The 57,671-nt window shown below is 41.4% G+C and carries 50 protein-coding genes and 1 riboswitch (2 of these 51 cut by a window edge); of the genes, 28 read left to right on the top strand and 22 right to left on the bottom strand.

What is annotated here, in order from left to right:
• From VRK28_RS15515 to VRK28_RS15500, 4 genes are all read right to left on the bottom strand, one after another.
• Positions 1–761: the 5' portion of a hypothetical protein gene (locus VRK28_RS15515; RefSeq protein WP_332394118.1), read on the bottom strand. 127 nt of this gene lie to the left of the window's left edge; 761 of the gene's 888 nt are visible here — the first part of the coding sequence; the start codon lies at positions 759–761; the stop codon falls past the left edge of the window.
• A gap of 352 nt (positions 762–1,113) precedes the next feature.
• A complete protein-coding gene (gene acnA, locus VRK28_RS15510) occupies positions 1,114–3,864 on the bottom strand; it encodes an aconitate hydratase AcnA (RefSeq protein ID WP_269408540.1) in 2,751 nt (916 codons plus the stop codon).
• A 220-nt stretch (positions 3,865–4,084) separates the two neighbouring features.
• Positions 4,085–4,504 carry a hypothetical protein gene (locus tag VRK28_RS15505; RefSeq protein ID WP_269408541.1) on the bottom strand — a complete coding sequence of 140 codons (420 nt, stop codon included), beginning with the start codon at positions 4,502–4,504 and terminating at the stop codon, positions 4,085–4,087.
• 70 nt (positions 4,505–4,574) lie between these two features.
• Complete coding sequence (locus VRK28_RS15500) at positions 4,575–4,949, bottom strand: RNA-binding S4 domain-containing protein (protein WP_054563502.1); 375 nt, start codon at positions 4,947–4,949, stop codon at positions 4,575–4,577.
• Positions 4,950–5,184: 235 nt separating this feature from the next.
• Here VRK28_RS15500 and VRK28_RS15495 point away from each other — a divergent pair, with 235 nt between their 5' ends.
• Together VRK28_RS15495 and VRK28_RS15490 are read left to right on the top strand one after the other, a co-directional pair.
• Positions 5,185–5,472, top strand: coding sequence for a hypothetical protein (locus VRK28_RS15495; protein WP_269408542.1), 288 nt, complete (start codon positions 5,185–5,187; stop codon positions 5,470–5,472).
• Between the two features lie 57 nt (positions 5,473–5,529).
• Positions 5,530–6,192, top strand: coding sequence for a hypothetical protein (locus tag VRK28_RS15490; protein ID WP_269408543.1), 663 nt, complete (start codon positions 5,530–5,532; stop codon positions 6,190–6,192).
• On the opposite strand, the gene VRK28_RS15485 is transcribed toward VRK28_RS15490, so the two are convergent.
• The 5 genes from VRK28_RS15485 to glnA form a co-directional block, all read right to left on the bottom strand.
• Positions 6,189–6,647 (bottom strand): Crp/Fnr family transcriptional regulator, encoded by a 459-nt coding sequence (locus VRK28_RS15485; protein WP_252950664.1) that lies wholly within the window; start codon positions 6,645–6,647, stop codon positions 6,189–6,191. The two genes, VRK28_RS15490 and VRK28_RS15485, sit on opposite strands and share 4 nt — an antisense overlap.
• A 25-nt stretch (positions 6,648–6,672) precedes the next feature.
• Positions 6,673–8,058: a nitrogen regulation protein NR(I) gene (gene ntrC, locus VRK28_RS15480; protein WP_055198930.1), complete on the bottom strand. Its 1,386-nt coding sequence runs from the start codon at positions 8,056–8,058 to the stop codon at positions 6,673–6,675.
• 18 nt (positions 8,059–8,076) lie between these two features.
• Positions 8,077–9,147, bottom strand: a complete 1,071-nt coding sequence (gene glnL / locus VRK28_RS15475) for a nitrogen regulation protein NR(II) (protein WP_332394117.1) — start codon at positions 9,145–9,147, stop codon at positions 8,077–8,079.
• An 80-nt stretch (positions 9,148–9,227) separates the two neighbouring features.
• Positions 9,228–9,749: a DUF4124 domain-containing protein gene (locus VRK28_RS15470; protein ID WP_248530289.1), complete on the bottom strand. Its 522-nt coding sequence runs from the start codon at positions 9,747–9,749 to the stop codon at positions 9,228–9,230.
• A gap of 133 nt (positions 9,750–9,882) precedes the next feature.
• Positions 9,883–11,289, bottom strand: coding sequence for a glutamate--ammonia ligase (gene glnA, locus VRK28_RS15465; protein ID WP_062566669.1), 1,407 nt, complete (start codon positions 11,287–11,289; stop codon positions 9,883–9,885).
• 508 nt (positions 11,290–11,797) lie between these two features.
• Here glnA and typA point away from each other — a divergent pair.
• Both typA and VRK28_RS15455 read left to right on the top strand, forming a co-directional pair.
• Positions 11,798–13,621, top strand: a complete 1,824-nt coding sequence (gene typA, locus VRK28_RS15460; protein WP_269408544.1) for a translational GTPase TypA — start codon at positions 11,798–11,800, stop codon at positions 13,619–13,621.
• A gap of 387 nt (positions 13,622–14,008) precedes the next feature.
• Positions 14,009–14,434, top strand: a complete 426-nt coding sequence (locus VRK28_RS15455; protein WP_058583995.1) for a BLUF domain-containing protein — start codon at positions 14,009–14,011, stop codon at positions 14,432–14,434.
• A 15-nt stretch (positions 14,435–14,449) separates the two neighbouring features.
• On the opposite strand, the gene VRK28_RS15450 is transcribed toward VRK28_RS15455, so the two are convergent.
• Positions 14,450–15,541: an MBL fold metallo-hydrolase gene (locus VRK28_RS15450; protein WP_332394116.1), complete on the bottom strand. Its 1,092-nt coding sequence runs from the start codon at positions 15,539–15,541 to the stop codon at positions 14,450–14,452.
• A 133-nt stretch (positions 15,542–15,674) separates the two neighbouring features.
• The gene (locus tag VRK28_RS15445; protein WP_054563456.1) at positions 15,675–16,331 is read right to left on the bottom strand and encodes a DUF2959 domain-containing protein; all 657 of its coding nucleotides are present in this window, start codon (positions 16,329–16,331) and stop codon (positions 15,675–15,677) included.
• Between the two features lie 86 nt (positions 16,332–16,417).
• On the opposite strand from VRK28_RS15445, the gene VRK28_RS15440 reads away from it, so the two are divergent.
• From VRK28_RS15440 to dtd, 3 genes are read left to right on the top strand one after another with little or no spacing between them, the layout of a single operon-like run.
• Positions 16,418–17,290 (top strand): virulence factor BrkB family protein, encoded by an 873-nt coding sequence (locus VRK28_RS15440; RefSeq protein ID WP_054563457.1) that lies wholly within the window; start codon positions 16,418–16,420, stop codon positions 17,288–17,290.
• Between the two features lie 25 nt (positions 17,291–17,315).
• Entirely contained in the window at positions 17,316–18,269 is a 954-nt protein-coding gene (locus VRK28_RS15435) for an alpha/beta fold hydrolase (protein WP_332394115.1), read from the top strand.
• On the top strand, positions 18,257–18,694 hold the full coding sequence (gene dtd, locus VRK28_RS15430) for a D-aminoacyl-tRNA deacylase (protein ID WP_130167197.1): 438 nt from the start codon (positions 18,257–18,259) through the stop codon (positions 18,692–18,694). Before VRK28_RS15435 ends, dtd begins: the two co-directional genes overlap by 13 nt.
• Before the next feature lie 169 nt (positions 18,695–18,863).
• Here dtd and VRK28_RS15425 read toward each other — a convergent pair whose 3' ends face one another.
• A complete protein-coding gene (locus VRK28_RS15425; RefSeq protein ID WP_054563460.1) occupies positions 18,864–19,553 on the bottom strand; it encodes a spermidine synthase in 690 nt (229 codons plus the stop codon).
• Between the two features lie 228 nt (positions 19,554–19,781).
• Here VRK28_RS15425 and VRK28_RS15420 point away from each other — a divergent pair, with 228 nt between their 5' ends.
• Positions 19,782–20,675 carry a bifunctional GNAT family N-acetyltransferase/hotdog fold thioesterase gene (locus VRK28_RS15420; RefSeq protein WP_054563461.1) on the top strand — a complete coding sequence of 298 codons (894 nt, stop codon included), beginning with the start codon at positions 19,782–19,784 and terminating at the stop codon, positions 20,673–20,675.
• Positions 20,676–20,717: 42 nt separating this feature from the next.
• Here VRK28_RS15420 and VRK28_RS15415 read toward each other — a convergent pair whose 3' ends face one another.
• From VRK28_RS15415 to dapA, 5 genes are all read right to left on the bottom strand, one after another.
• Positions 20,718–21,755, bottom strand: coding sequence for a phospholipase A (locus VRK28_RS15415; protein WP_054563462.1), 1,038 nt, complete (start codon positions 21,753–21,755; stop codon positions 20,718–20,720).
• Positions 21,756–21,941: 186 nt separating this feature from the next.
• On the bottom strand, positions 21,942–23,060 hold the full coding sequence (locus VRK28_RS15410) for a succinylglutamate desuccinylase/aspartoacylase family protein (RefSeq protein WP_130167198.1): 1,119 nt from the start codon (positions 23,058–23,060) through the stop codon (positions 21,942–21,944).
• 5 nt (positions 23,061–23,065) lie between these two features.
• The gene (locus VRK28_RS15405) at positions 23,066–24,271 is read right to left on the bottom strand and encodes a PLP-dependent decarboxylase (RefSeq protein ID WP_130167199.1); all 1,206 of its coding nucleotides are present in this window, start codon (positions 24,269–24,271) and stop codon (positions 23,066–23,068) included.
• A complete protein-coding gene (locus VRK28_RS15400) occupies positions 24,271–25,011 on the bottom strand; it encodes a 2,3,4,5-tetrahydropyridine-2,6-dicarboxylate N-succinyltransferase (RefSeq protein ID WP_054552405.1) in 741 nt (246 codons plus the stop codon). The genes VRK28_RS15405 and VRK28_RS15400 overlap by 1 nt, the downstream gene beginning before the upstream one ends.
• Positions 25,012–25,025: 14 nt before the next feature.
• A complete protein-coding gene (gene dapA, locus VRK28_RS15395) occupies positions 25,026–25,910 on the bottom strand; it encodes a 4-hydroxy-tetrahydrodipicolinate synthase (RefSeq protein WP_332394114.1) in 885 nt (294 codons plus the stop codon).
• Between the two features lie 137 nt (positions 25,911–26,047).
• Positions 26,048–26,244, bottom strand: a riboswitch (Lysine riboswitch).
• 183 nt (positions 26,245–26,427) lie between these two features.
• Here dapA and VRK28_RS15390 point away from each other — a divergent pair.
• From VRK28_RS15390 to VRK28_RS15350, 9 genes are all read left to right on the top strand, one after another.
• The gene (locus VRK28_RS15390) at positions 26,428–27,123 is read left to right on the top strand and encodes a DNA-3-methyladenine glycosylase I (protein ID WP_054563466.1); all 696 of its coding nucleotides are present in this window, start codon (positions 26,428–26,430) and stop codon (positions 27,121–27,123) included.
• A gap of 8 nt (positions 27,124–27,131) precedes the next feature.
• Positions 27,132–28,544: a protein adenylyltransferase SelO gene (locus VRK28_RS15385; RefSeq protein ID WP_269408550.1), complete on the top strand. Its 1,413-nt coding sequence runs from the start codon at positions 27,132–27,134 to the stop codon at positions 28,542–28,544.
• Between the two features lie 466 nt (positions 28,545–29,010).
• A complete protein-coding gene (locus VRK28_RS15380) occupies positions 29,011–30,081 on the top strand; it encodes an OmpA family protein (protein ID WP_054563468.1) in 1,071 nt (356 codons plus the stop codon).
• 295 nt (positions 30,082–30,376) lie between these two features.
• Positions 30,377–32,974 (top strand): bifunctional aconitate hydratase 2/2-methylisocitrate dehydratase, encoded by a 2,598-nt coding sequence (gene acnB / locus VRK28_RS15375; protein ID WP_062566654.1) that lies wholly within the window; start codon positions 30,377–30,379, stop codon positions 32,972–32,974.
• Between the two features lie 212 nt (positions 32,975–33,186).
• Positions 33,187–34,128: an autotransporter outer membrane beta-barrel domain-containing protein gene (locus tag VRK28_RS15370; RefSeq protein ID WP_130167202.1), complete on the top strand. Its 942-nt coding sequence runs from the start codon at positions 33,187–33,189 to the stop codon at positions 34,126–34,128.
• Entirely contained in the window at positions 34,128–35,132 is a 1,005-nt protein-coding gene (locus VRK28_RS15365; RefSeq protein ID WP_063529148.1) for a hypothetical protein, read from the top strand. The genes VRK28_RS15370 and VRK28_RS15365 overlap by 1 nt, the downstream gene beginning before the upstream one ends.
• A gap of 106 nt (positions 35,133–35,238) precedes the next feature.
• Complete coding sequence (locus tag VRK28_RS15360) at positions 35,239–39,243, top strand: PKD domain-containing protein (RefSeq protein ID WP_332394113.1); 4,005 nt, start codon at positions 35,239–35,241, stop codon at positions 39,241–39,243.
• Between the two features lie 199 nt (positions 39,244–39,442).
• Positions 39,443–40,075 (top strand): 2OG-Fe dioxygenase family protein, encoded by a 633-nt coding sequence (locus tag VRK28_RS15355; protein WP_054552412.1) that lies wholly within the window; start codon positions 39,443–39,445, stop codon positions 40,073–40,075.
• Between the two features lie 9 nt (positions 40,076–40,084).
• Positions 40,085–41,323, top strand: coding sequence for a cysteine desulfurase-like protein (locus VRK28_RS15350; RefSeq protein ID WP_332394112.1), 1,239 nt, complete (start codon positions 40,085–40,087; stop codon positions 41,321–41,323).
• A gap of 72 nt (positions 41,324–41,395) precedes the next feature.
• Here the strand turns inward: VRK28_RS15350 and VRK28_RS15345 are convergent, their stop codons facing one another.
• Positions 41,396–42,100, bottom strand: coding sequence for a 2OG-Fe(II) oxygenase (locus VRK28_RS15345; protein ID WP_054563475.1), 705 nt, complete (start codon positions 42,098–42,100; stop codon positions 41,396–41,398).
• 36 nt (positions 42,101–42,136) lie between these two features.
• Here VRK28_RS15345 and VRK28_RS15340 point away from each other — a divergent pair, with 36 nt between their 5' ends.
• The 10 genes from VRK28_RS15340 to VRK28_RS15295 all read left to right on the top strand — a co-directional run bounded on the left by VRK28_RS15340 (position 42,137) and on the right by VRK28_RS15295 (position 52,118).
• Positions 42,137–42,532: an acyl-CoA thioesterase gene (locus VRK28_RS15340; protein ID WP_332394111.1), complete on the top strand. Its 396-nt coding sequence runs from the start codon at positions 42,137–42,139 to the stop codon at positions 42,530–42,532.
• A gap of 85 nt (positions 42,533–42,617) precedes the next feature.
• Positions 42,618–43,196: an anthranilate synthase component II gene (locus VRK28_RS15335; RefSeq protein ID WP_135923252.1), complete on the top strand. Its 579-nt coding sequence runs from the start codon at positions 42,618–42,620 to the stop codon at positions 43,194–43,196.
• A gap of 48 nt (positions 43,197–43,244) precedes the next feature.
• Entirely contained in the window at positions 43,245–44,405 is a 1,161-nt protein-coding gene (locus VRK28_RS15330) for an HDOD domain-containing protein (protein ID WP_058584015.1), read from the top strand.
• Positions 44,406–44,774: 369 nt separating this feature from the next.
• On the top strand, positions 44,775–45,980 hold the full coding sequence (locus tag VRK28_RS15325; RefSeq protein WP_058583979.1) for an aspartate aminotransferase family protein: 1,206 nt from the start codon (positions 44,775–44,777) through the stop codon (positions 45,978–45,980).
• A gap of 80 nt (positions 45,981–46,060) precedes the next feature.
• Positions 46,061–47,077 carry an arginine N-succinyltransferase gene (gene astA, locus VRK28_RS15320; RefSeq protein WP_055198948.1) on the top strand — a complete coding sequence of 339 codons (1,017 nt, stop codon included), beginning with the start codon at positions 46,061–46,063 and terminating at the stop codon, positions 47,075–47,077.
• Positions 47,078–47,095: 18 nt separating this feature from the next.
• The gene (gene astD / locus VRK28_RS15315) at positions 47,096–48,565 is read left to right on the top strand and encodes a succinylglutamate-semialdehyde dehydrogenase (RefSeq protein WP_062566651.1); all 1,470 of its coding nucleotides are present in this window, start codon (positions 47,096–47,098) and stop codon (positions 48,563–48,565) included.
• 128 nt (positions 48,566–48,693) lie between these two features.
• Positions 48,694–49,041, top strand: coding sequence for a DUF3802 family protein (locus tag VRK28_RS15310; protein WP_054563480.1), 348 nt, complete (start codon positions 48,694–48,696; stop codon positions 49,039–49,041).
• A gap of 145 nt (positions 49,042–49,186) precedes the next feature.
• Positions 49,187–49,600, top strand: coding sequence for an OsmC family protein (locus VRK28_RS15305; RefSeq protein WP_055020887.1), 414 nt, complete (start codon positions 49,187–49,189; stop codon positions 49,598–49,600).
• An 88-nt stretch (positions 49,601–49,688) separates the two neighbouring features.
• On the top strand, positions 49,689–50,501 hold the full coding sequence (gene speD, locus VRK28_RS15300) for an adenosylmethionine decarboxylase (protein WP_054552422.1): 813 nt from the start codon (positions 49,689–49,691) through the stop codon (positions 50,499–50,501).
• 117 nt (positions 50,502–50,618) lie between these two features.
• Positions 50,619–52,118, top strand: coding sequence for an NAD(P)H-hydrate dehydratase (locus tag VRK28_RS15295; RefSeq protein WP_332394110.1), 1,500 nt, complete (start codon positions 50,619–50,621; stop codon positions 52,116–52,118).
• A gap of 25 nt (positions 52,119–52,143) precedes the next feature.
• Here the strand turns inward: VRK28_RS15295 and VRK28_RS15290 are convergent, their stop codons facing one another.
• A complete protein-coding gene (locus VRK28_RS15290) occupies positions 52,144–52,593 on the bottom strand; it encodes a response regulator (RefSeq protein ID WP_130167205.1) in 450 nt (149 codons plus the stop codon).
• A 200-nt stretch (positions 52,594–52,793) separates the two neighbouring features.
• On the opposite strand from VRK28_RS15290, the gene VRK28_RS15285 reads away from it, so the two are divergent.
• Positions 52,794–53,522 carry an XRE family transcriptional regulator gene (locus VRK28_RS15285; RefSeq protein ID WP_165385106.1) on the top strand — a complete coding sequence of 243 codons (729 nt, stop codon included), beginning with the start codon at positions 52,794–52,796 and terminating at the stop codon, positions 53,520–53,522.
• Positions 53,523–53,531: 9 nt separating this feature from the next.
• On the opposite strand, the gene VRK28_RS15280 is transcribed toward VRK28_RS15285, so the two are convergent.
• The 3 genes from VRK28_RS15280 to groL form a co-directional block, all read right to left on the bottom strand.
• Complete coding sequence (locus VRK28_RS15280; protein ID WP_130167207.1) at positions 53,532–55,874, bottom strand: ATP-binding protein; 2,343 nt, start codon at positions 55,872–55,874, stop codon at positions 53,532–53,534.
• Entirely contained in the window at positions 55,871–56,503 is a 633-nt protein-coding gene (locus VRK28_RS15275) for a biliverdin-producing heme oxygenase (protein ID WP_248529526.1), read from the bottom strand. Before VRK28_RS15275 ends, VRK28_RS15280 begins: the two co-directional genes overlap by 4 nt.
• 226 nt (positions 56,504–56,729) lie before the next feature.
• Positions 56,730–57,671, bottom strand: the 3' portion of a protein-coding gene (groL, locus tag VRK28_RS15270) for a chaperonin GroEL (protein WP_062566647.1). Its footprint extends 705 nt past the window's final position; only the last 942 of its 1,647 coding nucleotides appear in the window; the start codon falls outside the window, past its right edge; its stop codon occupies positions 56,730–56,732.

Genomic DNA, 57,671 nt, shown 5'->3' with positions numbered 1-57,671 from the left:
AGCCCTTTGATTTGTCTTACATCTATATCACCAGAGCCATCTTCGATAGTAAGCGCACCAGCCAATGTTTTAATGCTGATACTACCTGATTCATCAATAATACGTGCAGGGCCTTGGCTGTTTTCGATGCGGATATCACCAGAGTCATCTTCAATATCAATACGCCCTTGGCCTTGGTCTATCATAATTGAGCCAGAATCGTCTTCAATGCTGATATTGCCGCTGACATTGCTAATGCGAATATCCCCCGAGTCATCATCAATATTAATAGTGCGACCACTTTCGATCACAATTGATCCTGAGTCATCATCAATGCTGATATCGTTTTGCATTGCACGTATCACGATATCACCTGAGTCATCATCAATATCTAGTTTGAGGTTGCTAGGCACAGAGACAATTAAATCAATACGAGGTGATGAACCACTGTAAAACGATAAGCTACCATTATTGAGCTTGCTGATAAGCTCAGCCGTGTCGCCGTGCTTTTCGAGGGTTAGCGTATAAGTCTCATCGCCTTTAGCCGCATAGATATTAGCATTCACTGTGATAGCCGTGGCGTTATTGTCGCCTTTGATGATCAGTGAACCTGCTTCGGCATCGATTTTTAGCTCGTTTAAATTGACAGCCGACACGCTTAAGTCTTGTTGTTTTTGTTCTGCGATTTGACCCGGAGAGACATGAATAACACAGCCCGTTAATAATAAACTTGATGAAATGGCCGTTGCGCAAATTGCGCGTTTGAATGATGCAATAGTCATAAGGATTCCAAAATTATTGTGATTTTTATCTGGTTAGCATTAGCAAACTATGGTCCAATTTTAACATGCTGATTTTTATGTTCTTTTCATTTTTTGTAAATAAGTGTGTTGCTCTAAACTGTAATTTATACCAATTCGCTTAATTAAGTGGTCTATTTTGAGGCAATAAAACCTCGTTGATAACAAGGCAAAAATTTCGTTATTTAGTTTGTTCTAAATCAGAAATTTTTAACGCAGGTAGCGACAGGTTTAATCCCTCAAAATGATTAAGTATTATTGCGGATTGGTATTACTGGTGTTTTAAACAAAAAAAGGGGCTGAAAATTCAGCCCCTTAGTTAACTTAAAAGCAATTACTGCTCAGCCAGCATATTACGCAATACATACTGTAAAATACCGCCATGTTTGTAGTAATCCCACTCTTTAGGGGTATCTATACGCACATCAACACTAAAGCTAATTTGTTTGCCTTCACTGCTAGTGGCAATCACACTGACTTCATTGGTTTTGTCGTATAAGCCTTCAAAGTCGAATGACTCTTGGCCGGTTAGACCCAGTGACTCATAGCTTTCACCTTCTTTAAATTGTAGGGGTAAAACACCCATACCAATCAGGTTTGAACGGTGAATACGCTCATAGCTTTGTGCAATAACGGCTTTAACACCAAGTAAAAGTGAACCTTTAGCAGCCCAGTCGCGTGATGAGCCTGTGCCATATTCGGCGCCCGCTAAAATAATCAGAGGCGTGCCATCTTGCTGGTATTGCATCGCTGCATCATAAATACTGGCGAGCTCATCGCTTGGTTGCATGCGGGTCACACCACCTTCGGTCCCCGGTGCTAATAGATTACGTAAACGCACATTCGCAAAGGTACCGCGCATCATTACTTCGTGGTTACCACGACGCGAACCATACGAGTTAAATTGTGCTTTTTGCACGCCGTGATCTTGCAAGTAAAGACCTGCTGGGGCATCCGCTTTAATCGCACCTGCTGGCGAGATGTGGTCAGTGGTAACTGAGTCACCTAATTTTGCTAAACAGCGCGCACCACTAATGCTCGGAATACCAGGAGGCTCAATCTCCATACCATCAAAGAATGGCGCTTTTTTGATGTAGGTTGACGCATCATCCCAATCATAAAGTTTGCCATCAGGAATTTGAATTTTCTGCCAACGATCATCACCTTGATACACATTGCCATAACTTGATGCGAACATTTCTTTGGTTACAGTTTCGCGGACGAGCTCGTTTACTTCACTAACACTTGGCCAGATATTTTTTAGATAAATGTCATTACCATTAGGGTCTTGCGCAAGCGGCTCATTGTAAACGTCGATATCTGTACGACCCGCAATTGCGTATGCAACCACAAGGGGTGGTGACGCTAAGAAGTTCATTTTCACATCTTGGTGAATACGCCCTTCAAAGTTACGGTTACCCGATAAAATAGAGCTTACAACCAGTTTATGCTTTTGAATTGCATCGGTGATTTCATCAGCTAGTGGGCCTGAGTTACCGATACAGGTTGTACAACCATAACCGACAAGGTTAAAGCCTAAGGCATCTAAGTCATCCATTAAGTCGGCTTTTTTCAAGTAATCAGTCACCACTTGTGAGCCTGGAGCAAGTGAGGTTTTAACCCATGGCTTAACCTTTAATCCTAATTGTTTGGCTTTTTTAGCCACTAGGCCAGCAGCTAAAATAACACTTGGGTTTGACGTGTTTGTACAACTTGTAATTGCAGCAATGACACAAGCGCCATCATTAAGCTCAAACTCTTCGCCTTTAAAGTTAACCTTAGCTGCGCCCATAAACTGTGCTTCGTTTACTGGCTCATCAGGGTTGGTGGTTGGGCCTTCATCTTCAATGCGCGCCTCTTGAACATCGCTTTTATCGCGATGTTGCATACGTTCTTCTTGAAAGCCTTTTAAGTGCTCACCAATAATGCTACCTGCTTTATCAAGGGCAATTCTATCTTGCGGGCGCTTAGGTCCAGCAAGGCTTGGCACAACATCATCAAGTGATAACTCTAGTGTGTCGGTATAATGAGCTTCATCGCCAGGGTTACGCCATAAACCTTGGTGCTTAGCATAGTCCTCGATGAGTTTAAGTTGTTTGTCATCGCGGTTAGTTAAACGTAGGTAATTAATGGTTTCATCATCAATTGGGAAAATACCGCAGGTTGCACCATACTCAGGCGCCATGTTTGCAATAGTTGCACGGTCTGCAAGCGGTAAATCAGCAAGACCATCACCATAAAACTCAACAAATTTACCCACTACGCCATGGTTACGCAGCATTTCTGTCACGGTTAGTACAAGGTCGGTTGCAGTTGTGCCTTCTGGCAGGCGACCATTGAGCTTAAAGCCAACGACCTGTGGAATAAGTAAGCTGATTGGTTGACCAAGCATTGCGGCTTCGGCTTCAATACCACCCACACCCCAGCCTAATACCCCAAGACCATTGATCATGGTGGTGTGCGAATCGGTTCCGACTAGGGTATCTGGGTAGGCGAGTGATTTACCATTTTTACTATCGTTAAATACCACACGGGCTAAATATTCTAAATTAACTTGGTGTACGATGCCGGTTGCTGGTGGCACGACTTTCAAGTTATCGAAGGCAGTTTGCCCCCAGCGTAAAAATTCGTAACGCTCTTTGTTACGCTCATATTCAAGTTTCGCATTTAAGTCGAATGAGCCATCTTCACCGTAGCCGTCAACTTGCACTGAGTGGTCAATAACAAGCTCAGCAGGTGACAGCGGATTAATTTTTGCAGGGTCGCCGCCAAGTTTTTCCATGGCATCACGCATCGCGGCTAAATCGACAATGGCGGGTACGCCGGTAAAATCTTGCATTACAACGCGAGCAGGCGTAAACGCTACTTCTGCTGATGGTTTCGCTTGAGGGTCCCAGTTTAGTAAAGCATCGATATCTTGCTTTTTAATATTAACGCCATCTTCATTGCGTAACAGGTTTTCAAGTAAGATTTTTAGAGAGAATGGCAGACGTTTTGCCTTGTCGCCTAAACCTTGTAAAGAGTGAATATGATATTGCTCACCATTAATCGTAAGCTGTTTTTGGGTATCAAAACTGTTATTCATTATTTGCCCCTGTGGTTTGAGCAAGCAATTTGGCTTGCTTTGTTGTTTCCTTTTCGAAATAGACACAGTGTTATTGCAAACTTAATACCAGCTGAGAAAGTCATCTAGCTGATGAAAAAATATGCTATCTAATATAGTTGCTGCTGATGTGATTTATTTCAAGGGAAGGAGGCAGATAAAAAGGGTAGTCACTTTAAACTACCCTCAGAAATAAGTGTTTTTAGTTAAGCCAGTTTTGTTGTTTACCTTTATGACTAATAAGCAGTAATAGTAAACCAATAATGATCACACACAATGGCATTGCTAATGCGCTAGTACCAAACATAGCAAGGCTATCTATCACCACAAAATTATAATATTGCTGGACTAATACGGCGATAAACGAGATTAAAAATAACTCGCGCGCAAGGGCTTTTTTTGCCAGTAATAAGATGCTCGCGAAGCTTGCTGCAAACACGGCTATCGCAAAGGCAGCCGTTGACCAGAGCGGTATGTCGCGGTATGCGGCTTGTTGTGCTTCGGGGAGTTGGTTAATCATTTCGGGTGTGATTAACAGTTGCATGACAAACGCAATGACACCTAAAAGATTCCATACAAGGGCTGCCCAAGCAAGTGGCTTGAGCCAAGCTGGAGGGTTCATAAATCACCTTTTATTGTTGTTATAATCGCATTCAATTAAAGGTGATTTATGCTAACTAAGCAAGCTCTAGTTAACCAAACGAGATAGGGCGGCGACCGGTTTTTTCGTCTACTTTTGGCTTTTTAGTACGTTTACGCTTTGATTTTTTTGGCGCTTCTTCAGCGCTTTGTGGTTGTGCTTTTTGTACAGGTTCCGGTGGGCGAGGATTTGGTGTTGCATCTTCGCTTAGTGTCAGTTGGAACAACTCACCATCGAATGCCAATACGTCACCACTGTATAATTTTTTCCGTTTTATTGTACAAATTTCATAGTTAACCCCAACATAACCTTCACCAATTAAGGCTTTTGCTTGGCCGCCTGTTTCGACTAGGTCGAGCACTTTTAGCAAGTTACATAACTCTATTGGCTCTTCTTCTAGTTCAATTTCGATGAAATCTTCGTTCATGTTGGTCTCTCTTAATTCAATCGCAGCTATTATAAAGCCTAGCACTCAATTGAACCAAGATTAAATTTTTAAGCTCTTCAAGCGGTTAAAATTTGCAGCAATAAATAATCTGATATTTTTATAAACAGTAAAAAAACTGCAGTATTTACTGGGTACACTGCGCGCGTTTGGAATTGGTGTACAAATTGCTAAATGCATGTCCGTTTCATTTTTTATTCGTTCAGGAGAAGTTGTAATGGGCGTAAGATCAGCGCTAAGAAAAGAGTTAATGGGTTTGCAAGATTCGTCATTGCTTGCTGCAGATGATGTGCGAGCTTTGTTAACGCAAACAATTAAGTCTCAGCCTGAAAAATCAGAACAAGGTTTTGCGTTAATTTCGCGCTTTAATGATAACCATAGCCAGTTAAGTTCAGGTGAAACAAATAAAGAAAAACTGCTTAAGCATCAAACTCACCGTTTATTTAAAGATATTCTATATACCCGTCAAAGTGTTAATAGTTGGCTAAAAAAACATCTTAATTAATTGATTTATTGTTTTTCTCACTTTAGACTACATTTGTAATCCAAAGTGAGAAAGAACATGAAAAGGATAATTTCAGCAGCCATATTTTTAATTTTGGCAGGTTGTCAGCAAGCTACAGTCTACGTATACACAGAAAACCTTGAACAGTCGCAGTTGCAATCATTAGAGCAAGCATTAGATAAACAAAGCTTACCCTATGAATATACCCAGCTTCCTGTGCCAAGAGAGTTTACTGATGCAACCTTAATGCTATCGAGCGATAAAATTCTCACTCATGAAGCCGAGCAACTAGCTGAAATTATGCAGGGACTGGGTTATCAAGCTGAAATTAAGTACACCACAGATGCCAATCACTTTTACAATCATGGCAATATTGGCTTTTACTTAAGAGCTAAAAATATCACCACCAGTTTTACTATGCCGGCTCGTGTACTCACCACTGGATGCGTTGAAGACAAGTATAATGATCTTGCAGTTACATTTAATGATAAGCAGGCGCACTTTACCCTTACAAGTGGTAGAAAAGTCTCCCTAGATTGGGATTATTTATATGGCTACCTAGTCATTTATTATAAAAATTATTCGCAAACATACAGTCATTTAACGCCAGAAGTGAGCACTCCTTTTGGTATGAAACCATCAGATACTTACCGTTACACGGCACGTGTTAATAGCCCAAGTTGGTTAAATTGCTCATTACAAATTGTGTATATGGACTAGCTTCGCGACTCAAGGTAATTACTAAGCTTAGTAATACGCTCACTCATGCCTTCGATGATGCGATCTTTAATTTTCTCGCGGATCACATTGGGTAAGCGGGTAAGTGCTTCAGGGGTGATAGCTAACAAAATGGTATCAACTTTTGCGCGTGCACTGGTACTGTGCTCGCGGCTATTGATAAAAGCACCTTCACCGATAAATTCGCCGGGCTCAATGGTACCAAGTTCGAGTAAATGACTTTGTTTGAATACCATCAGTGAGCCGCTTAGCACGATATAAAGCCGTTTATCAGTATCGTATTGTTTGAAAACAGCGCGGCCTTGTTTGACCAAATATAAATGACTGAATGACTCTAATAACACTTGTCGTTCACTGAGAGTAAACTCTCTAAAGAACGACAATCTGTTAATAATTTCCATTTGTTTAATTAGTGGAATGTGCTCGATTAACTTCATTGACTCACATAGGTATAGCGCGAAATTAGCTAATATTGCGCTCTTTTAGCTTGCGGGTCAATGTATTGCGGCCCCAACCAATCTTCACTGCGGCTTCTTGCTTGTGGCCAGCACAATTGGCAAGGGCGGTTTTAATCAAACGAGTTTCGAGTTGTGCTTGAATGGCAGGCCAAATATTTTCTTTGCCTTGTTTAAGTTCAAGGTTAAGCCATTGTTGAAATGCATCCAGCCAATCACCTTCTTGCTCAGTCGGTGTAACAGCAACAATCTCTGGTGGTAAATCTTGCTCGCTGATTAGCTCACCCGGTGCCATAACCGTTAACCAGCGGCAGGTGTTCTCTAATTGGCGCACGTTACCTGGCCAATTGAATAAGCGCAGTTGCTCAGTAGCTTTAGGGCTTAAAATTTTGCTTTCAACCTGCAGCTCTTTGGCGCTTTTATGTAAAAAGTGTTGTGCTAGTCGTTCAATATCTTCAGTACGCTCACGTAGCGCGGGTAAGCGTAAACGCACCACGTTTAAGCGATGGAATAAGTCGTCACGAAACTTACCTTGTTTTACCAAGTCTTCGAGGTTTTGGTGCGTTGCAGCGATAATACGTACATCAACTTTAATACTTTGATGGCCACCAACACGGTAAAACTCACCATCGGCTAACACGCGTAATAAACGCGTTTGTACATCGAGCGGCATATCACCTATTTCATCTAAAAATAAAGTGCCGCCATTCGCTTGTTCAAAACGGCCTTTACGAATACTGTCGGCTCCAGTGAACGCGCCTTTTTCGTGACCGAATAACTCTGACTCGACCAATTCTTTTGGAATGGCAGCCATATTCAAAGCTATAAATTGGTTTTCTTTACGAGGGCTGTGGTTATGCAGGGCACTTGCAACTAGCTCTTTACCTGTCCCTGACTCACCATTAATCAGCACGCTCATACTTGATGCTGATAATTTACCAATTGCCCTAAACACCTCTTGCATAGCAGGCGCTTCGCCTATGATATGCGCATTGGTTTGTGGTGCTTGCTTACGTTTAGTTTTTTTCGTTGAATTAGCACGGCATGCGCTTTCAACCAGCGCGACAGCTTCATCTAAATCGAACGGTTTAGCGAGATACTCAAATGCCCCTTTTTGGAAGGCATTCACCGCCGAGTCTAAGTCTGAGTGAGCGGTCATGATGATCACTGGCAGGCCAGGGTTTTGCTCAGCAATAGTCTCAAGTAACGCCATGCCGTCCATACCCGGCATTCGTACATCAGATACTAATACCGTTGGCTGGCTAAACTTTAATGCATTAAGCACATCTTGTGCGTTCGCATAGCTTTCAGTTTCAAATCCTGCACGTGCCAACGCTTTCTCTAGTACAAAGCGAATTGAGGCATCATCATCAACTAACCAGACTGTTTTCATGACTACTCCAAAAAACCATTAATCCGTAAAAGGCAAATAGATATTAAATTCTGTATGGCCTGGCCAACTGTCACAATCAATGTGGCCGTCATGTTGGTCAACCAAGGTTTGCGCTATCGATAAACCAAGCCCTGATCCATTTTCTTTGTTGGTGATCATTGGGTAGAACAAGGTTTCACGTAAGCTCTTGTCTATACCTGGGCCGTTATCCGAAATTTGGATCAGCAAGGTTTTTTTCGGCGCCTTACCTGGGCGCCTGTGTTGATGATTGATACGGGTTTTTATTCTTATCTCGCCACCATCAACCAGTGCCTGTTGTGCATTACGAATAATGTTCAGTACCACTTGTTGAATTTTACTTTGGTCAATGTACACACTCGGTATACTTGGATCATAGTCTTTCACTAAAGTGATATTGGCATTGTTATCTAACATGCTCAGTTTAATCACTGACTCTAACGCTTGGTGAATGTTGCCATAGGATTTATGTGGCAATTGATTCGGACCAAGTAAGCGGTCTACAAGCTCGCGTAAACGGTCTGCTTGTTCAATGATTAATTCGGCACATTGATCACGTTCTTGCTGATCAACCTCATACTGCAATAATTGCGCCGCTCCGCGAATTCCACCTAAAGGATTTTTAATTTCGTGTGCTAAACCACGAATTAGGTTACGTGCTGCTTGATATTGATGCATTTGATTCGAAGCTTGATCGTGGCGAATTTCATCATCCATTTGGCGGCATTCAAACAAAATATAATTTTCATCATGGCTGCTTATTCGGCGCGTGCTAATGGTCAGTTTGGCATGGCGTGAATCGACGAAAACCACGTCAGCTCTATGCTGGTGGCAATCAACACCATCGAACAACGAATACTGAGCAATGCGTTTTAAGTCTATCGAGTGGTAATTGAATAGGTTATCGAACGGTTGGTTGATAATGCGCTTGGGCCCTAAACCTAAAAGCTCACTGGCGCTATCGTTTGCATAAACCAGTTTAATATCTCGGTCGAGTAAAATGACAGCAGTACTTAAATTTTTCCAAATACTGTCGAGCAGTTCAGAGTTAAAATGTGTTTCACTGAGCATGGTTGCACCATTTTAGTGCGTTTCAATTTAGTGCAGCTTAGCATACTCTTTTTACTTTGCGAGAAGTCATGTCAAAAACCTTAGTTTCCGCCATAAATTGAGGTTCTGTGCATGAAAAAGGTGCTGACTGGGCTAACCGAAACGAGTTTATTATTAGCATCATAAAGTTTAGCTTGTAATGTGTGTTCTCCACGCTCGACCTCTCTTAGTGCAAAGGTCGTGCTATTACTTGGTGCACCATGAGGATTGCCATCAAATAAAAGTTGTACTTTAAATCCGTTTTCAAAGCGTGGGCTAATTCGAGCAGTGACATACACTGAACCGGTATTTTCTCGCACGGTCGCTTCATTAGCAGGAGAAGCAATACTGACTTTAAATTTGACAGGTGTCGCACTTGGTGCGCTATCAAGTATGCTGGTGTCGGTAGCTGGCATGGTCAGGTTTTGGGTATTCATCTTTACTTCGGTAGCGCCAGGGCGCGGTGTATCAGAAAATACTAAAACGCCGTTTTTATCTTTCCAAGAATACACTTTCTGCGCTGCGCTATAGCCAAAAAAGCTTATAAAAATCAGCGATAGTACCAATAAAGTTGTGCTTTTCACCCTGCAACCCTGCATTTTTTAATCTAAATAAAACTGTAGAGTAGAACCCGCTCAATTACCATTAAAAAAGCCCGCAGAGCGGGCTTGAGAACACACATTTATTATCTTTCAGATAATTCTGGTACAGCGTGTGTTACACGCTGTAGTACATTTCGAACTCAACTGGGTGAGTTGTCATGTTAAGTTTTTCAACTTCTTGACCTTTAAGCGCGATGTATGCATCGATTAGGTCATCAGTGAACACACCACCTTGCGTTAAGAACTCACGGTCAGCGTCTAATGATGCTAGTGCTTCAGATAAAGAAGATGCAACTTGTGGGATCTCAGCTGCTTCTTCAGCAGGTAGATCGTATAAGTCTTTGTCCATTGCATCGCCAGGGTGGATCTTGTTTTTGATACCGTCTAGGCCAGCCATAAGCATTGCAGAGAATGCTAAGTATGGGTTAGCTGTTGGATCAGGGAAACGTACTTCGATACGACGTGCTTTTGCAGAAGGCACCACTGGGATACGGATTGAAGCAGAACGGTTACGTGCAGAGTATGCAAGCATTACTGGTGCCTCGAAACCTGGTACTAGACGCTTGTATGAGTTAGTTGACGCGTTAGCGAATGCGTTGATTGCTTTAGCGTGCTTGATGATACCACCGATGTAGTAAAGTGCTTCTTCAGATAGACCTGCATATTTGTCACCAGCGAAGATGTTTACGCCATCTTTACCTAGAGATTGGTGACAGTGCATACCAGAACCGTTATCACCTACGATAGGCTTAGGCATGAATGTCGCTGTTTTTCCGTAAAGGTGAGCCATGTTATGGATAACATATTTCATCTCTTGGATTTCGTCAGCTTTTAATACCATTGTATTGAAGCGAGTTGCGATCTCATTTTGACCTGCAGTTGCTACTTCGTGGTGGTGAGCTTCTACTACTTGACCTAGTTCTTCAAGAACTAAACAAGTCGCTGAACGCCAGTCATGTGATGAATCAACAGGTGAACACGGGAAGTAACCGCCTTTAACACCTGGACGGTGACCCATGTTGCCACCTTCGTAATCTTTATCTGAGTTCCAAGCAGCTTCTACAGAATCGATTTTGTACATAGAACCAGACATGTCTGATTTGTATTTAACGTCATCAAAAAGGAAGAACTCTGGCTCTGGACCGAATAATACAGTGTCAGCAATACCAGTAGAGCGCATGTACTCTTCAGCGCGTTTTGCAACAGAACGTGGATCACGCTCATAACCTTGAAGTGTTGAAGGCTCAACTACGTCACAACGTACGATTAGTGTAGCTTCTTCAGAAAATGGGTCCATTTTCGCAGACTCAGGAACAGGCATAAGTACCATGTCTGATTCGTTGATACCTTTCCAGCCAGCAATTGAAGAACCGTCAAACATTTTGCCGTCTTCGAAGAAATCTTCATCAATTTGATGATGAGGAATAGAAACATGCTGTTCTTTACCTTTGGTATCAGTAAAGCGTAAATCAATGAACTTAACGTCATTTTCTTTGATAAAATCTAAAACCGATTGTGACATGTGTCCTCCAATTGTTGGGTTTTATTTTTTGCTGCATTATTGCTTTTCGCTTATATAAGCTGGTTTCGTGCCATTTTTTTAACACCTTGTTTAGACTTACAAAAAACAAACAAGGCTTTGTTTTGTTAACTTCTATTGCACTAAGTTGGTGCGTAAAAAGATCATTCTGGTGCGTAAAAAGTGCGACCTTGTTTTGCACAATTATTGAGCGTGCCAATTTTTCTGTTATGAACACGATTTAGTGCCAAAATATGGTTCAAAAACGAAAATTTCGCCAGTTTTGAGCTAAGATTCACTTTAATTTTCATAAATTTGTCATTTATAAAACAGATACTTATAAAAAGCCTGAAGAAAGTTTATAAATTTATATTGGATAAACTTTCATCCATGCCATTATTAAGGGATAATATGCGCCCTTTTAAATCCTATGCTGGGACATCTGGTGAAAACGCAGGTGAGTGCGTAGATCTTGCAGGATCAATGAGATTCAATTTCTCTGAGAAAAAATATGAGCATCGAAAAGTTAAGAAATATAGCGATTATCGCCCACGTTGACCACGGTAAAACAACTTTGGTTGATAAACTGCTTGAGCAATCAGGCACATTAGAAACGCGCGGCGGTAACGAAGAGCGCGTAATGGACTCAAACGACATTGAGAAAGAGCGTGGTATTACCATTTTAGCTAAGAACACAGCTATCTCTTGGAACGACTACCATATCAATATCGTAGACACCCCAGGACACGCCGACTTCGGTGGTGAAGTAGAACGCGTACTTTCGATGGCTGACTCAGTATTACTACTTGTTGATGCTCAAGAAGGTCCAATGCCGCAAACGCGTTTCGTAACGCAAAAAGCATTCGCACAAGGTTTAACGCCGATTGTTGTAATCAACAAAATCGACAAGCCTGGTGCACGTCCTGACTGGGTTATGGACCAAGTTTTCGATTTATTCGATAACCTAGGTGCAACTGACGAACAGTTAGACTTTAAAGTAATCTATGCATCAGCTATCAACGGCTGGGCAACAATGGATTTAGACGAGCCATCAGATAACATGGAACCAATGTTCCAGATGATCGTTGACGAAGTATCTCCACCGGATGCAGATCCTGAAGGTGCTTTCCAAATGCAAATTTCTCAGCTTGACTACAACTCATACATCGGTGTTATCGGTGTAGGTCGTATCAAGCGTGGTACTGTTCGTCCTAACCAACAGGTTACTGTTGTAAGCGCAGACGGTACTAAGCGTAACGGTAAAGTTGGCCAAGTAATGAGCTACTTAGGTCTTGAGCGTCATGAAGCAGAATCTGCAGGCGCAGGTGACATCATTGCAATCACAGGTCTTGGTGAGTTGAAAATCTCAGACACTATCTGTGATGTAAATACCGTTGAAGCATTACCACCGCTAAGCGTTGATGAGCCTACAGTAACAATGACGTTCTCTGTAAACACATCACCATTTGCTGGTAAAGAAGGTAAATTCGTAACTTCACGTAACATCCTTGAGCGTTTACAAGCTGAGCTTGTTCACAACGTTGCATTACGTGTTGAAGAAACTGACAACCCAGATAGCTTCCGTGTTTCTGGTCGTGGTGAGTTACACTTAGGTATCTTAATCGAGAACATGCGTCGTGAAGGTTACGAGCTTGCTGTATCTCGTCCACAAGTAATCCTTCGTGAAGTTGATGGTCAAAAAGAAGAGCCATACGAAACACTTACAATCGACTGTCAAGAAGAGCACCAAGGTTCTATCATGGAACAAATTGGTCTTCGTAAGGGTGAACTAACAGACATGTCTCCAGATGGTAAAGGCCGTGTACGTATGGACTTTATGATCCCAAGCCGTGGCTTAATTGGTTTCCAAACTGAATTCATGACATTAACGTCTGGATCTGGTCTTCTTTACCACACATTCGATCACTACGGTCCACATAAAGGCGGTACTATCGGTGCTCGTAAGAATGGTGTAATGATTGCTAACGCAACAGGTAAAGCACTTACTAACGCATTATTCAACTTACAAGACCGTGGTAAGTTATTCATCGGTCACGGTGTTGAAGTTTACGAAGGTATGGTTATCGGTATCCACAGCCGTGACAATGACCTAACAGTAAACGCGCTTAAAGGTAAGCAACTTACAAACGTTCGTGCATCTGGTACAGATGAAGCACAAACGCTTGTTCCACCACTAAACTACACGCTTGAACAAGCGATTGAGTTCATCGATGATGACGAGTTAGTGGAAGTGACACCTGAGAACATCCGTATTCGTAAGCGTCACTTAACTGAAAGTGAGCGTAAGCGTGCGAGCCGTCAAGCTAAAGACTAATAAGGTCTTTTAGTTTCACAAAATTAAAACCGCCGTATTGAAAAATACGGCGGTTTTTTGTTGTAATGATTAGCCGTCAGCCGTCAGCCGTCAGCCGTCAGCCGTCAGCCGTCAGCCGTCAGCCGTCAGCCGTAAAAAATCGAGAAGTTAGATTTCAGAAGTCAGATATCAGTTGATCGAGAGGGTGGTTTTATTTTTTATGTAATTACACAAACAATCTTGTTGTTGAGGAAATGTATTTTAATTTGTTCTAACCACTAACCACTAACCACTAACCACTAACCACTAACCACTAACCACTAACCACTAACCACTAACCACTCGCAACTTTTTACTAACTCCCCCATCTGTACTATCTTTTCTAAATCCAACTTGCAGGAGAGTAAGATGTATTTAGTTAGACTGATTTACACAAGTGAAATTAGCGATGGGTTTGGGCCCAATGACATCGAAGATATTCTTGAGAAAGCTAAGCAGAATAATGCAGAAAGTAATGTAACTGGGCTACTTTGTTTTAATAGTTCTCACTTTATGCAATGCCTTGAGGGGTCACGAAAAGCAGTTAATGAAACTTATCATCGTATTCTTAATGACAAACGTCATCGCAATATCATCATGCTGAACTATTGTGAAATTTATGAAAGAGAGTTTGAAAATTGGTCTATGGGTTACATTCCTTACACTAAACAAGTGACCCCTATTAACCTTAAGTACTCAGGTACCAGCGAATTTAACCCACTAGCCATGTCAGCAGGAAGCGCCCATAAACTTATGTTGGCTTTACGGGACTCATTGCTCAAACATACTATGTAGGGCTTGCAAGTGTCACTACAGTGACACTTGCTCACCTTCATTTAAAATGTAAAGAGGAACTTGGCTGTTCATCTGTTTTTGCATTTGCAGTAATCTTAATAATGCAGAGTGACTAGAATGGTCGCCCATTTGCCAGCTTGAGTTGCCATAACCCCACGGGATCATCACTTTACAGCTTAGCTCTTCTGCCGCGTTTAATGCATCTTCAGGTGTAGTATGAACATAACGATACCACTTACCATCTTCTTCATGGTAGTAGGAAGCAATTGGCATTAAGCACACATCAATCTCGCCGTATTTTTGATTAATATCTTGAAAGTGTTTTGAGTAACCGGTATCACCAGCAAAAAACAAGGTTTTACCATTTTGCTCAAGTAACCAACCATTCCATAAATCTTTATTGTGGTCGTCATAAATGAAAGGCACCATTATACGACTGCTAAAATGATGAGCTGGCAGTGCATGAATCGTTAAATCATTAATTTGTGTACTTGCGTACCACGCCATTTCGGAAATATTAAAGCCACCCGTCGGGAAGTTATCTGCAAACCCTAATGGCACTAAGTAGCGGGGGGTATTGCCAATCTCTTCTATATCCGCCTTGTTAAAATGGTCATAGTGAATGTGTGAGTACATTACTGCATCTAAGCCATTAAGTTCAGCTTGTGATGGCCAAAAACCAGGTTTGCGATACATGCCCCCAGCAAGCTTAAAGGCAAAGTCTACGGGCGAATCAAACTGATCTTTAACAGGGTCAAACAACAGCTGCTCACCATTTGGTGATTGAATATAAAACCCAGCATGACCTAACCAGCGCACCGTAAACCCTGAGTTGATTGCAGGCACATGTTGTTCTGCATGAAACTCGCATTGTGAGTTGCTGTCGTTGCACACAAGGAGTTCTGATTCTTCATAGCAATTGTCTGTGCAGGTTGTTGGGTATTCTTTATCACCCGGATAAAGGTTGTGGTAGCGACCTTCGTACTCACCCTCGGTTTTTAACGGAGTGATAGTGCCTTCACCGGCAATAATATTAACAGTGTTTGAATTACTGCATGCACTTAAAAGTGCTACTGCAATAAGTGTTGAGAGTGTTTTTAAATGCATACCATGTTTACTTTTTATTCTTTGCCGTGAGTTTAGCAAAATAAAATTTAAGATAAATCTTTAAAAAGTAACAAGAGGTTACACAAAAAAGCCTACGTTTAAGTAGGCTTTTGTTATGAATAGCTTGAGTTGATTAGCCCGCTTTGTTCATTTGCTCAATGAACTTATTAGAGTCTTCGATAGATTTGTTCATGTCGTCCATTAACACTTTTATATCGCGTTTTAGGCTTGTGAACTCACCTTTGATAGCAGTTACAGCTTGTGCGTTTAGATTATGTTTTAAGTACAAAACATTATCATGAAGTGATGATAATACCGGCTCCATTTTGCTTTCTGCGCTGCGCATAGAGCGAAGTAGTTGATCAAATTGGCGCTTAGTTGCATTGAGCTTTTTGCTGCTTTCACGTTTAAGAGAGGCGCTTTTGTATTGCTCTAGCTCATCGGCCCACTCATCAAATAGCGCTTCAGCTACATCTTCTACTTTATTGATATTGCTTGTTACGTCGTTTGCTGCCGCGAGGCTCGACTCGTAATCATCATTCAGTTGATTGTAGGCATCTTGTAGTTCACCACCATCAAAGTTAATCAGCGTGGTTAATCTGTCTAATGCTGATTGAAACTCTTCTTGTGATTCTTGCTGTGCTTCTTTTGTTTCTTCTACGCGGTCTACTAAAATGTCGCGTTTATGCACACCGACAGACTCCATGGCTGAGTAATAAGCTGACTGACAGCCTGATAATGCCATTGTTACTGCAAATAGTGGTGCACTTAAAAGTGTCAGTTTTTTCATTGAGAATCCTTTTTAGGTACCTTTCATTTCAAATTATGTGGTGGATTGCTATGATTATCAAAACATTTTAGCAGAAATTAGATTCTATGGATGAGAAGCTCAGTCGATATAAGTTGCAATTAAGCACTTTTTTAAAGCAACAACCTACTTGGTGGATGCAGTATCTCAATCGCTGTATTGACGATCAAATCACTGTTAATGCTGGGTACTTGGCTTATGTAACCTTATTATCAATCGTGCCTTTAGTCGCGGTTGGTGTTGCTATTTTTTCTGCTTTTCCAGGATTCGAAAGCACGTTAGTGACCATAGAAAACTTCTTGTTTACTAACCTTGTGCCGACCTCTACAGATGTAATTAAAGAGCATATCAGTGCTTTTGCCGGTAATGCGAATAAAATGACTGCTGTTGGTGTGGGTTTTTTAGCCGCTGTATCTTTGTTACTTATTCGCAATGTCGATGCTACATTAAATCGAATTTGGCGTATTAAGAAAAAGCGCCCAATGATGATTTCGTTTGCCGTTTATTGGATGGTGCTTAGTTTAGGCCCTGTGTTATTAGGGGCTAGTATTGGTGTTACTTCATACATCGTGTCGTTAGTGTCGTTTGCCGATCAAGGTATCCCCGGCTTTAGCGGCTTTTTATTGAAATTATTACCTTACATAATTTCAATGATTGGCTTCATTATGCTCTATACTTTAGTTCCTAACACACGAGTTCCATTTAGAGCGGCAATTCCGGGCGCTTTGTTTGCAGCTATGTTGTTTGAGCTGACAAAAAAAGGCTTTGCTTTGTACATCAGCCACTTCCCATCATACGAAGTTATTTATGGGGCGTTGGCGACAATCCCTATTTTATTTGTATGGGTGTATTTGTCGTGGATTGTCGTATTACTCGGTGCAGAATTTACTGTATGTATCAGCCCTGAGAATATCGAGGACACGCCTGATATAGAGGTTTAAATTCACTGCACCTAAGGAGAGCGAGGTGCAGTTACATCCACAATATGTTGCCAACCGTGATTATCACTTAAGTGTTGGCGATGGTCATCAAATCCATGTGCAAGAATATGGTGCGTCTACAGGGATTGCTGTGGTGTTATGCCATGGCGGGCCTGGTGCGGGTCTATGCCCTGAAAATTGCCGCTTTTTCGACTTAGAACGTTTTCGAGTGATCATGTTCAGTCAGCGCGGTTGCGGTCACTCAACCCCGCATGATATCTCTCAAAATACCACCTCAGAATTAGTTGCCGATCTCGAGTATTTACGCCAGCAACTGGGTATTGAAAAGTGGCTGGTGTGTGGTGAGTCATGGGGTGCCACTTTGGCACTTGTCTATGCTATTCATCACCAAGAGCATGTTGCAGGGCTTATTTTACGGGCTAGCTTTTTAGCTTGTAACAGTGACTTCGAGTGGCTTTACACAACAAAAGGAGCCGGCGCGCATTTTTACCCTGAGTGCTTTAATGAATTTGTACATGATTACACTGATTGGCGTGCCTTACTCGACTTTTATCAGCAGCAACTAAACAATGATGATCAAATTAAAGCCAGTAAATTTGCTAAGTTATGGTGTCATTGGGAGCAGGTGCTATGTCATGGTGAGCCGTTAACAAACTGGAGTTTACAGGAGCCCCATGTCGGGTTAAATCAAGCAAAGTTAATGGTGCATTATTTTCGTCATCACTGTTTCATTGACGAAGGCTTTATCGCAGAAAATGCCCATCTACTGACTCATTTACCTATTTGGTTTATTCATGGCCGCGCCGATTTGATCTGTCGATATAGTGCCGTACAGCAGCTTGCTGAACAGTTAAATGCACAATTATTGATTTTAGATGGCATTGGGCACAGCAGCGATAATCAGGTATATTTGGCGGCAATGCGACGTGCCGCAGATTTAATGTATATCAAGTTATCGAGGGATCAATGCAAGGCTTAATTCAAAGAGTAAAACAAGCAAAAGTAGAAGTGGCAGGCGAAGTAGTTGGTGAAATTTCACAAGGTATTTTGCTGCTATTAGGTGTTGAAAAACAGGACACCGAGCAAAGCGCCCAGAAGCTTTTACACAAAGTCAGCAATTACCGCATTTTTACCGATGAACAAGGAAAGATGAACTTAAGTTTGAATGATATTAAGGGGGAGCTTTTAGTGGTTTCGCAGTTTACCTTAGCAGCCGACACTAAAAAGGGTATGCGTCCAAGCTTTTCAAGTGCTGGCACGCCAGAACAAGCCAATACGCTCTATGAGTATTTTATTGCTGAGGCTAAAAAAGCGGGCTTAACAGTGGCTACCGGGCAATTTGGTGCTGATATGCAAGTAAGCCTATGTAACGATGGTCCCGTTACTTTTAATTTGTCTGTGTAATACCAACCCGCAATAATACTTAATCATTTTGAGGGATTAAACCTGTCGCTAACTGCGTTAAAAATCTCTCATTTAGAACAACTAAATAACGAAATTTTTGCCTTGTTATCAACGAGGTTTTATTGCCTCAAAATAGACTACTTAATTAAGCGGATTGGTATAAGTATTTTTATTTTTTGATCATCACGATGTGATTCACGTAGTCGGGGATTTTTACAATGCTTGGGCGCTTGCCAAACTCGGTGATTAGCAGGTGCTCAAGTTGTTTTAGTTGCGATGGGTGATTAGATAAAAAATTAATGAACAACAAGCCATCTTTTGCCATCGCAGCTCTTAGCTTGGTGTAAAACTGGTGCTTGTATAAAAATAATGGCGCATCTACCTCACTGAATAAATCTAGGATAATCCAATTGTATTCGTTGTTTTGCTCTAATACTTGCTGCGCATCAAAACAGTGCAGATTATTGGCATGGTCGCCACCAAAGTAACGTTTATAGCAGTGAATTATGTCGGGGTTTTTATCAACCGATGTCAGTTGGCTGTCAGGGTAGGTGTGCTGTAAGTAATTACGAATAGCACCACCGCCTAGCCCTAGTTCTAAAATCTTTTTAGGTTCCTCTAAGTCTTGCCAAAGCTTTGCAAGGTATTGTAAATGCGGGAAAAGTAATCTGGCAGGTCGGCGTTTTTCAATGACCGATTGCAGAGTTTCATTGATCAATAACCAGCGTAATTGGTTAAGTTGCCTAACTTGAATACTGTAATTGCCTTGTTTATGCCAATAGATGAGTTGCCCTAATCGGTGGCAGTCCTCAATAAAACTATGTTTTACTGCGCCACTGGGTTCAAGAAAATGTTCCATATTTCGGGCCTTTAGCTATTTATTTATTAAAATAATACAATTATTTCAGCATAGACCAGCAGGCTTAAAGTGCAATTGTGCATTAGTTTTTACAGCCAAGAATAATAATTTAGGCTGGGTCACCAAAGTATTATTCCAACTTGTTAGAAGATCGCGTATCGTAATTCGCATTCCAAAGGCCACGACAGAAAAACAACAGACAGTGGCTGAATTATCACAGGAGTTTTTATGTTTAAAGTGACCACCCCACAAAGCAGCGAAGATTGGCAAGCGTACTATTCATTACGTTGGCAGGTTTTAAGAGCACCCTGGGGCGAGCCGCGTGGTTCTGAGCAAGATGACTTAGAACAAGACGCAGAGCACCGCTTTATCAAAAATAATGACGGCGAAGTATTAGGCGTAGCGCGCCTGCATTTTAATAATCATCAGCAAGCGCAAGTTCGTTATATGGCGGTTGCTGAAGGTAATCGTAACCAGCATATTGGTAGCCGTTTATTACATGAATTAGAAAAAATCGCATGGACTCAAGATGCTGACGAGCTGGTATTGTTTGCTCGTGAGCGAGCCCTTGATTTCTATAAGCGTCATGGCTACGAATTAAAAGAAAAAGCGCACCTTGCCTATGACGATGTACAGCATTGGAAAATGGTAAAACAAAAGCCCTCTGAGCCGGGTTGGTTCCGTCATCCAAACTGGACACAAGTACTGCAAAACACGTGGCGTGAGTCGATCCCAATCAGTGATGCGATGGGCATTAAAGTTGAAAGCTATACCGATTGGCAGTTTACTACCCGCGCAGACTTAGATGCGAACTTAAACCTTCATAACACTATGTTTGCGGGTTCAATTTATAGTTTAGCTACCTTAACAGGGTGGGGCGCAACTTACCTTGCGCTGAAAGAAGCAGGCCTTGAAGGAAATATCGTGTTAGCTGATGCCAACATTAAATACCTTAAACCACTCAATAACGACCCTCGTGGTAGTGTTGAGCTGGCTGGCTGTAAAGGCAAATTAGCGGATTTAGAAGACAGTGGCAAAGCAAGCTACCATGTGCCGGTTAATGTGTACGATGGTGATGTGTTAGTAGCAGAATTCGAAGGTCACTTCATCGTTAAAAAATAACGAAAATAAAGAGCGAGCTAACTAAAGCTCGCTCTTTATCAGCTAAAGCAAGTCAGTTAATAGAATACCCACACCAAAACGTTCAATATCGGCGTTGTAATCAATCAAGCTCTCACCATAACCATTAAAATATTGTGCGTAGCCACGTAATCGGCCCCAAAGAGGGAAAGACCAATCTAATTGGATTGCACCACGGTTATCTGAATTTAAGTTATTACGGGTCATAAAGCTAAATTCATGCTCGTTGTAACGGTATGCACCCGAGAACTCAAAGTAACCCATGTATTTATAGATGTCTGGATTATCATCGCCACGGGCTTCTAGCTCATCGTCTTTTTTATCTTCAGGAATGCGATACCAAGGCTTAAAGCTAAATACAAAGCCATCTTTTTCCCATAGGAAATCGGCATAGATACGGTTCCATGAACGTGAATTAGGTTGGCTGCGGCCATTCGATTGATGTGAAGCACCAATTGCAATTGCCATTTCATCGCCCCAAAGCACATGCTCAGGATCAAGGTAGTTCACCCAGAAGATCTCTGGTTCGTAATTTGTTTCACGAAACGGTGATGAAATATCTTTGTTGTAGAACTGCCAAAACGATTGCATGGTAAACGCAAAGAATACGCCCTGATCTTTATCTGAAAAGCCTTCGAAGATAGGCACTTTAATTGAAAGTTGATATTTCACTTCAAGATTATCAAGTGGCTCGCCATCAGTTTGCTCAGCAAGATCTTTTAAACCATCAAAAGGACGTTCATTCGGGTTAGATACGTATGAAAGCGGTAATATGTAGTTACGCTTATGTGGGGTGATCACATTACGGTTTTTCTTACTCACTTCTTCACGAGCTTTACGCTTGTCTAAAGCGGTGAGCTTTTTACTCTCGTCTAAGTCTGAGCATTTTTTACGAAGTTCTTCGAGTGTTTGTTTACCGTCACCGCCAATCGCTTCGTTTAAAATACACTGCTTTACGAGTTCTAGCGCGTCATCTTGTTCGTTAGTTTGTGGTTGTTCAGTTTGAGCAAATACAGGTACAGAAAATAAGCCAGCTGCTGCCAGCCAAATGCGCCATCCCATTGCAGTTCCCTTTCAGTAGACTTGTAAGTAGGTATAATTATAACGATTTTTACATAAGTAACCGTGAACTTGTACTGAATTGTTGAAATTTTAGGTAAATAGAGAGCCCCAAGCTAAGCTTGGAGCCCTGCTGTAACGGCCTAAGGGCATAAGCCGTTGACTCTCACGCAATGAGAAGGGATGAGCTTATAGCTCAAATACGTTGGTAAAAAACTTATAAAGTTCGGTACCTTGATTCACGCTTGCTGAAGCAAAATGCAAAATAGCAATGGCGTCTTTATCAAAGCTTAATGTTTGTAGCGGCTGCTCAGAAAGGTAGCGCTCCATTCTTAAAATATGGGCGATAGGCTCGCCTGCTTTAATATGGCCGCCCAGTGGGGCAAGGTATTCAACCATGCCACCCATAGGTGCATAGTAAGCTACATAATCTTCAAGCATGCAGGCATAGCGTGTCATCGCTTTTGGTTGATACGCTGCATCAACTAATACCTCTTTGTGATTGAGGTAACTTAAAATGCTATTTGCATCTTCAAGAGCCGCACTTAAATCGATTTTCTCTTGGCTACCTAGCTCAACAGTGAATGCTTCGACTTGAACAGCAAATTCACGGTCTTGTTTGGCAAGCTCTTCAGATAGTGACCACCATGGGCAGAAACTCGCTTCATCCATCGCGCCATCAAAATCACTTGGGATCAGTAACACATGCTCGATGTTGAAGTAGCTTGCGCTGTCTTTGGCGTATTCAGGGCAATATAAGTGCTTACTCGAGATAGGCCCAGTGTGAAGGTCTAAAACAATATCAGCCTGATGGGCAAGCTTTTGCAAGTTAAGGGCAATACGCTTACCCGTTGTTAGGCTGTAATCAGGACCCGTTAATTGACTGTCGATGTCAGCAACGAGTGCCTGTTTAAACGCCGCTTTAAGGGTCGTATCATCACTGTCTTTATGCTGTTCAGCAATCTGTGACGGTAACGCTTTATTAAAGCGGTACATGCGGTTCCAGTTGGTGCCCGTGATTGGGTCGAAGCGACCTAAAGTAAACTCACCTGATTTTTGGTTGCAACCAATAGGGTTGGCATAAGGCACTAGGGTAATATCGCCACGCAGCTTGAGTGATTTTAGCTGCTCAAGCAATTGATAAATTACTGCATTACCTTGTACTTCAGCGCCGTGCATATTGGCTTGTATATACACGTTTGGGCCTGTGCCATCGCCTTTTAAGCGATACACAGGAATTGTCAGTGGTAGGCCGTTGGCAATCTCGCCAACCACAATATTCTCTTGGCTGATTAACTCTTTACTCATGGCGATTACCTTAAATAATAGCTGGCATCTTCAGCGCTACGAATGCACTCAATATTGCCTTGTTCAAGGATGTATTCAGCCGCTAATTCGTGGCATAAAAAGTACGGCATGCTTTCGGTAAAGCCGTATGCACCACATTGGCTGAATACCAACCAGTCTTGCTCATTTAAATCGCTCGCTAATTGGTGATCACCTAAGCAATCAAGGGCGGTGCAAAGAGGGCCGTATAAAGTCATTGCCGCAGGCTCAGCCGTTGACTCGCGTAGTAATGCCGCAGGAAAATCTTGGCTTGTTACAGCAGGGCGAAGTAAATGGTTAATACCGCCTGATAAAATCACTTGTTGTTGATTGTAATTCTCTTTGCGCTCAACAACCGGCGTTGCGTAATGGCCGCATTCGCCCACCGCATAGCGGCCAAGTTCCATCCAAAGCTCTTTGACACCAGCATCTGCTTTAATAGCCGCAAGAGTCTCGATAAGTGCAGACCAATCGAGTCGGTTAGCATCTTGCGTATAAGGAATACCTAAGCCACCCCCTAAATCGAGAATATTAAGGTTAATATTTATTGAGCTTGCTAGCTGTTGTAATGGCGCAATCATCGCACGCCATAGCTCGGCGAGCTTGTCAGTACTTAGCATATTGCCCCATTGGAAAATATGCAGACCATCAAAGCTAAGAGCTGGGTAATCACTTACAGTGAGTGCTTGCCACTCATCACAGCCCAAACCAAAAGGAGTAAGGCTATCGCCACCAAGAGGGTTCTTTTCGCTGTCTGGCCAGCGAAGTTGTACGCGCAATAGAACTTGCAGCTGACAATTTGCTTTTGTTGCTTGTTCGTTTAACCAGCGAACTTGGTTAATGCTCTCGGCCACGAAGGTACGTACGCCGCGAGCAATAAAATGTGAAATTTGTGCAGGGCTCTTTGCAGGCCCTGTGTTGAGCACGCGCTCGCTATCGATGCCTTGAGCAAGTACTTGCTCAAGTTCACCTTTACTTGCAACATCAAAGTTAAACCCTGCGCTGTCTAAACATTGAATAATGCGAGACAGTGGGTTGGCCTTAACGGCATACCAAAGTTTCACATCGGTTTGCGCAGTTAGTTGATTTAAATGTGCAGTTAATTTATCTAAATCATAGATAAAAAATGGCGTATCAAGATGTGTTGAAACTTGTTCAACAGCTTGCTTGATGGGCGTGCTCAAAAAGCTCATTAACGTAAAACCTCTTCTAACAGTAATGATGCATCGCTTTGTTCATCACGGTATTTCACGATCAATGCACAAGACATGCTTAGACCTTGCTCGCGAGCCCATGCATTTGAAGCAGGGCGAGAGCCTGGGATCACAATCGCGTTTTCTGGGATGGCTTCACCTTTGTCTAGCTGGCGTTCGTTAACGCAATCGTAAACAGGAATAGTTGCCGATAAACGAACACCTGGCGCAAGTACAGCACCTTTTTTCACGACCACACCTTCAACAATAACGCAGCCTGCGCCGATGAATGCGTCATCTTCAATAACCACAGGGCTAGCACCAATTGGCTCTAGTACACCACCTAATTGTACTGCAGCACTTAGGTGAACATTTTTACCCACTTGTGCGCATGAACCCACTAATGCGTGGCTATCGACCATAGTGCCTTCGTCGATGAACGCGCCAATATTCACATATGCTGGTGGCATGATAATGGTGCCTTTGGCAACGTGTGCGCCACGGCGAACACTGCTACCACCTGGTACCATACGCACGCCAGCATCGGCTGCAAAGCCTTGTGGTGCTAAGTTGTGCTTATCAACAAAACCACCTGGGAACTCAGTATTAGTGCCGTTTTTAAAGGCTTCTAAAATGCCTTGTTTAACTTCAACATTGGCGTGCCAGTTGCCGTTCTCGTCTTGTGTTGCTGCGCGAACTGCGCCTGATTCTAAGTTGTTTAATAATTCTAACCAGCTCATGATAAAACCTGTTTTTAGTTCCAAGATAAAATAGTGTTGTTTGCGTGGGTGATGCTGTCTGTTTGCTCAAGCTCTAAATGCGTAAGCGGCGGACGTAAATGCGGGGTATTTATTTTACCTTGCAGGTGCATCAGTACTTTTACGGGGATTGGGTTTGCCACAGCGAATAAACTTTGGATTGCTTGCGACCAATCGGTGAATAGATTTGGGTATTGACCACTTAAACTGCGTTTAACAAACTCATGGGTTTGACTCGGCCAAGCATTCGCGGCAACCGAAACTAAACCTTTTGCACCCGCTTGAGCAAAATATGGCATAAGTGCATCATCGCCACTGAAAATAGCCAGTGTTGGTGATGCCGTTCTAAAGCCTTCAAATTTGCTAATGTCGCCACTGGCTTCTTTTAAGGCCCAAAGATTTTTGTGCTCAGCAAGGTTTGTGATCACCTGCGGTGAAATCTCAACTGCACTGCGCCCTGGTACGTTATACAACATACATGGGTGATTACTTGCGTTAAGTAGGCTTTCAAACCAATGTGTTTGGCCAACAATCCCAGGTTTTGCATACAGAGGTGAACCTAACAGGTAGCCATGAATAGGTAGTTGGTTGCAGTATTCAACCCAAGCAATTTGTTGCTTAAGGTTCATGCCGCCCACAGCAACCATGAGTGGGACACTTGGTGCTAATTGACAAACATGTTCAACAATGGCTTGTTGCTCTTTGAGTGAAAGCGCCAGTCCTTCACCGGTACTGCCAAGCAATAAAATGCCGTTATTTGCATCTTGCTGCTCCGTAACCAGTTGTTCAAGGGCCGTGTAATCGACCTCGCCAGATTCAGAAAATGGCGTGACAAGCGCTGTCCACAATGGATAGTCGTTTAAATCAAAATTGTTGATCATCTCTCACGAACTTATAGGGTATTCGAAGAGTTTATGCGGGAACATTTGAATGGAGCCGCATGTCGTCGTTCGAACAAGGTATAATTCGAAGAGCGAATGGGCTTAAAATAATAAAGACGCGAAGGCCTTATTATACTAAGACCAGAAGCTCTCCACCAAACTAATCAATAGCGCTTTGCTATTGTTGGTGACAGTCGCTGGGATTCAGCCCAGTCGCCCGAAATAAGCACCTCACAAACGGTGTTACTTCTCGGCGTTAATTCCCCTCACGTATGATCAACAGAGTCTGTGCTCTTCCCATACGCTACCTGAATAACGCACCTCTTCCAGCCCTTTATGCTCGCTTTAAAGGTTAAAGCCAACATAGTTAAATAGGGTATTGGCGGCGATTAAAGCATTTTAGCCATCTAGGTGTCAAGGCGAAGGATTTGTTTTTTAGTGACCGATTTTGCAACATGGTTACGTATAAGCGTGTTTTTACGTACACTTAGCGTTAACCAAATAAATTGGAAAAATGATGGAAAAATTTAACGATATTTATCAGCGAGCCGTATCTCGAAAAGGCAGCGAAGAAATGCTGCATGCATTGTTATCAAACCCGCTCGATGATACTGATATTGCCAAAATGCATGACGATTTATGGTTAGAAGAGTTTACGCGTAAAGTCTTTCAAAGCGGTTTTTATTGGTCTGTTATCAATAATAAATGGGCTGGTTTTCGTGATGTGTTTTGGGATTTCAGCGTAGAAAAGTTGTTGATGATGCCGCCAGATATGCTTGAGCAAAAAGCCAGTGATGAGCGAATTGTTCGTAATTTTAAAAAAGTACAAACGATCCCAGAAAATGCGTACATGATCCACGAAGTTGCCGAGAAACATGGCAGTTTTAGCCAATTTATTGCAGATTGGCCAACTGACAATATTATTGGTTTGTGGGCCTATCTTAAAAAGCATGGTGCGCGTTTAGGGGGAAATACTGGCCCGTACGCTTTGCGAGCGCTTGGTAAAGATACCTTTTTGCTTTCTCGCGATGTAGAAGCTTATTTGCGTGCCCATGAGTTGATTGATGGCGGCTTACAAACTAAAAAGTCATTACAAGCAGCACAAGATTTTTTCAATGAATTACAACAGCAAAGCGGTTACAGCCTGCAGGCACTAAGCCAACTAGTGGCCTATGGTGTAGGCGATAATCGTGTAGGTGTCGCAACACGTTAAGGACAGTTATGAAACTGCAAACCCGATACACAGATATTAGTGAACTGCTTGCTATTAAAGATATGCCTAGCGCCGTTGCTAAGCCGCAATTACTGCTATTCAATGACAAACTCGCTGATAATTTTGCGATTAATCACGACAGCGATTTTTTAGCTAAATTGCTATCTGGGTCAGCAATAGATAAAGATGTTGCACCAGTTGCACTTGGTTACTCAGGTCACCAATTTGGTCATTTTTCACCGCGTCTTGGTGATGGCAGAGCACATTTGCTTGGTGCTATTACAGATCAAAATGGCACGCAGTGGGACTTACAGTTAAAAGGTGCAGGAGCAACGGTATTCTCACGTGGTGGTGATGGTCGCTGTGCTATTGGTCCAGCTGTACGAGAGTACATTATGAGTGAGGCACTTCATGCGTTAGGTATCGCTACTACGCGTTGTTTAGCTGTGGTTACAACTGGCGAAACGGTATATCGCCAGCCACCTCGCCCGGGTGCAGTTGTCACTCGCTTAGCTAAAAGCCATATTCGTGTTGGCTCATTTCAATACTTAGCTACACAAGGTGATATAGAAGGGCTAGAAAAGCTAGTCGATTATGCAGTTGATTGCCACTTTCCTGACATCAGCAGTAATGGTGAGCAGCGTTATATTGAATTTTTAACCGCCGTACTCGATAAGCAAATTGAGCTGGTTATCAGCTGGATGCGAATTGGCTTTATACATGGCGTTATGAATACAGATAATACTTTGATTAGTGGTGAAACCATTGACTATGGCCCCTGCGCGATGATGAATCAGTTTGACTTAGACACGGTGTTTAGTTCGATTGACCATCAAGGGCGCTACGCATTTGGTAATCAGCCGAATATTGCCAATTGGAATATTGCGCGTTTAGCTGAAAGCTTAATTCCTTTATTTACAGATCAAGATGCTGCCGTTGAGCAACTCTCACCGGTTGTGAATGGTTTTGCTGCTAAATTTAATGATGCATTTAATACTATGTGGCAGCAGAAATTAGGATTAGCAGGTCAGCAAGAAGGCGATCACGCTTTAGTTTCAGAGTTACTGGGGTTAATGAAGCAGCACCAACTTGATTACACCAATACTTTCAATGCACTTACTGAATCTTTAGTGAAAGACTTTGTTATAGATTCTAATTTAAAAGAATGGGTTTCAAAATGGAGGCTCAGAACATCAGCTGAAAGTTACAGCATAATGCGAGCCGTTAATCCTGCAGTCATTCCGCGTAATCATAATATTGAAATGATCTTGGCTGAGTATGAAAAGGCAGGATCTAGTTCATCAATCAATGAGTTTTTAAAAGTTATTCAAAAACCATATGAGTATGAGGAAAAATTTGCCGCATGGTATCAACCTCCGAAAGAAGGTGATTGTAATTACCAAACTTTTTGTGGTACTTAAGGGTTAATCTTTATGGTTGATAACAATTGTAAATGCTCATTTTTTTAAATCTGAGTGTTCGTTGATTGAGCAAGTTAGCTGCCAGTGTTATGATTTATATCAATAAAATAGCACTAAAGTTTTGCTTTTTAACGAAAATTTACAAATAAAGTTGCTTTCAACTTGTTGATTTAAAAATAACCAATATAATAATGTAATTGGGAATGGACTTTTATCGGTTTTGAAGTCAGTAGATTAGGCTGAATCGACTTTCACCTAATCATAACAAAGCGATCTAAAGGCATTGTTACGCAAAGTTATTTAGATAACCTATTATTTGGGTAATTGACTGAAATTACTCGGCAAGATTTTTGTTCTGTACCGAGTTCGTTAAGTTTTGATTAACTATTAGTCGACTACTCTGTTTAAACTGATTGAGCTGGTTTGACTTAGCTACAATTTTAATTGTGAAAATGGGAAGGAAACAATGAAATTAAAATCACTTACTATTGCTTTAGCACTTGCTGCAACTAGTGCTTCAAGCTTCGCTGCCGAAAAGCAAGGTTTCTACATCGGCGCATTTGGCGACTACTATGATAATTCTTGGGAAAATGTCCGCGACTACACTCCAGGTGGCCTTGATGTTGATGACTCTACAGGTTGGGGTTTAGAGCTAGGTTACCGTTTTAGTGATTACTGGAGCGCTCGTTTAGAATATGCTGACATGGACTTCGATTGGAAAGCTGATCTTAATGACGGTACTTCTGTTAGCGGTACTGAAAGTGGCAAACGTTACGGTATTGACGCTTTATATCACTTAGGTGGTGGTCCATTCTACGGTATTTTCGGTCTTAAAAATCTTGATGCGGTTGACGAAGATCTAATGTTCGCAAACGTAGGTGCTGGTTACCAACACTACTTCACAGATAACTTCGCGTTTAACGCTGAAACATCTTTATACCAAGGTCTTGACCGTGGTTACACAGATGTTGGCGCTAAATTAGGCCTAAGCTATATCTTTGGTGCGCAAAGCTCAGCTTCTGAGCCAGTTGAACCTGCTCCAACAGTTGTTCCTGTTGCGGTTGAGCCAGTTGATAGCGATGGCGATAACATCCCTGATGCTGATGACCAATGTGCAAACACGCCAATGACTGACGCTGTTGATGGTACTGGCTGTACATTATATGAAGATCGTGAAGTAACTAAGAGCTTACTAATCACGTTCCCTAACAACACGTCTAAAGTATCTCAACAATACTTAGATGATATTGACCGCGCTGCTAAGTTCTTAAAAGAGCACCCAGGTACTGACGTAGTACTTGAAGGTCACACTTCATCAGTAGGTAAAGCTGACTACAACAAGTGGTTATCTAAGAAACGTGCTGATGCTGTTGCTAAGAAACTAATCGAAGACGGTATTGACCCAATGCGTCTTACTACTGTTGGTTTAGGTGAAGAGCGCCTTAAAAACCCAGCAAATACGCCAGAAGCTCATGCTGAAAACCGTCGTGTTGAAGCGAAAGTAACTGTAATTGAGCGTGTAAAAGTAGAGCGTTAATCTAACCCTTTACGCAAATTTGAAAACCCAGCCTAGTGCTGGGTTTTTTCATTTCTAACACCTCTAAAGTAAGTAGATAGGAATGATTCTTAATAAATATTCATTTGAATAGCGTTTTTTTCTAGTACTATTCATGGTATTTATAGTGAATATTAAACTCCTTACTTACAGCATGGATTTTCATCTATACTTAAAAGCTTTATAATTAACCGTCAGAATACTATAAGTACTGGGTCTTAATTGGTATTTAGCTTAATACTACCGAGTACTTTCACGTCACCAAGAGGGCAATATTGTGCTACAAGAATATCGTAAACACGTAGAAGAACGTGCCGCGTTAGGTATCGTACCAGCGCCATTAGATGCTCAGCAAACGGCTGATCTTATTGAATTAATCAAAAACCCACCGGCAGGCGAAGAAGAGTTTATCGTTGATCTTCTAGTTAACCGCGTACCACCGGGTGTTGATGATGCTGCTTACATCAAAGCAGGTTTCTTAGCTGCAGTTGCAAAAGGTGAAGCGAGCTCTCCACTTGTATCAAAAGAAAAAGCAGCTGAGCTACTTGGTACTATGCTAGGTGGTTACAACATCGCACCTATGATTGATCTTCTAGATGACGAAGCGTTAGCGCCGATCGTTGTTAAAGGTTTATCAAACACATTATTAATGTTCGATGCTTTCTATGATGTAGAAGAAAAAGCGAAAGCAGGTAACGAATTTGCTAAGCAAGTAATCGAATCGTGGGCAAATGCAGAATGGTTTGTAAACAAGCCTGCAGTTGCTGAAAAAATCTCAGTTACCGTATTCAAAGTAACTGGCGAAACAAATACAGATGACCTTTCTCCTGCACCAGATGCATGGTCTCGCCCTGATATTCCACTGCACGCTTTAGCAATGCTGAAGAACGAACGTGATGGTATCAATCCTGAAAAACCAGGTGAAGTTGGTCCAATCTCACAACTAGAAGAGCTTAAAACGAAAGGTTTACCTCTTGCATACGTTGGTGATGTAGTTGGTACGGGTTCTTCTCGTAAATCTGCAACTAACTCTGTACTTTGGTTCATGGGTGATGATATTCCTCACGTACCAAACAAACGCGTTGGTGGTGTATGTTTAGGCGGTAAAATCGCTCCTATCTTCTTCAACACAATGGAAGACTCTGGTGCATTACCAATCGAACTACCTGTTGATGAGCTAAACATGGGTGACCAAATCGATATCTTCCCATACGAAGGTGTTGTTAAGCGTCACGGTACTGATGAAGTAATCTCTACTTTCTCTCTTAAATCAGACGTAATTCTTGATGAAGTGCGTGCTGGTGGTCGTATTCCACTAATCATCGGTCGTGGTTTAACTGATAAAGCGCGTGCATCACTAGGTATGGAAGCTGAAGATATCTTCCGCAAGCCTGCTCTTGTAACTGATTCTGGTAAAGGCTTCACATTAGCTCAGAAGATGGTTGGTAAAGCATGTAACATGCCTGGCGTACGTCCTGGCCAATACTGTGAGCCGAAAATGACAACTGTTGGTTCGCAAGATACAACAGGTCCTATGACGCGTGACGAACTTAAAGATCTAGCATGTTTAGGCTTCTCTGCAGATTTAACAATGCAGTCTTTCTGTCATACATCAGCTTATCCTAAGCCAATCGACGTAAACACTCACCACACACTTCCTGATTTCATCATGAACCGTGGCGGTGTATCACTTCGTCCAGGTGACGGTGTAATCCACTCATGGTTAAACCGTATGTTATTACCAGATACAGTAGGTACTGGTGGTGACTCGCATACTCGTTTCCCTCTAGGTATTTCATTCCCAGCGGGTTCAGGTGCGGTAGCATTCGCAGCAGCAACTGGTGTAATGCCTCTTGATATGCCTGAGTCAATCTTAGTACGTTTCAAAGGTGAAATGCAGCCAGGTATCACATTACGTGATCTAGTACATGCTATCCCTTACTACGGTATTAAAGAAGGTCTTCTTACTGTTGAGAAGAAAGGTAAGATCAACGAATTCTCTGGTCGTGTACTAGAAATCGAAGGTGTTGAGCACCTAACAGTTGAGCAAGCTTTCGAGCTTTCTGATGCGTCAGCTGAGCGTTCAGCGGCAGGTTGTACAGTTAAACTTTCTAAAGAGTCTATCGCTGAATACCTAGAGTCAAACATCGTAATGCTTAAATGGATGATCTCTGAAGGTTACGGTGATGTTCGTACTATTGAGCGTCGTATCAATGCAATGCAAGAGTGGTTAGCTAACCCTGAACTTATGGAAGCTGATGCTGATGCAGAGTACAAACACGTACTTGAAATCGACCTAGCTGATATCAAAGAGCCAATCCTTTGTGCTCCAAATGACCCAGATGATGCACGTCTTCTTTCTGACGTAACAGGCGAGAAAATCGATGAAGTATTCATCGGTTCTTGTATGACTAACATCGGGCACTTCCGTGCTGCAGGTAAACTACTAGATGGTTTCAGTGGTCGTATCCCAACTCAACTTTGGGTTGCACCACCAACGAAGATGGATAAAGACCAGCTTACTGATGAAGGTTACTACGGTATCTTTGGTCGCGTAGGCGCACGTATCGAAACTCCAGGGTGTTCACTATGTATGGGTAACCAAGCACGTGTTGCTGATAAAGCAACTGTTGTTTCTACCTCTACGCGTAACTTCCCTAACCGTCTAGGTACTGGCGCTAACGTATTCTTAGCATCAGCAGAGCTTGCAGCAGTAGCGGCAATCTTAGGTAAATTACCTACACCTGCTGAGTACCAAGAGTATGCAGATAAGATCAATGCAACTGCAGCTGATACTTATCGTTACCTGAACTTCCACCGTATGCCTCAATACACTAAAAAGGCAGACCAAGTGATCGTTCAGCAAGCTGTATAATTAGTAATAATTAAATTTACTAGTATAAAAGCCCGCACCTAGCGGGCTTTTTTATTAAGTTTTTGTTCAGTTTGGTTTGTAAAATTAATACATTTGTCTACACTGATTATTGTTAAAAGTTAACAGTTGTAACTTTGTGTTTAATGTTGTAACCAAGGAAGGCGGGCATCATTTCTTGGCTGCATAGATTTTGCAAATCAAGGAATTGAACAATGAAAGCACTTCTTCTTTTACTCCCCCTCAGTGGTTCGGCTTTTGCTGTTAACCCCTCTTTTAGTGAAGTCCGACTCGGTTTTGAAACGATTAGCTATAGTGAAACTCTCAATGATGTAGCAGGGTTTGGCAAGTTGAGCCAGTCAATTGATGTGACCAATCCCGCAATACGACAGATATCATACACAGGCATTGATGATGATTGGGGATTCTATATTGAAAGTGCTGCAACAATTTCTACTGAAATTGAAACTGAAACTTGGCATTTGGCAGAGTTTGGCGATATTCAAGAAAATGCATTTAAAACAAAAGCGAATGAGATCGGGTTTAAAGGTGCTTATAATTTTTCAAAAGCCATACAGTTTACTTTAGGCACTAAGTTTTTTACTTCTAGTTTTACACGCTCAAATTTTGCTTTTGTGCAACCAGGTGCAGCGGCATTTGATGAGGCACTGATTGCTATCTCAGATGATCCAGATAACCCCGCTCGTTTTACCTTACCGGGTATGAATAACGCGAACAATGTGGGCGACCAACAAGATTATAACTCCCAGCTACGCCCCGTGGTCTCTGTGTCAGAAGATCAAATGGGTATCTTGCTTACTTTAGGTGCCCGTTACGATAGTCGTTTAAAAGACAGTTTTAATAAGTACAGCTGGTATGCAGAAGCTGAATTGAGTACTCCCATGTACTCTGAAATTCAAAATACTCAATTTGAAACAACTACATTAACCGACAGTTTTAATGGCTGGGGTGTGTTAGGACGAGTCGGGCTACGTTATCAAATAATGTCACATATTGCGTTAATGGGCGGTATTGATGCGCAATACAAATCTCGCGATATAGTGACTAAGAATCTTGAAAATGGTCAACGTCTGCGCGTACCTGAAGTCGAATATAGTAATGTGTCTTTTGCAGTTGGTTTGCAGTGGAGCTATTAATGAACAAGTTCGCCATAATTAGCTCATTACTTTTATTCTCTTTATCAGGGTGTAAAACCATTGATTCTGTTCAGCAAGATTTAGGTTCTCTTGCGAGTAGTATTACAGGAGAAGAACAGGCGACCCCCGAACAAATACAGGCAGCCTATGAAAAAGCCCAAAGTGTTTTCCAAGAAGCACTTACAGCTTATAACCAAATAGATACGGAGAACTTAGCGCAATTTGATGAGGAGCGTGTAGCTAAGGCTCGTAAAGTTTGGGCGGTGCTTGAGCCTGAGTTTAATGAACTGCGTTTAGCTCCTGAACATGCTTTAAAAAGTGCGTCACTGTTCTCATCTGACACGGTTGCAGATGAAGTCATGTCTCAAAGTCAGGAGGTCATTTCCTTGGTTACTGAAGCGCAGCTTGCCAAGCAAAGGATCACATCGGTTTTACAGCCAATTAGAGATGAGTTTGCCATTTTAGATCAATTGGATGCTGAAACATCTTATGAAAAGCGTTATCGAGAGCTCGATAAGCAACATCAACAATTAAAGGAAATGCTCATTGACGGGCAAGAGCAGCAAGTTGCTGAGTATGTACCTAAGCTATTAGAGCAACTCATTGATTTAGAAAAAGACGCCGTTGTACAGTTTTATTTCTCTCAGTATATCGAAAAAATTTATGGGCTAGCTAACTCAAAAAAAGTCGATATATTTCCGACAGTTTATCAGGACGTTCGAAAACAATTAGAGCAAGGTGAAACATTTAGTAAAGCTAACTATCGTGAGTACGAGCAAATTAAACAACACGCTGCTTTATTGTCATTACAAATCGATCGTATTAATAGTCTCTATGCTGAGTACTTAGCCCAAAAATCGGCTATTGATAAAGACACTGTTGAAGCGCACATGCTGAGTCTAGAAAGTGAAATTTATGCATTGACCATGGCTGCTGGTTTGGGTGATCTGAGAGGCCTCTCTTTTCAGGAACAGCTTCAACAAGTAAGAAAAGCAATTAATTGAGTAAACCAAGAGCCACAGTTCGCTGTGGCTTTTTATCAACGTTAAGGGATTTAGCGTTTATATGGCTAAGAATTTCCCTGCTATAAGTGAATATAATGGAGTATGTATGTTAATTCATAAGCGGCTGTTGGCTGCAGTTATTGGTACCTTATTTTTAGTTGGGTGTGGGGGAGGTGGAGGTAGTGACTCTGAAACTAAACCAGATCCTGTAGACCCCGTTAATCAAAGTCCAACAGTTACTATTAGTGCCGAATCAGAAGGTGCAGAGCAGACTTCTTTTAAATTAAGTGCCGCTGCCACAGATAGTGACGGTAGCATTGCCTCTTACAGTTGGACATCTGATGCTAGTTTTGACTTTGTACAAAGTGATGGATTAACGAGTGCTGAAGCTACTTTTCAAACACCCGATATAGACGCTGATACAACGGTTAATTTCACTGTCACTGTAACCGATAACGATGGGGCAACAGCTTCAGCAAAGCATAGTGTTATATTTAAACGAAATGTATCAACAGTGACAATTACCGGGATAGTAACGGATCAGCCAATTGCTAATGCAGAGTTAGAGATTAATGTTGGTAGTGACGTCTTTTCGGTCAATGCAGATCAAACTGGTCGCTATACGATAGAGCTTGTTGTGGACGAATCTGCAAGTGATAAGCTTGTGCTGGTTAAAGCAAAAGGTCTTGATAGCACCAACCCTGGGGTTGTTTTTGTTTCACAGCTAAGCTCAATTCAAGCGTTATTGGAACAGGCTGGTGAGGATAATACGCTTGATAGTGAAGACAACTTTGGCGTCAACATCACGAATGTAACGACCGCAGAATATGCGCTTTTAACACGTAATAATGAAGAACCTCAATCAGTCGAAGAGCTAAACGCAGCACTGCTAAATGTTGATGCTGACGAAAAGATCTTATTGGCAACTCTCATCAAAATCATCGTGGATAATGCAGATTATGTTCTCCCTGAAGGCGTCGAAAGCACACTCGATCTTGTCAGTGACGAAGATATCGCTAAGAATTTTGAAGATGAAGTAAATGAGAAAGATCCAGATCTCATTGAAGAGACGAAAGAAGAAATTAAAAAAGATGAAAACTTAGTTTCTGATAGCGATGAGCCTATTGTCGGTGATTTTATAGTTAACTCACCTCGTTATTATAACAATGATGCATATCACCTTGTTCTGGCAAGTGACGGTACGGGTGAACTTAATGCAAATACAAGCTCAACACTGACAATGAGTAAAGAATCAGGGGTGTATACCTTAGCACTAGCAAATAGTGTAGTGACTTACACTGATGAATATAACGATGGCAATGAATCTTATATTGGGCAAACAAAATTAACAGATATTAGTTTTCAAGTTTTAGCAGAAAATGAGGTTTTCAGAACGATTGAAGTGACTCAAACCACACAAAGAACATTGGACTACCAAAATGGTAGTGAACCCGTTGTGGAACCTTCAATTACTCGAACCTATACAACTAACCTGATTGATAAAGCTAAAACAATAGCACTAAATACTACAGAGTTAACCGAAAACACATGGGTTTTAGACCTAAGAGACAATGATTATGATTCTGCGTCATCTGATGATGAACCTGAAACTTTGCGCTTTTATGCCGATGGTACAGGGGATGTAACGGGTGAGAGTACTGAGGTATTTAGTTGGGAGCTCAATGATACTAAGTTATCTATTAGTTATGATGAAAACGGTGAAACTGGGTTAATTGAGTTTTGGTTTACAAAAGCTCTCTCTGCGGGCTACCAAGTGGTTGCATTAGACACTAGTTTTGATGAGCCAAGTAATACATTAACAGGCTTAATGGTTAAAAAAGCGAATGTGACAACAACCGATGAGGATATTATTGGTCGTTGGCATGGTTTTGTTGGTACTTCTCAATCTTATGATTTGAATATTTACCCTGATGGTAGTGTCGCTATTGGTTTAGGGAACTCAAGTTTCCAAGGTCATATTGAAGATGGCAACTTCTCTAGAAAACGCTTTTATTCAGAAACATATGGTCTTGTTTCAAGTTGTGATGGCTTTGCTGATGACTGTTACCTTGAAAGTGAAATGCAACATGAATTCATTAATATCGTTGGTAGCACCTACTACATAATTAGAACGCTAACTTATTACACTATGGCTGGTGAGGCATATGATGAAGTTAAATCGGTATTCATTTATGAATATAGTAAAGACTTGTCATACTCAGCTTTTACTGAAGAGCTATTAGATGGTGCGATTTCTCTTTACAAAGATGATGGCTCAACAGATGCTATTTACATTCAATACAATGATTTAGGTGAAGTGGAGTATGTTGTCCGTTTTGATGGTGTTGAGCATATAGCAACGTTCAATGATGGCGTATTAAGCTATCAAGTTGATGGCAATACGTGGTTTGTTGAGCTGGTTTCTGCGGATGAAAATGCTGTTACTATTTGCCGATATCAGCAAGGAAGCAGTTGTTCAGCTGATACGCAGATTAGCTACTTACCTAAGCGCCCTAAAGTAACGTTAACAGTAAACCCATCTCAGAATGGTAGTCTCTCACCTAGCAGTCAAACTTCGTATTGGTACCAATACGCGTCTTTCGTAATTAGCCCAGATGAAGGGTATGTTGTTGACGAAATTACAGGATGCGAAGGATATATTGAAGGAGATTATTACCTTGTCTATACCACAGGTGCTGATTGCGAAATTACAGCAACATTTAAACCTGCATTATTAGCCGCTGGCGAGTATATTCTAAATAATAGTGATTTATATAATGCACCAGCCTTGGGCTTATTACTAAATGCGGATAACACTGGCGCTGTAACTCTCAACGGTAGTTCAAATATCAACTGGTATGAAGTTGATGATCACATTGAGTTATCACCTATCGATAGTATTGTCGTGGAAGAATATACCTCTTTCCCTGATGGCATGACTGAGGTTCAGTATCGCACGGAGATTAGTTACGCTGAATTAATGCCAATGGCAGAAAAAGGGCTTAATTGGCATTGGCTAACAGTTGAATATAGCTATTATGAGAATGACGTTTTAGTGAATACCAGCACTGAAAGTTCCAATGTTTATGCATTTTCTGATGGCGATGAAATTGCCGTTGTTAGTGATGATGTCGTAGGGCAATGGGCTGTAAGCGCTGAACAAGGAGGAGTGCTATTAAATATGCAGATCAATGCTGATGGAACAGGCTCTTACATAGATATTTTGAGTGATGAGCAAGATACGTTTAGTTGGCAGATCATTGATAGCAATTTAGTACTTAATCACAGCAGTGATAATTCAACAGATACACTCTATTTTACTAAAAACATCAACGTTGGTTACCAATTTTTAGATAAGGGTAATGATAACGAGGGGGACTATGTTGATGCAGGCATGTTTGTTAAACGTAATGAAGTAGCCATTAATGCAAGTAATTTTTCTGGTCGTCATCAGTTCAGAGAGGGTCATGATATTGATTCGCATTGGGCTGAAATCCAAATTTATGACGATGGTGAAATCTTCTTTACCTTTGGAACAAGTTCATATCAAGGAAGCTTTATTAATAACCGCTATATTAGAAGGCTTTATGTAGATACTAGCTCAGGAAGTTGGGAAACAACTGATTTCTGTGATACTAGCTTGGATACATGTTTCCTTTATGGTGAGTTTGTTTACAAGCTAATTGCTATTGATGAAGCCCGTTATTTTGTCGAGCGTACTGTGGCGTTTGATGATAATGGTACTGGGATGCTAGAAAAATCATCTGCACATCTATATGTACATGATTATGCTAGTTCAACAGCAGTTGATAAATTCTACGACTACGACTTATATAGCTTCACTTTATATGAGAGCGATGGCACAACATGGTCATTAAGTGAGCAGGATTATAATGAAGATAGTCAGTCTTATGAATACTCACTGACGATTGGAGAGCAAAGTATCACGGGGGTTCAATTGGTTGATGGTAAATTGTCATTTATTGAAAATGGCCAAGACACGCTGCTTGAGCTTATCAGTAACAATCGCACCGAACTCGTTTTCTGTAAGTATTTAGCAGGCAATAGTTGTCAGTCACAAGATCAAGTTTCCCTTTCTATGAGCAATTAAACTTGTCGTAAATTGTGCAACCTAAAACAGCCACATTTGTGGCTGTTTTTATTTTTTAGATTAAATATTCTAAAAAATGTCTATAACGATCTTAAAATTATCCAATATATCTTGCTGGTTTACATAAAAACGCAAATATTCCCTGCTAATTGGATTAAAATCCTCGCCAATATTCTCAACGTATTAAGGCGAGATCGAAATGACTACATTAAACAACCAGAACCTTCTACAACTTCGTTTTGTAAGCCAAGCGCACATTGACGCAGTTAAGCCTTCTTTTGCTAACCTACCTGCTAACCCATACGCAGATGGTGAATTTCGTAAGCGTCGTTATTCAGTAATCAAAGTTGTTGATGGTGAATTAAAACTACAACCAACAAAAGCATTCGTGCAAGATGACTCAATCAATACCTTCCAAGGTAATGTTGAGCGTACCTATGAAAATCTAGAAGATAGCTTATTAGCGACTGATGGTATGAAGCAAATCGTGAATCAGTTCCGCGATATGACGGGTATCAGCGATGATCGCGTTATTGAAATTCACCAATTCAGAATGCTTGCGATCGACAGTGACACACCCGCTGCGCCAGAAGGTGTTCACCAAGATGGTTTTGATCACGTATGCGTATGTGGTGTATCACACGAAAATCTAGAGGGTGGTGAGCTGCTTGTTTATGAACACCAACAAGCTGAGCCATGTTTCAAAATGGAAATTAAAGACGGCATGTTCGCACTGATTAATGACCGTGAAGTATGGCACAACGCTACACCAATGAATAAATTAGATGCAAGCAAAGAAGGTTACCTTGATTGCTTCGTACTAACTGCGTAAGGGTAAATCATGAACTTAACGCAATTACGTCGCCAATTCCCTGCACTTATGCAACAAGTTGCAGGACAGTCACCTATTTTCCTTGATGGTCCGGGTGGCTCGCAAGTACCACAGTCAGTGCTAAGCGCTATGAGTGCATATTTGGGTTACTTCAACTCAAACTTAGGCGGCGCATTTTTCTCAAGTGATAAAACGGTAGAGTTAATGGCAAATGCTCGCCAAGCTGCAGCCGATTTATTAAATGCGCCATCTAAAGAGCAAATCGTGTTTGGTGCAAACATGACAAGCTTAACGTTTAGCTTTAGCCGTGCCATCTCGCGTGATTGGACTGCTGATGATGAAATTATCGTCACCAATGCAGATCACTTCTCAAACGTATCATCTTGGCAGCAAGCTGCTGAAGATAAAGGCGCGACAGTAAAAACTACCCTTATCAACGAAGCTGATTGCAGCCTAGATATGGCACACTTTGAAAGCCTTTTATCTAGCAAAACAAAGCTTGTTGCTGTGACATATGCGTCGAACACGACAGGCTCAATTAATGACATTAAACGCATCGTTGAGCTTGCACATGCTGTTGGTGCGCTAGTTTATGTTGATGCCGTACATTACGCACCTCATGAGCTTGTAGACGTACAAGCACTTGATTGTGACTTCTTGGCCTGCTCTGCATATAAGTTCTTTGGTCCTCATCTTGGTATCGTCTATGGTAAACGTGAGCACCTTGAAGGTTTCACACCATATAAAGTTGAACCTGCAAAAGATGTTGCGCCAGGTCGCTGGGAAACGGGTACACAAAGCTTTGAAGCGCTAGCTGGATTAATTGCTGCTGTTGATTACATTGCTGCAATTAGTGAGCTAGATGATACTCATTCACGCCGAGAAAAATTAGCTGCTGCATTTGCTATGACTAAACAGCACGAAATGACATTAAGTAAGCACTTTTTATCTCGTTTAGCAGATTACCCACGCATCAAGTTATTTGGTATTGATGATCTAGAGCGTATAGCTTATCGCACACCGACTTTTGCTTTAACTTTTGAAGGCATCGAGCCACGTGTTGTGTCTGAATTTTTAGGTAAGCAACATATTTGTGTGTGGGATGGTAACTTCTACGCCCAAGGCTTATGTAAGCAGCTAGGTGTATTAGAAACAGGCGGCGTAGTACGTATTGGTTGTATGCATTACAACACAATTGAAGAGCTTGATAAGGTTTTTGATTTATTTGATCAATTACTAGCAGATTAAAGCTGAGTTTTAATTAAGCTATAAGCTTCAAGCCTTAAGCTATAAGCAGCCCGAGTGGGCTGCTTATTACCGCTAGGATTGTGGTTGGCCATATATTTGTTCCGCGCGGTTGAATAAGACCCACGAGGTTAAAATATACTTATCATTTGAAATTGGCTTATTACCACGGTGCGTGTGGGTAAAATAGCCCGGTGCTACGACCATAGAGCCTTGTTTTGGCGATATTTTTCGTTGTTGATAGTAGAACTCTGTTTCACCACCTTCTTCTACATCATTTAAATAGAACATAAATAACAGCACACGATGCAGAGCTTCGTTGTGGCCTGCTTGCGGATATACCTCGCTATGCCAATAAGGGTAACCACCTTTATTGATATCGTATTTCTGTGCTTGAATTGGACCCATGCGGAAAATTTGCTGCACGAGTAATGGCAATTGTGGTTTGCCGACTTCTTCAAAGTTATCCTGTGTTAAGTCAACAGGTTTGCCCGTTTGCGGATGGTAAACCTTTAAACCAAAGGCACCAATCATCATAAAAATATGCTCTTCAAGGTATTTGAAGACGTAACCCGCAGTCGTTTGTTGAATATGCTTTAGTTGCTCAGCGTATTCGGGGTGGTTATTAAGGTATAAATCGCGGCTGTCTTTTTTCGCTAAATCTACTCCGCCTGAGGTAATGCCTTGTTTTAAATGCGGGCTTTGTTCAAATACCGTGATAAAGTTGTCGCAAAATTCTTTGCTGAGGGCGTTTTCGTATACGCGAATAAAGTCCGTCATGAGCTACCTTTAGTTTATATTTTTTATAGGGTTACTATGTTTACTGAAACTATCACACCACGCTTTAGCGAAACAGATGTGCTAGGGCACATCAACAATACCGTACTCCCTGTATGGTTTGAAGCCGCCCGAGCGCCTATTTTCAGGTTTTTTACGCCCGATTTAAACCCTTATGAGTGGAAACTGATCATTGCTAAGGTTGAAGTAAGCTTTGTGGGTGAGTTGTTTTATGGTCACGATGTCACAGTGAAAACCAGTGTTGAGCACATCGGCTCTAGTTCATTTGTACTGCGCCAAGAGGCTTGGCAGCAAGATAACTGCTGTGCCGTTGGTAAAACCGTACTAGTACGTTATGACTTTGCAAATAAATGTTCGCAAAAACTCAATGAGCAAGAAAGGGCTGACCTTACAGCGCATTTAATCACTGAGTAATACCCCATTTTTTGCCGACATTTATGAACGCTTGGGGTAAAATGCGCCTTCATTATTTTGACTGAGTAATTTTGGGTTACACGCAATGCTGTTAATGATCGACAATTATGATTCGTTTACATACAACCTAGTGCAATATTTTCAGCGCTTAGACCAAGATGTATTAGTTAAACGAAATGATGAGATCAGCATTGCTGAGATTAAGCAGCTTAACCCAGAGCACATCGTACTATCGCCTGGGCCATGTTCACCAAACGAAGCGGGTATTTCTTTGCAAGTGGTTGAACAACTAAAAGGCCAGTTGCCAATTCTTGGTATTTGCTTAGGTCACCAAACTATTGCTCAGGCTCTAGGTGCTGATGTTATTCGTGCAAAGCAAGTGATGCATGGTAAAACCTCGTTAGTTAAGCATAGCAATCAAGGTGTGTTTAACGGTTTGGCAAATCCACTGACGGTATGTCGGTACCATTCTTTAGTGGTGGATAAACAAAGCCTGCCTAGTGACTTCACTATTACCGCATGGACAGAACAAAATTCTGATTTTGATGAAATTATGGGGATCATGCATAATGATTTAGCACTTGAAGGAGTGCAATTTCACCCCGAAGCAATTTTGACCCAACAAGGGCTTGAATTACTTGCTAACTTTTTAACTCGCTTCTAACCTTAGGCTAGTGAATTAACAAATATGACCGACAATACGCCTGTGCAAATGACCGAAGAAAACCGACAACAAAGGACTGCGATGGTGCTTAATGAGCGCGCGCACGATCTTTTGCTTGGTCACAGTTTTGCACAGCGCCAAATCGGCTATATTCACACCCTCGAAATTGATTATGGCGAATCAATGGAACAGCGAACTTTATTAGAAGTAGAAGTTGCTGCTGAGAAAAAACGTCAAAAGAGCAGTACAGCTCACCATAAATACCGTGCACAGGCGAGCAAGCAATTACACCAAGTGATTGAGGCTGCCATGCATAAGCAGCTTGAAGACATTGATTCAGTAATTCATGAAACTATAGGGATTCAAGATAGCGTACCTGCTATTTTAGATATTTTAGCTGTGCGTTCGGCCTCAGTAGGTCGACTAGAGCCGTTAGTTAAAGATTTGAGTTGGTTAGGTCGTGAGCTCGTTGCGTTTGTGAATTTACCTTTCTATCGAAAACAACGTAATAAACACACTTCAGTTCAAGTCGATAACCCACTGTTAGCGCTACGCTACATTGGTTTAGATAACTTAAAGTTTGTCGTGCCAACCTTTGCGGTACGTCATTGGATGCCACACAGTACAGAGCCATTTCCACTACTAAAGCGTCGACTTCGTGATAACTCAATGGCGTGTGCCATTGCTGCTCAAGAACTTGCTAAATTAAATGGTGTAAATGAGGTGCACGCGTTTACCTTAGGTATGCTACTCGACGTGGGTAAGATAGCGCTAGTGCGTATATACCTTCGTATTTTTGAGTTAGTTTGGCAGCGCCAAGTAACGAAAGCCCGTGATGAGCAAAAGAAAGATCTACACACAGCTTTATTAGAGCTAAAACCGGATCCTTTATTTTTAAGCACCTTGCTAAATAAGCAGTCGATGAAGGTAACAGCCACCGTAATTGAGAAAATGGCTTTTAGGTATTTGCCATTTAATGCGGTAATGCAGCAGTTAACTACACCTTTAGCTAAAAACGATGAGTATTTGCCGCTTACCAAGGTGATTTTAAAAGCACGTTGTTACGCTCAGTATTTAAGTTTAAATGAGCATCAACTAGTCGAAAATGACGAAACTGAACGTTGGTTTGCACACTTCGATTTCACTAAAGAAGAGCTTGATCAGCTAGCAAAATGCAATTTTGATCGCTTTCATATTCAAATTAATTAAAAAAATTGTTAATTTTTTTGCGACTATTCATTCATTGTTTATCAATCCGCAGTGACAAATTTTTTCTCTTTAGCCTCTGCTTGGCTCACTAGCCGTACGCCTTTTTGTAGTATTTAGAACAAAAAGTAGCCTTCAAATAGTTATTCACTATCCATGAAAAAATATCTCAAGCCCTTTATTTTCAAGGGCTACATGAAAGTTTTCTAAGAGACAGGACGAAAATTTTCTGGAATAATGGATGAATGAAAATTGAACCAAAGAGTAATTTTGGTGATTTTGCGCTAAGCTCAATCGGCTAAGTAAAATGGCTTAGTTTAGCTTTAGAGCGCCACCTTACTCTGAGTGTGCTTACAATTATGAGGATATAAAATGACAGTCAATCGCGAATTATTTGATCAAGTAATGGTTCCTAACTATGCACCATCAAGTGTTATTCCAGTTCGAGGCGAAGGCTCTCGCGTATGGGACCAAGAAGGTCGCGAATTTATCGATTTTGCTGGTGGTATTGCTGTTAACTGTCTTGGCCATTGTCACCCAGCTCTTGTAAGTGCATTAAAAGAGCAAGGCGAAAAAATTTGGCACTTATCAAATGTAATGACTAATGAGCCAGCGCTTCGCTTAGCTAAAAAGCTAACTGACGCAACGTTCGCTGAAAAAGTATATTTTGCTAACTCTGGTGCAGAAGCTAACGAAGCGGCACTTAAACTTGCACGCCGTTTTGCTCTTGATAACTTTGGTGAGCAAAAGTCACAAATTATCTCATTCAACAAAGGTTTCCACGGCCGTACCTTCTTCACAGTAACAGTAGGCGGTCAAGCTGCATACTCTGATGGTTTTGGTCCTAAACCTGGTGATATCGTTCACTGTGACTACAACGATTTAGCAGCATTTGAAGCGCTTATCTCAGACAGCACATGTGCAGTAATGATGGAGCCTCTGCAAGGTGAAGGCGGTATCATTTCTCCAACTGCTGAGTTTGTTGAAGGTGTTCGTGAGTTATGTACTAAGCATAATGCACTACTAATCTTTGATGAAGTACAAACAGGTGTTGGCCGTACGGGTGAGCTTTATGCTTATCAAGGTTTAAATGTAACTCCTGATATCTTAACGACTGCAAAAGCGTTAGGTGGTGGTTTCCCTATCGGTGCGATGATCACCACAACTGATATTGCTAAGCACTTAAAAGTAGGTACTCATGGTTCTACTTACGGTGGTAACCCACTTGCGTGTGCAGTAGCAGAAGCAGCATTCGACACAGTAAATACACCAGAGGTACTTAACGGCGTTAAAGAAAAGTCAGCGTTATTCCGTGAGTTACTAACTGCGATTAACGAAAAGTACAATGTATTCACTGAAATCCGTGGCGAAGGTCTATTAATTGGTGCTGTAGTAACAGAGCAATTCAAAGGTCGTGCAAAAGAGTTTTTAGTAGCTGGTACTGCAGAAGGCGTTATGTCTTTAGTTGCTGGCGCTGATGTTGTTCGTTTCACTCCGTCACTTGTAATTCCAGAAGCTGATATCCGCGAAGGTATGGCTCGTTTCGAAAAAGCAGTTGCAAAAGTCGTTAACGGCTAAACGAAACTGTCATTTCAGGGCAAGTTAAGCTTGCCCACATTTCTTAATTTACCGTTATTTATAAGGGAGCAAGCGGACTTATGATGATCCTTCGCCCAATCCAGCAAAGCGATTACCAAGCGTTAGTAAAGATTGCTGTTGAGTCAGGCCATGGCTTTACGTCTTTGCCTAATAATGAAGAGTTATTACAAAAGAAAATTGATCATTCTGTCAGCTCATTTGCAAAAGCAGCACAGCAGCCAGGTGATGAAGGTTACTTGTTTGTTCTTGAAGATAGCGAAACGGGTGAAGTTGTAGGGACTTCGGGTATTGAAGCCGCTGTTGGTTTAGATGATGCTTTTTATCATTATCATTTAAGCAAAGTAATTCATTCTTCTCGTACGCTAGACGTGTATAAAGCCGTTGATATTTTAACCCTGTGTAATGATTACACCGGTGCAACTGAGCTATGTACATTATTCTTAAAAGATGGCTACCGTAAAAACAATAACGGTAAATTGCTTTCAAAAGCGCGTTTTATGTTTATTAATCAACATAGAGAACGTTTTGCTGACACCGTAATTGCTGAAATGCGAGGTGTGTCAGACGAAAGCGGCGAAAGCCCATTCTGGCAATGGCTAGAAGAGCACTTTTTCTCAATGGACTTTCCAACGGCAGATTACTTAACGGGTATTGGTCAGAAAGTATTTATTGCTGAGTTAATGCCTAAATACCCAATTTACGTCAACTTACTGAGCAAAGATGCACAAGCTGTGATTGGTCAAGTACATGACAACACACGCCCTGCGATTGAACTATTAAAGAGCGAAGGTTTTACCTTTAATGGTTATGTAGACATTTTTGATGCAGGCCCAACTGTTGAAGCAAAAGTAGATAACATTGCTACAGTCAGAAATGCCCACACAGTTAAAGTTGAAATTGGTGAAAGCCAAGGCGACACCACGGTATTGTTAGCAAATGATAAAATTGCTGATTTTAGAGCAACCGTGACTCAAGTTAGCCTATCATGTGATGCCGATAGCATCACAATCTCAAGTGAATTAGCAAAAGCACTTCACTTAGAAGCGGGTGATTCAGTATCACTTGCAGAACTATAGAATTCAGGAGACATATTAATGACTCATGCAGCGCAATTTATTAATGGTCAATGGCAAGCAGGCCTTGGTCATACTTTTCAGTCTGTAAACCCAGCAAATAACGATGTAATCTGGCAAGCAAACACTGCCACCGCAGAACAAGTAGACGGCGCAGTCGCTGCTGCACGTGAAGCGTTTTACAGCTGGGCTGATAAAACATTTGCAGAGCGTTTAGCGATTGTAAAAACATTCGCAGAAACGCTTAAAGAGCACAGCGAAGAATTAGCGATTGCTATCGCACAAGAAACCGGTAAACCACTTTGGGAAACACGCACTGAAGCAGGTGCGATGGTGGGTAAAATTGCTATCTCTGAAAAAGCATTTTTAGAGCGTACAGGCGATGTTGAAAATCCAATGCCACAAGGTCGCGCGATGATCCGCCACAAGCCTCATGGTGTTGTCGCTGTGTTTGGCCCTTATAACTTCCCTGGTCACTTACCAAATGGTCACATTGTACCTGCACTATTAGCAGGCAATACCGTGGTATTTAAACCGTCTGAGCTAACGCCAGCAGTTGCTGAGTTAACGTTAAAATTATGGCAAAAGGCGGGTCTCCCTGCAGGTGTTATCAACCTTGTGCAAGGTGAAGTAGAAACGGGTAAAGCGCTTGCATCTCATAAAGGGATCGACGGTTTATTCTTTACTGGCTCTTCGCGCACTGGTCATATTTTACATGAACAGTTTGCTGGTCAACCGGGTAAAATCTTAGCTTTAGAAATGGGTGGTAATAACCCGCTTATCGTTACTGATGTTGCTGACACTAAAGCGGCTATCCACGATATTATTCAATCAGCGTTTATCTCTACAGGTCAACGTTGTACGTGTGCGCGTAAGTTATTCTTACCTGCAGGCGAGCAAGGAGATGCCATCTTAGCGGGTCTTATTAAAGCAACTAAAGCTATTAAAGTAGGTGACTACGACGCAGAAGAGCAACCTTTCATCGGGTCAATGATTTCTTCAGCAGCAGCAGCTGGTATGGTCACAGCACAACAGCAACTTGTTGAGCTTGGCGCTGAAGTGTTAGTTGAGCTAACGCACAAAGAAAATACCGGCTTTGTGACACCGGGTATTTTAGAGTGTACAAATGTCGCTAACTTCCCAGACGAAGAGCACTTTGGACCACTGCTTAAAGTATTCCGCTTCACTGATTTTGATGCCGCTATTGATAAAGCGAATGACACAAGCTTTGGTTTATCAGCTGGTTTATTAAGCGACAGCGCAGCAGATTACGACCATTTCCTTCGTCGTATTCGCGCAGGTATCGTAAACTGGAACCGTCCTATCACAGGTGCATCAAGTGCAGCACCATTTGGTGGTATTGGTGCATCAGGTAACCACAGAGCAAGCGCATATTATGCTGCTGACTATTGTGCATACCCTGTCGCTTCGGTAGAGCTTGAAAAAGTAGCAATGCCAGCGACATTAAGCCCAGGCTTAAAAATCGATTAATAATCGTAAATTATTATAAAAAGCAGCTTCGGCTGCTTTTTTTGTATGAGATGCTTGGCAAAGGTAGCAATTAAAAGCGCTTTCTGCTTAAATCTAAAGAGATAGTTTTTTATTAGGTGTGCAGTCGTATGGTTTTAGATAGGCAAGGGTACGATGATCTTGTCATGTATCTCACTCAAAATTTAGCGCTTTTTGAGAAGCCGGGTCAAATTAAACCAGGAGCTCCAACAGTGTTAGAGCTGATTGAAGACGTGATAGCAGAAAATGTCATGTTACTTTGCGAGCAACACACAGAGCTTAATACTGAACAACGCAGCCAAATTGTTCGCGAAGTCGACGGTATCGTATATGACTTACAAGAAGTGCTGAGCAGCGTTACAAATCACACAGTAACCGTTGAACAACACGCGTTTATTGATGAGTTTGCTGGATTAGTAAAAAACTTATTCGATAGTGCTGTTGTAGAAAGTGCCTAACTTATAAAGCACAACACAATTTCTAGTCTTTAAGCGAGCAGCTCAAAGTTAGCAACTCGCTTTCCTTTAAAGCTCACCTCTTATCCCTTGCATCTGTGTGTGACTTGCTTACAATCAAGCAAAATAACTTTAAGAGATAAAGCACATGCAAGCGAATGTAAAATGGGTAGAAGGCGATACGTTTATTGGCCTTTCAAATTCAGGTCACAATGTAGTTTTTGATGCAGGTAGCGATAGCGCTGCGCCAAGCCCAATGGAAATGGTTTTAATGTCAGCGGGTTGTTGTTCATCTGTTGATGTTGTTAGTATTTTAAAAAAAGCAAAACAGTCATTTTCTGATGTGCAAGTTAAGCTATCTGCAGAGCGTGCTGAGTCAGCACCTCGCGTGTTTACCAAGATTAATCTACACTTTGTGGTTACCGGTGATAATGTCTCTGAAAAGCACCTTGCAAGAGCGGTACAATTATCTGCTGAAAAGTATTGTTCTGTAGCCTTAATGCTTGATAAGACAGTAGAAATTACGCATAGTCATGAAGTTGTGCAAGAACAGGTAAAATAACGCTTTTTCCGAGCAGGAAATTCGTATAAAATCCGCGAACTTTTATTTCTGCTGGTGCAGGTTTCACTCGTTTTAAGGTTGGTTTAGCATGAATAAACCCTTCGATAAAATTAAGCTTCATGGCTTTAATAACTTAACTAAGAGCTTAAGTTTTAGTATTTACGATATTTGTTACGCAAAGACGGAACAACAGCGTAAAGAATATATTGAATATATCGACGAACAGTACAGTGCTGATCGCCTTACCGATATTTTAGGTGAAGTTGTGGATATTATTGGCGCAAACATTCTAAATGTTTCTCGCCAAGATTATGATCCGCAAGGCGCCAGCGTAACAATCTTGATCTCTGAAGAGCCAATTGAGCAACAAACAACGTATGACGTTGATGAAGCGCCGGGTCCTCTTCCTGAAACAGTGGTAGCACACTTAGACAAGAGCCACATTTGTGTTCACACATACCCAGAAGCACACCCTGATGATGGTATTTGTACGTTCCGTGCTGATATCGAAGTATCAACGTGTGGCATTATTTCGCCATTAAAAGCGTTAAACTTCTTAATTCACAGCCTTGAGTCTGATGTTGTAACAATTGACTACCGCGTACGTGGTTTTACTCGTGACGTTGATGGTGTAAAACACTATATCGATCACGCGATTAACTCAATTCAGAACTATATGACTGAAGATACCAAAGAAGCGTACCAAATGATGGACGTGAACGTGTATCAAGAGAACTTGTTCCACACGAAGATGATGTTAAAAGAAACTGACTTGAATACTTACCTATTCGGTGTTTCTACAGCAGATCTTTCGGAAGAAGAAGAAGAAGTTATCTACTCTAAGCTGACTCGCGAGATGCAAGAAATCTTCTACGGTCGCAACTTACCAGACACTGAGTAAGTCACTATAGCTTTAAAAAACGGCGCGTAATGTAAGTTACGCGCCGTTTTTTTATGCCTCATTGACTGCACTCATCTGTACTTATATGCTGATTAAAAGGCCAATTTAAGGATAGATATGTCAGTTGTTCTCTCGCAGTCAGTATTTTTAGCAGAGCAAGTTCGTAACCATGAAGGACCAGCTGCTAAGCGCTCTGGCGTAAGCTTGTATGAGCTTATGGAGCGAGCAGGGCTGGCGACTTATCAGCAAGCTATCAGCTATTTTCCTAAAGCAAGTACATTCGTTGTGTTAGCGGGCGTTGGTAACAATGCCGGTGATGGTTATGTTGTTGCTCGCTTAGCTAAACAAGCGGGCAAACAGGTTACGGTTATTGCAGCAATATCTGATAAACCGCTCAAAGGTGATGCGCTCAGTGCTCAGCAAGCTTGGCTTGACGCCGGAGGGGCAATAACCGCTGATGCCAGTGCTATTGAGCAAGCAGATATCATTATTGATGGCCTGCTTGGTACGGGTATTCAAAGCGCGGTGCGCGAGCCTTTTTCACAGCTGATTAAAGCTGCCAACGAAAGCCAAGTGCCGATAGTTGCTATTGATCTACCCTCAGGTATTCATGCCGACACAGGTGTCATACAAGGAGTCGCAATAAAAGCCGCGCTTACTGTGACTTTTGTGGGGATTAAACAAGGTTTAGTGACAGGGCAAGGTAGAGCGCATGCAGGGACATTAGAGTTTAATGATTTAGGTATTGAAGATGCCTTTTTAAAACAGACATCACCCACGGCTGAGCTTATCAATTATCAGAGCCAAGCTAGGCTTCCTAAGCGCGATAACAACAGCCATAAAGCCAGCCATGGTAAATTGCTGTGTGTTGGTGGTAATGCTGGCACTGCAGGCGCTATTCGTTTAACCGCAGAGGCTGCGCTTCGCAGCGGTGCGGGCATGGTCAAAGTGTATACCCATAGTAGCTCTATTCTACCTGTGAGTATTGGCCGGCCAGAGCTAATGGTGACAGATACAAACCTGATTAGCGCCCTAGAGTGGGCAACCTGTGTTGCTATTGGCCCAGGGCTTGGCCAAGACACTTGGTCGGAAACAACCTTTGAAGCAGTAATGCAGTATTGCTTTACTAATAACAAGCCTCTGGTTATTGATGCTGATGCACTTAATTTAATGGCTCAGCATGCTTCGTCATTCCCATTAGCTAATACCGTTATCACACCACACCCCGGTGAGGCAGCAAGGTTACTTAATTGTCGCGCTAGCGATATTGAAGAAAATCGCTTTCATGCAGTAAAGCAGCTCGCACGAAGCTATACCACTACTTGTGTACTCAAAGGTGCTGGCAGTTTAATTGCTGATAATAACCAAACATGGGTGTGTACAGATGGAAATCCTGCACTTGCGGTTGGCGGCAGTGGCGATGTATTAACAGGTATCATAGTGGCATTGATCGCACAGGGGCTTACTCCTCAGCAAGCAGCTTGCTTGGGCGTAATCTTACATGCAAAAGCCGGAGATATTGCCGCAGAACGTGAAGGCGAAAGAGGCATGTTACCGAGTGATTTATTTATCGTTGTAAGGAGGTTGATAAAAGAGTTGGCAAGTAGCACTAATTAGGGTCTGTAAGGCGAAATGTTTCGCCTTAGTCTAACACTATCCTAGCTTGAACAAGCCAGTATTGAGTGAGCATTTTCATTGAATCAACTAAATCATAATAGCTAGAAGGCTTGGTCATAAAGGCGTTCGTACCTAAGCTATAACATTGCTTAATGTCAATTTCTGAATCAGAAGTTGTAAAAATAATGATGGGGATATGGCGGTAAAGCTCCGATTTTTTTAGTTCAACTAGCGCTTCTTTTCCACCCTTTCGTGGCATGTTTAGATCTAACAGAATAAGGCTAGGTAGAATTTTGTTTTTATCGAGCGACTCAAGTAATTGCATGCCGTCATCAACAAATTGAATTTTATTTTCATCGACATTGTTTTCAACAAGGGCATCTCGGATGAGCTCTTGATCATCGAGATCATCATCCGCAACTAAAATATAGCTCACAGAGCGTAATTTTTTGGTAAATAATTTGTCGTTAAACATTACTAGCTCCTGATTTCATCAAATGTAGCTCACCTATTCCATGTAGATACTTTTTAATAAAAACAACAAATTAAATAATTAGTTACTTGAGTAGTATATACTTTAGTTAAGCAAGTGTTATATTAACTTTCTTATACCCATAATACAAACATAAGTTTATTAATAATCTAATGTCATTAAATCATACTAGTACGAACAGAGTGACAGCTCTACGCGAAAATTTGAACCTTTCTCAACAAGAGTTTGCCGATAAAATAGGTATAACTCAGGGGGCGTTATCACAGTTGGAGGCTGGCAAGTCGACCCTGTCTCTCAGTACTATCACTAAAATCAGCCAAGTGTTTAATGTCGATTGTAACTGGCTTATTTTAGGTATTGAGGGGTATGATGAATCGAACTTTCAGAGTTATCAAAAAGCCTTAGAGACTTCATTTATCCCACTTGTTAATGAAGAAGCTCACGCTGGATATATAGAACAGTGTAGTGATGAAGGCTATATTAAAACTCTGGATGTTTATAAAATCCCAGGGTTTGAAAATGGTAATTATCGTCTATTCGAAGTTGAAGGCGATAGTATGATGCCAACTATCCGCCCTAGAGAAACGCTGATCACTGAGCAGGTCAAGGATATTAAGCAGTTAGAGAATGGTTCGGTATGTGTTGTTGTCACTAAAGATGGCATTGTAGCTAAACGTCTCTTTAGCCATAACACAGACCCTATCAGTTACTTATTTAAGAGTGATAACCCTGAGTACAAAACATATTCAATTCAGGGAAGTGATATTCTAGAAATCTGGCGTGTAAAAGCAAAAATAAGTTCAATAACAGATCAAGATTCACAGATTCAAAGTCAGCGTTTCCAGTCTATTGAAAATGAAATTAGACAACTTAAAGAGCATATTAGTAGACTGTTACCGCCACAATCGTAGCGGTAACAACTAAAGCTGACTTAGTTTTATGTCTCTTAGTGGTAAGTTAACGTAAAACTGAGAGCCTTCATTGATATTTGCTTCTGCTGTAATTGTTCCATGGTGCCGTTCTACTATTTTCTTACAAATAGCCAAGCCTAACCCTGTTCCTTCGTATGCTTGTTTAGAGTGAACCCGTTCAAAAAGGTTAAAGATTCTGTCTTTAAACTCGTTATTAAAACCTATTCCATTATCAATGACAGCGATAACAATATGCTCGTCTGTTCGCTCAACTGACTTAATCCCTATGATGGGTGGTTGATGTGGGTGACTAAATTTAAGCGCATTAAGAATTAAGTTTTGAAATAAACGCTGGATTTGTCGTTTATCACCATAGATTTCACCGATATCTTCTATATGAAACATCGCTGACTTATCAGCTATAATTAGCTCAAGGTCATCAAGAATATCATCAAAAACATCTTGTGCTGAAAAGCTACGAAACTCTTCGCCTTTTCGATTGATTCTAGAAAAGCTCAATACTCCTTTGATAAGTTTTTGCATTCTTTCAGCAGAGTCCATCATACGTGAGATATAAGAAGCGTTTCTTTCCCCAATTAGTTCTTTAGAGTTTTGTAGGCGATCGCCGAACATCTGTATTTTTCGTAAGGGCTCCTGTAAATCATGAGACGCAACAAAAGCAAAACGTTCTAACTCTTTGTTAGACTCTTCAGATTTTCTAAGTGCGATTTCAAGGTCTAGCTCAGCCTGTTGTCGAGTGAGTATTTCCGACTTTAAAGCGGCGGTTCGCTCATTAACTTTAGTTTCTAGTAAGTCGTTTAACTTTTTAAGGCGCTCAGATTTTTCGATAACATGATTAACCAGGTGATTGCGAAACTTTATAGCGCAAGATATTTCGTTTGCCTTCCAAGGTGAGCATTTATTACGTACATTTTCTTGCCATAAACGAAACGAACTACGAGGCATAAGGCGATGACTACCGTCGTCAAGGAATTCGATTATCTTTTCAGGTTTCCCTCCCCAATTTTTTGTTTCAATCACCTCTTTACGAAACCACATAATAAATAGGTTTTCATTAGTAGAAACAGGCATAGCTAGCACGCCGCTAGCAATATTAGCAAACTTATTAAATTCAGCATTCTCATTAGATAAATGATGGTTATGATATAGAAGCTCATCTTCTAAGTGGTTGCTTTTTAACCATTCAAATAAATGGTAAATATCATCATTTGCGGGTACATCGCCAAAGCTTTCAATATCTTTTTCTAGCCGCCATGCAACACCATCAGCACTTAGCATGCTGAGTAAAGCTGGAACTTGTTTACGTAAGCCATCAATAAAAAAGACTTCTTCAGACATATGCTCTGCTATTTCTGCACTGATGGCGGTGGCTTTAGCTTCTTGAATTGCTTCGATTGATTGTGTTTTAAGGGATATAATATATGAGAGCATCAATCCCATATATTGTGCAACTTGTCGTGCTTCAAATGGGACGACATGGCTTGTATAGTGGTGACAAGCAATTAAGCCCCATAATTTACCAGCAATAATAATACTAATAGACATTGATGCTTTAACACCCATATTGCGTAAATATTGACAATGAATGGGGGATACACTTCTGATTATACATGTGCTTAAATCTACCGGCTCGTCATGTGGGTAGATTGGTGATACTTCAGCATCAACATCTGCAAGTAACCTTATAGGATTACGCAAATATAAAGCGCGTGCTTGCTTTGGAATATCTGATTCAGGAAAGTGTTGGTGTAGAAATGAGTTTAACTCATCTTTTTTGGCTTCTGCTACGACTTGGCCATTATATTCATGGTCAAACTGATAGAGCATAACGCGATCAAAACCGGTTAAGCTACGGACTTCTTCTACTGCCGTTTCGAATGATGAGCTTAGCTCTTTTTTGTCAGCTATTAGGTGAAGAGATTGCTTCATCAAGTAATTCATCGGGTCAATACTTGAGTGCTCTTTCTTTGTATCAAACTCAAGTTCAATGAGTAAATATTTATCGTTACGAGAAATAGCCCCTTTAATAGAGGTCTCAGACGACTTCCCTTTTAGCTCAATCTTGAGTGGGTTGATAGCATGAAAGTCTTTTTCAGCTTTATTTTTCTCTATGATATTAGATGTATTTGCTTCAAAGAAATTAGTTATATGTGAGCCTACTAAGCGATCTTTTTGTGTATCTAAAAGCGATAAAATATTTTCGCTGAAATAACATATTTTGAGTGTTTCAGGATCAACAACTAGCAAAAACCCATGCGGTTGGATGGAGCCTGGAATATGAATGGGTTCTTTATGACAATTGTCTAATGAGACTTTAAATGTATTGCTCAATTTATATCTCCAAGTGCTTGAGAGATTAAGCTAAATGCCTCATTTGCCCCCAATAAAATGTCATCTGTCGAGTTTGGGTATTGGTTATGATACTGTTTTAGTGCGTGGATATACTCAGCCCACTTTTGCTCCCTAAGCTCACCATAACTATAAAAAAAATGGATCCCTTCAAGCTCATTTATCCATTTATGCTTTTTAAGTGCTTTATAAATGTGACCTCCACCCATGGTGGCTCCCTCCATTACATACATCATTCCGAATGCATGGGACACATTGCAGATATTTTTTAGATCATCGTGTTTATAAAAATTAACAGATGGGGCGTCTTGAGATGCTTGTAAGTAAGCAATATCTTGATTTAACCAGCTCAGCTTACTGCGGCCAACAAGCAGTTGTTTTGTGGTACTAAAGGTTGATATAGCACCCTCCATAATAGAGTAGCTACTATGCATTGCGATTAAAATTTTTAAATACGATTGTTGGGTCATATTTTTATCGAACAATACAGCACCTAGTTGTTTTTCTACACGAGAGTGAAAGAGGTCGGTACTATTTTTTATAAAAGTATGAATATTACTTTGATCGCTGTCGCAAGCTATTTCGGTGGCGTTTGATAAAGCTGAACCCATTGTTATCCTGAACGTATTTGGTGCATTCGAGTTATAATCACACCAGTATATACTTAGGTACAAGTATGTAAAATATAAAATTAAGCAGGATTATGAAAACTACTATTTACCGAAGGTTCAAATGACTTGTCTAATTAGAAGTTCTTTGTTTATTTAAAGAGTAAGTAAATGAAAGCAAAAAACCCAGCCGGAGCTGGGTTTTTTAAGCGAAGTGCTTGGGCAATAATTACATCATGCCGCCCATACCACCCATGCCGCCCATGCCGCCCATATCTGGAGCAGCTGGCTCATCTTTCGGGATTTCAGCAACCATTGCTTCAGTTGTGATCATAAGACCCGCGATTGAAGCTGCGTACTGTAGTGCAGAACGCGTTACTTTAGTTGGGTCTAAGATACCCATTTCGATCATGTCGTTGTACTCGCCTGATGCTGCGTTGTAACCGTAGTTACCTTCACCGCCTTTTACTGAGTTAACAACAACAGATGCTTCGTCACCTGCGTTAGTTACGATTTGACGAAGTGGTGCTTCCATCGCACGTAGTGCAACTTTAATACCGTGGCTTTGGTCTTCGTTGTCGCCAGCAAGTTCAACAAGTTTGCTTGCTACGCGAACTAGTGCAACACCACCACCTGGTACAACACCTTCTTCAACCGCTGCGCGAGTTGCGTGTAGTGCATCTTCAACGCGGTCTTTTTTCTCTTTCATTTCGATTTCAGTTGCTGCGCCAACTTTGATTACTGCAACACCGCCAGCTAGTTTAGCCATACGCTCTTGTAGTTTCTCTTTATCGTAGTCAGACGTCGCTTCTTCGATTTGTGCTTTGATTTGTGCAACACGACCATTGATGCCGTCTTCTTCGCCTGCACCATCGATGATTGTTGTATCATCTTTAGTGATCACAACGCGCTTCGCTGTACCTAGGTCTTCGATTGTCGCTTTCTCAAGCTCTAAACCGATTTCTTCAGAAATAACAGTACCACCTGTTAACACTGCGATGTCTTGTAGCATTGCTTTACGACGGTCGCCGAAACCAGGAGCTTTAACCGCAGATACTTTAACGATACCGCGCATGTTGTTTACAACAAGTGTTGCAAGCGCTTCACCTTCAAGGTCTTCAGCAATGATAAGTAGTGGCTTGCTAGCTTTAGCAACAGCTTCTAATGTAGG

Origin of the sequence: Pseudoalteromonas sp. P80D2, assembly GCF_036680945.1 — a bacterium.
Taxonomy (GTDB): domain Bacteria; phylum Pseudomonadota; class Gammaproteobacteria; order Enterobacterales; family Alteromonadaceae; genus Pseudoalteromonas; species Pseudoalteromonas shioyasakiensis.
This window is presented reverse-complemented; position numbering and strand designations above follow the sequence as displayed.

What these genes read in the sequence shown, in the direction of transcription:
- VRK28_RS15450 (WP_332394116.1), bottom strand. Translation starts at nt 15,541, where the DNA reads ATGCATTTAAAAACACTCTCAACACTTATTGCAGTAGCACTTTTAAGT.
- glnA (WP_062566669.1), bottom strand. Translation starts at nt 11,289, where the DNA reads ATGTCACAATCGGTTTTAGATTTTATCAAAGAAAATGACGTTAAGTTC.
- speD (WP_054552422.1), top strand. Translation starts at nt 49,689, where the DNA reads ATGAATAAACCCTTCGATAAAATTAAGCTTCATGGCTTTAATAACTTA.
- VRK28_RS15425 (WP_054563460.1), bottom strand. Translation starts at nt 19,553, where the DNA reads ATGGAACATTTTCTTGAACCCAGTGGCGCAGTAAAACATAGTTTTATT.
- VRK28_RS15335 (WP_135923252.1), top strand. Translation starts at nt 42,618, where the DNA reads ATGCTGTTAATGATCGACAATTATGATTCGTTTACATACAACCTAGTG.
- VRK28_RS15490 (WP_269408543.1), top strand. Translation starts at nt 5,530, where the DNA reads ATGAAAAGGATAATTTCAGCAGCCATATTTTTAATTTTGGCAGGTTGT.
- VRK28_RS15340 (WP_332394111.1), top strand. Translation starts at nt 42,137, where the DNA reads ATGTTTACTGAAACTATCACACCACGCTTTAGCGAAACAGATGTGCTA.
- VRK28_RS15495 (WP_269408542.1), top strand. Translation starts at nt 5,185, where the DNA reads ATGGGCGTAAGATCAGCGCTAAGAAAAGAGTTAATGGGTTTGCAAGAT.
- VRK28_RS15505 (WP_269408541.1), bottom strand. Translation starts at nt 4,504, where the DNA reads ATGAACCCTCCAGCTTGGCTCAAGCCACTTGCTTGGGCAGCCCTTGTA.
- VRK28_RS15275 (WP_248529526.1), bottom strand. Translation starts at nt 56,503, where the DNA reads ATGGGTTCAGCTTTATCAAACGCCACCGAAATAGCTTGCGACAGCGAT.
- VRK28_RS15485 (WP_252950664.1), bottom strand. Translation starts at nt 6,647, where the DNA reads ATGAAGTTAATCGAGCACATTCCACTAATTAAACAAATGGAAATTATT.
- VRK28_RS15390 (WP_054563466.1), top strand. Translation starts at nt 26,428, where the DNA reads ATGGAAAAATTTAACGATATTTATCAGCGAGCCGTATCTCGAAAAGGC.
- VRK28_RS15355 (WP_054552412.1), top strand. Translation starts at nt 39,443, where the DNA reads ATGACTACATTAAACAACCAGAACCTTCTACAACTTCGTTTTGTAAGC.
- VRK28_RS15305 (WP_055020887.1), top strand. Translation starts at nt 49,187, where the DNA reads ATGCAAGCGAATGTAAAATGGGTAGAAGGCGATACGTTTATTGGCCTT.
- astD (WP_062566651.1), top strand. Translation starts at nt 47,096, where the DNA reads ATGACTCATGCAGCGCAATTTATTAATGGTCAATGGCAAGCAGGCCTT.
- VRK28_RS15500 (WP_054563502.1), bottom strand. Translation starts at nt 4,949, where the DNA reads ATGAACGAAGATTTCATCGAAATTGAACTAGAAGAAGAGCCAATAGAG.
- VRK28_RS15400 (WP_054552405.1), bottom strand. Translation starts at nt 25,011, where the DNA reads ATGAGCTGGTTAGAATTATTAAACAACTTAGAATCAGGCGCAGTTCGC.
- dapA (WP_332394114.1), bottom strand. Translation starts at nt 25,910, where the DNA reads ATGATCAACAATTTTGATTTAAACGACTATCCATTGTGGACAGCGCTT.
- VRK28_RS15420 (WP_054563461.1), top strand. Translation starts at nt 19,782, where the DNA reads ATGTTTAAAGTGACCACCCCACAAAGCAGCGAAGATTGGCAAGCGTAC.
- VRK28_RS15310 (WP_054563480.1), top strand. Translation starts at nt 48,694, where the DNA reads ATGGTTTTAGATAGGCAAGGGTACGATGATCTTGTCATGTATCTCACT.
- VRK28_RS15345 (WP_054563475.1), bottom strand. Translation starts at nt 42,100, where the DNA reads ATGACGGACTTTATTCGCGTATACGAAAACGCCCTCAGCAAAGAATTT.
- glnL (WP_332394117.1), bottom strand. Translation starts at nt 9,147, where the DNA reads ATGCTCAGTGAAACACATTTTAACTCTGAACTGCTCGACAGTATTTGG.
- dtd (WP_130167197.1), top strand. Translation starts at nt 18,257, where the DNA reads ATGCAAGGCTTAATTCAAAGAGTAAAACAAGCAAAAGTAGAAGTGGCA.
- VRK28_RS15350 (WP_332394112.1), top strand. Translation starts at nt 40,085, where the DNA reads ATGAACTTAACGCAATTACGTCGCCAATTCCCTGCACTTATGCAACAA.
- VRK28_RS15445 (WP_054563456.1), bottom strand. Translation starts at nt 16,331, where the DNA reads ATGAAAAAACTGACACTTTTAAGTGCACCACTATTTGCAGTAACAATG.
- VRK28_RS15415 (WP_054563462.1), bottom strand. Translation starts at nt 21,755, where the DNA reads ATGGGATGGCGCATTTGGCTGGCAGCAGCTGGCTTATTTTCTGTACCT.
- VRK28_RS15370 (WP_130167202.1), top strand. Translation starts at nt 33,187, where the DNA reads ATGAAAGCACTTCTTCTTTTACTCCCCCTCAGTGGTTCGGCTTTTGCT.
- VRK28_RS15365 (WP_063529148.1), top strand. Translation starts at nt 34,128, where the DNA reads ATGAACAAGTTCGCCATAATTAGCTCATTACTTTTATTCTCTTTATCA.
- VRK28_RS15290 (WP_130167205.1), bottom strand. Translation starts at nt 52,593, where the DNA reads ATGTTTAACGACAAATTATTTACCAAAAAATTACGCTCTGTGAGCTAT.
- VRK28_RS15295 (WP_332394110.1), top strand. Translation starts at nt 50,619, where the DNA reads ATGTCAGTTGTTCTCTCGCAGTCAGTATTTTTAGCAGAGCAAGTTCGT.
- astA (WP_055198948.1), top strand. Translation starts at nt 46,061, where the DNA reads ATGATGATCCTTCGCCCAATCCAGCAAAGCGATTACCAAGCGTTAGTA.
- VRK28_RS15380 (WP_054563468.1), top strand. Translation starts at nt 29,011, where the DNA reads ATGAAATTAAAATCACTTACTATTGCTTTAGCACTTGCTGCAACTAGT.
- acnA (WP_269408540.1), bottom strand. Translation starts at nt 3,864, where the DNA reads ATGAATAACAGTTTTGATACCCAAAAACAGCTTACGATTAATGGTGAG.
- VRK28_RS15360 (WP_332394113.1), top strand. Translation starts at nt 35,239, where the DNA reads ATGTTAATTCATAAGCGGCTGTTGGCTGCAGTTATTGGTACCTTATTT.
- VRK28_RS15410 (WP_130167198.1), bottom strand. Translation starts at nt 23,060, where the DNA reads ATGAGTAAAGAGTTAATCAGCCAAGAGAATATTGTGGTTGGCGAGATT.
- VRK28_RS15440 (WP_054563457.1), top strand. Translation starts at nt 16,418, where the DNA reads ATGGATGAGAAGCTCAGTCGATATAAGTTGCAATTAAGCACTTTTTTA.
- VRK28_RS15385 (WP_269408550.1), top strand. Translation starts at nt 27,132, where the DNA reads ATGAAACTGCAAACCCGATACACAGATATTAGTGAACTGCTTGCTATT.
- VRK28_RS15405 (WP_130167199.1), bottom strand. Translation starts at nt 24,271, where the DNA reads ATGAGCTTTTTGAGCACGCCCATCAAGCAAGCTGTTGAACAAGTTTCA.
- VRK28_RS15455 (WP_058583995.1), top strand. Translation starts at nt 14,009, where the DNA reads ATGTATTTAGTTAGACTGATTTACACAAGTGAAATTAGCGATGGGTTT.
- VRK28_RS15330 (WP_058584015.1), top strand. Translation starts at nt 43,245, where the DNA reads ATGACCGAAGAAAACCGACAACAAAGGACTGCGATGGTGCTTAATGAG.
- typA (WP_269408544.1), top strand. Translation starts at nt 11,798, where the DNA reads ATGAGCATCGAAAAGTTAAGAAATATAGCGATTATCGCCCACGTTGAC.
- ntrC (WP_055198930.1), bottom strand. Translation starts at nt 8,058, where the DNA reads ATGAAAACAGTCTGGTTAGTTGATGATGATGCCTCAATTCGCTTTGTA.
- VRK28_RS15325 (WP_058583979.1), top strand. Translation starts at nt 44,775, where the DNA reads ATGACAGTCAATCGCGAATTATTTGATCAAGTAATGGTTCCTAACTAT.